This is a genomic window from Bradyrhizobium sp. 149, from assembly GCF_023073915.1.
In the GTDB taxonomy this organism is placed as follows: domain Bacteria; phylum Pseudomonadota; class Alphaproteobacteria; order Rhizobiales; family Xanthobacteraceae; genus Bradyrhizobium.
In genome coordinates this window covers 57,672-113,338 of sequence record NZ_JADPKK010000005.1, presented here as the reverse complement: position 1 = coordinate 113,338, position 55,667 = coordinate 57,672, and the positions used below count along the sequence as shown (strand labels likewise).

Sequence of the window (55,667 nt, the reverse complement as noted above, 5' to 3'; positions counted from 1 at the left end):
GGCGGCCCGTAGCGTCATGCATTGCGGACGCGCGCCGGGCCGCCTTACTCCGCCAGCGTGAATTGCAGCAGCAGCGTGCGCTGGAGCATCGAAAAATTGTCGTCTGACACCAGCGTCAGCACGGTCTCGCCCTCGGGCGTGAAATGGGCGTCGATGCCTTCCATGTTGTCGATCTCCTGGCCGAGATCCGCTTTGAACAGCACGGGGCCGTCGACCACCGCGCCGGGCGCGATCGACTTCAGGGGGATGGCGCGGACGCGGATGTCGACGCCGGTGAACCAGGAGAATTTGCGTTCGAGGATCAGCAGATCGCCCGAGGGCAGCAGCACGGCGTCGCTGATGAGCTGCTGGTCGGTGCGGCGAATGCTGAACTGGCCCGGCGTGGGGCCGCCGATCAAGAATCCGATCAGATTGCCGTCGGCATCGAAGCCGCCCTCCGACAGCGCGATCAAGGTGCCCGACAGCGGCTGCCCTTTGGGGACAAACACCAGCGCCTCGAGCCCCTTGTTATAGGGCAGTTTCCGCACCGCCGGCGGCGTCTGCAGCACCTCGCCGCGGGCGCGGGTCCCGCCCTTCGACAAATCGAACCGCATGATCTGGTTGACGCGCTCGAGCCCGACATAAACGAGGTCGCCGTCACGCGCGAGCGACTCGGTATCGTACCACAGCCGCTTCTCCGTGATCGGCCGCCCCGCTGCATTGAGCACCGGCGCAGCCTCGACGTCGTCGAGACCCGCCAGCTTGTTGCCGGAATAGCGGATGACCCCGGTGAACCAGGTGCCCTGGTCGGAGATGGCGAGAAAGCGCTCGCCCTTGGTATCGAGGAAGCGGAAGCCGGACAGGCCGCCGAAGCCGCGGTGCGGCGAGGTCAGCACCAGGCCGCTGCGATATTCCAGCGAACCAAAGCGCGTGCGCGCGCGGTCGCGCGGCTCGAAATTGGGAATCGGCCGCGCGTTGACCTCGATGCTGACGGGCGCAGCGACGACGTGCTCGATCTGCGACGTGAGCGGCGGCTCGGCCACGGGCTGCGCCTGCGCCAGGCGAGAAAGCGCGAGAGTGGAAAATCCCGCCGCCGCGTGGGCGATGAAGCTGCGGCGGGATGAGGATGTGCTCACGAATGCAGTTTGCGGCGCGGGCGATTGGCCGGTTGCGTGGGCGCGGTGTTGGTCTCGCTGAAGAGCTCGGCAAGCTTTTCGGTGATGGCGCCGCCGAGCTCTTCGGCGTCCACGATCGTCACCGCGCGGCGATAATAGCGCGTGACGTCATGGCCGATGCCGATCGCGATCAGCTCGACCGGCGAGCGGGTCTCGATCTCCTCGATGATGTGGCGCAGGTGTCGCTCGAGGTAGTTGCCGGGATTGACCGACAGCGTGGAATCGTCGACCGGCGCGCCGTCCGAAATCATCATCAGGATCTTGCGCTGCTCGGGCCGGCCGAGCAGGCGCTTGTGCGCCCAGTCCAGCGCCTCGCCGTCGATGTTCTCCTTTAACAGCCCCTCGCGCATCATCAGGCCGAGGTTTTTTCGGGCACGACGCCACGGGGCATCCGCCGATTTGTAGATGATGTGCCTGAGATCGTTGAGGCGGCCGGGATTGGCCGGTTTGCCGGCGGCAAGCCACGCCTCGCGCGATTGCCCGCCCTTCCAGGCGCGCGTGGTGAAGCCGAGAATCTCGACCTTGACGCCGCAACGCTCCAGCGTGCGGGCGAGGATGTCGGCGCAGGTCGCCGCCACCGTGATCGGGCGTCCCCGCATCGAGCCGGAATTGTCGAGCAGCAGCGTCACCACGGTGTCGCGGAAGGTCGCCTCCTTCTCGTGCATGAAGGACAGCGGGTGATAGGGATCGGTCACCACGCGGGACAGGCGCGCGGGGTCCAGGATGCCCTCTTCGAGATCGAACTCCCAGGCGCGGTTCTGCTGCGCCATCAGCCGGCGCTGCAGCCGGTTGGCGAGACGGGCGACGATGCCCTGCAGATGCGCGAGCTGCTTGTCGAGATAGGCGCGCAGCCGCTCCAGCTCGTCATGGTCGCAGAGGTCTTCGGCGGCGATGATCTCGTCGAACTTCGGGGCGAAGGCGTGATATTCCGGCCCACGCGGCTCGTTCTTGCCGTGCGAATTCGGCCGCGTCGCCTCTCCCGGCGTCTCGTCGTCGCCGAGCTCGCCGTCGTCGAAGGTGTCGGAGGTCGAGGCCTGCGCGCTTTCCATCGCGCTCTCGCTCATCTCCTCGCTCGACGCCTGCGCCTGATCGGCGCTCATCTCCTGGGCGGCGTCGGAATCGGGCGAGCCCTCGGAGCCGGACTGATCGTTGTCGCCGTCCTGGTTTTCGTCGTTTTCGTCATCGTCTTCGCTGTCGGCGCTGCGCTCGTCGCCGATATCGAGCGCGGTCAACAGATCATGCACGGCATCGCCGAACCTGGTCTGGTCCTCGACGAGGGTATCGAGCCGGTCGAGCCGCCTGCCGATCTTGTCTTCGAGAATGGGACGCCAGAGATCGACCATTTTCTTCGCGGCGGTCGGCGGCGCCATGCCCGTGAGGCGCTCGCGCACCAGCATCGCCAGCGCGTCCGCGAGCGGAGCGTCGGCGCGGTCGGTGATCTCGTCGAACTTGCCGCGATGGAAATGGTCGTCGAGCATCGCGGTGAGATTTTTCGCAACGCCCGCCATGCGGCGCGCGCCGATCGCCTCGACACGGGCCTGCTCCACCGCCTCGAACACGCCGCGCGCCTGCGGATTGCCGGGCATCAGCTTGCGATGCAGCTTCGGATCGTGACAGGCGAGCTTGAGCGCGATCGAGTCGGCGTGGCCGCGCACGATCGCGGCATCGCGCTTGGTCATTTTTCGCGCGGGCTCGGGCAGCCGCGCCTTGCCCGGCGCGAGCCCGGGGCGCTCGGCGGCGAAGCTGACGTCGAGCTCGGGCGCCTTGGCGATCGCCTTAAGACACGACGCTACCGAGCGCTTGAACGGCTCGGTCGGGGCTTCCTTGGTGTTGCGGAATTTGGAGTTGGAGGTGGTGCTCATCTCGATCTCACCGTCGTCCCGGCGAAGGCCGGGATCCATAGCCACCGACGGTTGTTGCGTCAGGGAAAACTATCAGCTTCGCTTCACCGAGAGACCTCGCGGTATGGGTCCCGGCGTTCGCCGGGACGACATATCGCGAGAGAGATCAGCTGAGCGCCACGTTTACCGAGGATTCCGCCAGCTCCGCGTTGAAGCAGCGCTGGTAGAACTCGGCGACGAGCGGACGTTCGAGCTCGTCGCACTTGTTGAGGAAGGTGACCCGGAACGCAAATCCGATGTCGCTGAAAATGTCGGCGTTCTCGGCCCAGGTGATCACCGTGCGCGGGCTCATCACGGTCGACAGATCGCCATTGGCGAAGGCGTTGCGGGTGAGATCGGCGAGGCGAACCATCTTGTTGACGATGTCGCGGCCCTCCGTGGTGCGATAGTGCTTGGCCTTGGCCAGCACGATTTCAACTTCCTCGTCATGGCTGAGGTAGTTCAGCGTGGTGACGATCGACCAGCGGTCCATCTGGCCCTGGTTGATCTGCTGGGTGCCGTGATAGAGGCCCGAGGTGTCGCCGAGGCCGACGGTGTTGGCGGTCGAGAACATCCGGAACGCCGGATGCGGCTTGATCACCTTGTTCTGGTCGAGCAGGGTCAGGCGTCCCGAGACCTCCAGCACGCGCTGGATCACGAACATCACGTCCGGCCGGCCGGCGTCGTATTCGTCGAACACCAGCGCGACGTTATGCTGGAGCGCCCAGGGCAGGATGCCGTCGCGGAATTCGGTGACCTGCTTGCCGTCGCGGACCACGATCGAGTCCTTGCCGACGAGGTCGATACGGCTGATGTGGCTGTCGAGGTTGACGCGGACGCAGGGCCAGTTCAGCCGCGCAGCGACCTGCTCGATATGGGTGGATTTGCCGGTGCCGTGATAGCCTGTGACCATCACGCGGCGGTTGTGGGCGAAGCCGGCGAGAATGGCGAGCGTGGTTGCGCGATCGAAGCGGTAGTCGGAATCGACTTCGGGCACGTGAGGATCGACTTCGGAATAGGCCGGGACTTCGAGATCGCTGTCGATCCCGAACACCTGGCGCACCGACACCTTCATATCGGGCAAACCGGAAACTTCCTCAACTTTGGACATCGCGGCGGTCGTCATCAATCCTCCGAGGTCCCGGGCGATCCCGAGACCAGTTATTGCACGTTGGCTGCGGCTGGGTGCGGCTGCGAACCTATCAGAGACAACGTGCGGGCAGAAGCCCGCGCCCCAATCAAAGTTCCGCTGTCTTTTCATTTAGATAGGCAAGGAACGCGATTTTTGGAAGGCTGCCCTGCGAATCACGCTCAAATTTTGATCCGAGGCAGGGTCCTGCCCATACGGGTGGCACTTTTGCCGCCGCTGGTTACTTGTGTAGGGTTCGAACCCCAAAAGTCCGATCCCACCACAGAGACGACGTGACGTCCTTTCTCGATCCCCTCATTTCATTCGTCTCGGCCCATGCGTGGCTGGCCTATCTGACCCTGTTCCTGGCGGCCCTGCTGGAGGCAGTTCCGGTGGTGGGCTCGGTGATCCCCGGCTCGACCATCATCCTGGCGCTGAGCGCCCTGGTCCCGGGCGGCGAGCTCAAGCTGCAATGGGTGTTGCTGGCGGCGGCGCTCGGCGCCGTGCTCGGCGATGGTTCGGCTTACTGGATCGGGCACCGGCAGCAACGGGAGATCCTCAACACCTGGCCGCTGACCAATTATCCCCGCGTCGTCGAGCAGAGCGAGAACTTCTTCCATCGCTTCGGCAGCTGGGCGGTGTTCTTCGCCCGCTTCGTGCCGCCGATCCGGGCGTTCGTCCCGGTCACCGCCGGCGCGCTCGGCATGTCTCCGGCCCGCTTCTACGCCATCAACATCCCGGCGATCCTGGTCTGGGCGCCCGCGCACGTGCTGCCGGGTGTTCTGGCGGTCTCGGCGCTGCATGAATATGCCGGTCTCCCGCACCATGAGCATATCGGCAAACACATCTGGATCCTCGGCGTGGTCGGCATAGCGATCGTTCTGGCGCTGGCGATCTGGACCATCCGTCGCCGCCACGGCAGCGGTGTCGCGGCGGCGAAGACGCGGGCTTGATGCGATGCCGAGCCTAAGCACCGCAGCCTCGACTTTGCCCTTCTCAAGCACGGCCGCCGGATAGCCTGCGTTGCACGCAGCACAAGAAGCAGGCGCATGGAGCTCCCTGCTGCCCAAATTGCGGCCCTCTGCGCTTCCACGATGCGCAAACTTTTGTCAGCGGCACAGCTTGTCGATTAATTGCTTCACGGCGCGTTGCCTTCGGATGACCCTCGCCCAATCAGAGGCTGGCCCTTGCGGCCGCCGACACGACGGGGATGGTTGCATGCGCTCGAAAACAGCTCTTCGCACGGTCTTATTTGCGATCTCGGCATGTGCGGGCGTCTTGAACCCCGGCTCTCCGGCTGCAGCCGAAGACGTGCTGAAGGCGCGGCTTGCGCAGAATCTGGCGCCGATTTCGGCCCTCGCAATCGTCGCCAAGACGAACGGCCTCTTCGCCAAGCAGGGACTCGATATTTCCGTCTCGAATTTCACGAGCGGAAAGCAGTGCCTCGACACGGTGGTGGGCGGAGGCGCGGATATCGCAACGACCGCCGAAGCTCCGGTCACGGCGGCCGCGATGGCCCGGCAGTCAATCGCCTTCGTCGCCGGCATGGAATATTCGGATCTGAAGACAATGACGGCCGCGTCCGCCGCAATCAGAACGAAAGCCGATTTGCGCGGTAAACGCATCGGCTTCACGGCCGGGACAGGCAGCGAGGTCTACACATCGGTTCTGCTGAAAGCGGCGGGACTGACCGCCAAGGACGTTACGCTCGTCAATCTTCGCCCACAGGAGATGCTTCCCGCGCTGGCGGCGGGGAGCATTGATGCCTTCGACACCTGGGAGCCGCACGTGGCAAATGCAAAGAAGGCTCTTGGCGAGGGTGCCGTCCTGCTCGACACCAAGGGGGTCTACTCGGAGACCTTCAACATCGTTGTGACGCGGTCCTATCTGGAGGCAAACCCCGCGGTCGTCAGCAAATTCCTGGCTGCCCTCATTGAGGCTGAAGGCTGGGTCAAGGCTCATCCGAACGAAGCGATCGACATTGTTGCCGCAGCAACCGGCATGAAGCGCGACGAATTGGCGGCGATCTGGTCGGATTACATCTATCATGTGCGGCTCGACGACAAGCTGCTCGAGACGCTGAAAACGCACGCTGCCTGGCGGCTGGAGACCGGCAATCATCCGCCCGGAGCGGAGATGCCCGATTTCTCGAAGGTCATTGCGACGGCATCGCTGAAGGCGCTCGATCCCGCGCGCGTGACGCTGTCGGCCAATCCATGAGCATTGGCGGGCGCAACCGTGCGAACGCGGCCGGACGCCTGAGCGTGCTTGTCGGCGTGCTCTCCGTCCCAACCTTCGTCGGCGTCTGGGAATTGATTGCGAGATCGCGGATCGTCAACGCCGTGCTCTTTCCGCCACCTTCGACGGTGGCTGTCGCCGTCCTTGACTGGATCCATAGCGGTCAGTTTTTCGAGGACCTTTCCGCAAGCCTCTTCCGCGTCACTGCGGGGTTTTTGATCGGCACCGCGGGTGGGATCATGCTCGGTGTCCTGACAGGCCAGTTCCGGCTGGTTTCAAGCCTGCTGTCCCCGCTGTTCCATATTCTCCGCCCGATCCCTCCCATCGCCTTTGTGCCGATCGTGATCCTCTGGTTTGGCCTGTCGGAGGCCGGCAAGCTGTTTCTGGTCGTCTGGGGTGTGTTCTTCACCGTGTGGCTCGCGACTCATATCGGCGTGCAGAAGGTCGATCGCGGGCTCATTCGCGCCGCGCAGATGCTCGGCACGCCACGTCGGCAGATGCTGTCGGAGATCGTCCTGCTGGGCGCGCTTCCCTACATCGTGGTCGGCCTGCGCACCGCCGTAAGCATCTCCTTTTACACGCTGGTTGCCGCTGAGCTGGCCGGCGCGTTTGCCGGCATCGTCTACCGGATCGAGATTGCGCAACAGAATATGCAGACCGGACAGGTCATGGGAGGGCTCGCCGCGCTCGGATTGCTCTCATTCATCGCCGATCGTTCCTTCGCAGCAATTGCCGAACGTGCCGTATGGTGGCGATGATGCACAACCCGCTTCGTCCGCCCCCACCGCTTCGGCTGGTGGATGCAGCGCCCGCACCTTCATCGGCAACCCCACAAGCGATCATCCGTGTCGAGGATTTAAGCATCGTCTTCGATGTGCGGCGCGGGCAGGTTATTGCGGTGGACCGGGTGTCGTTGGCGGTCATGTCGGGCGAATTCGTCTCGCTCGTTGGTCCCTCGGGCTGCGGCAAGTCTACGCTTTTGAATGCGATGGCGGGCCTCGAGAGGCCGTTCGAAGGCCAGGTCATGGTGGCTGGCGAGCCGATGCTGGCACCGCGACCGGATATCGGGATGGTCTTCCAGCAGCCGCATCTGTTTCCGTGGAAATCGGTGCGCCGTAATATCGCTCACGGGCCGCGCGCGCTCGGCAAGTCGAAAGCGGAGGCGCTGCGGACCGCCGACGATCTGATCGAAATGATCGGACTGACAAAATTCGCGAACGCCTATCCGCATACGCTTTCAGGCGGGATGCAGCAGCGGGTGGCGATTGCTCGCGCCCTCGCAAACCAGCCGCGTGTCCTGCTCATGGACGAGCCGTTCGGTGCCTTGGACGCGCAGACCCGGGCGGTGATGCAGGACAACCTTCTCGAGCTTCGCGACCGGATCAACGCCACCATCGTTTTCGTCACCCACGATATCGACGAAGCCATTCTCCTGTCGGATCGCGTGCTGATCATGAGCGCCGGGCCGGGCCGAATCCTGCGGGATCTTTCCGTGGGCCTGCCGCGCCCGCGCTCCAGCGCCATCCTGACCGACCCCGCCTATCTCGCCCTCAAGCGGGACTGCCTTGATCTGATCCGGACCGAAGGCCGCAAGGCCTTCGAGCAGATGGAAACGGTGACATAGGGCATGTACCCATCAAGCGGCTGACCGCCTGATGGCCGGTTTACCGCCAGTAGCGGCGGAATAACGGATGGTCTCCGAGGTCGCAGATAGGCCAGAAGCAGAAGCTCATCCGCCGTGAAGGGTCCGTTTACCGCACCCCGATGCCGTTCGATCAACCAATCAATGACAGTCGCAACTGGCGATGTACATTGGTACTCTTGGCGAATGGCGGGGTCGATAATACTCAAGGTTTTTCGAGTTGTGAGCCTGCTCTGCTTATGCATCGTGGGAGTTGCGGTCGTTGTGGTCCCCTTGGAGCTTGCCGCTTACCCTATACTAAAATCCATGGGTTGCGGCTGGTCCGAGGGACAGCAACGCTTCGCTTGCGTAGGTGGCTGGGTCGGTGACTTCATGTCGAACGTTCTCAACCTGCCGATACTGTTCTCTAACGCGCGAGAGTTTACGTTCGGCGCCTCAGCATCGTTCGCGCGCGGAATAACCGTCTACTTGTTCGACGCAATCTTCATTCTCGCGCTGGCATATCCTCTACTGATACTCTTTGCACGAAAACGCGGAGGACGAAGCAACTAACGTCCGCAATGGGTCACAAGCCGCCGATGACGCCCGAGGTGGAAGACTTCCGCTTTGCGTTGGTGAGCCGACGTTTATGAGTACACGTCCTAGCCGAGGGCGTGCTGGCACGGCTCTTGAATGGATCTGCTCCAGCTGCGAGGGAGCGGGCAGATGTCAGCGGCAACTCACAGGGCTACGGCCGGGATCATGCTGGCCGAGTCGGATACTCTGGTCAGGTCGCTGCCGGGTTTACTCGATCCGTTGAGTGAGCCTGACCGGCGTCGCGTGCTTGCAATCGGTCGTCACGAGATTCTCGACACCGGCAACCATATCTGGCGTCAGGGAGACACGCAGAGCGGCATCTATCTGATCGAATCCGGCCGGATCCGCAGCTATTATGCGGCCCCCTCCGGGCGTGAGGTGACGCTCGCCTACTGGTTTGGCGGCAATTTCGTCGGCGGGCCGGACCTTTTCGGCGCCGGAGCGCATATGTGGTCTTCGGTTGCAGTTGAGCGTTGCCGGCTGCTGTTTCTGCCTGGCCTCGCTCTACGCGAACTTGCGCTTCAGTCGGGGACCATCGCGGTAGCACTTCTGGACGCGCTGGCCTTCAAGGCGAGATGCTACTCGGCCATGGCGCAAATGCTCGGCACGCGGTCGGTGACCGAGCGGTTGCAGCGCCTGCTGATCTTTCTCTCCAAGATCTACGGATCGCAGCAGGGCCGCGAGATCGTGATCGGCATTCCGTTCACCCATGGCGATCTCGCCAACCTGATCGGAGCGACACGACAATGGGTCACGGTGCAGCTTTCGCGCATGCAGGCGAGAGGCATCATCCGCTACGACAGGGGCCTGATCGTCATTCTGAATTTGCGCGCGCTCGATCTCGAACTCGTCTAGAGCTTCGGTTCTGATTGAATCAGGACCGAAGCTCTACACTTTCAGACCGAAGAGAGCGCCGCCATCGTCCGGCTGCCATCGCGAGGCAAAGTCCAGGAGGGCGTGGTCCTGCCATGCGGGTGCCAGCAGGGTGACCCCCATGGGCATGCCGGCCGGGAGCGTTGCATTGGGAAGCGCCACCGCGCACAGGTCCAGAAGATTGGCGAAGTAGGAATAGTGACCAAGACGGCTATTGAGAGTGATGGGATCCTCCAGCATCTCGGCAATCGTGAAGGGACGCGGCGCGGTTGGCACCACGAGGACGTCCATCTGTTTGAAGAGTAACTGGACCTGCCGCCGCAGCTGCAGGAGACGGTGTTGCGCGGCGAACGCATCTGCCGCCGTAAACTGCGCTGCAGAATGCAGGACCTTGCGCGTCACTTCCAGCAAATTGCCCCGATCGATATCGAAGACCTTGCTGATCGCCGCATGGCGTTCAGCGATCCAGGGCCCTGAAAACAGCATCTCGCCGGCCTCGGCGAAAGGCGTGAAGTCAATCTCGAGGGCCCGGCCTCCCAACCCCACAAGCCTTTCGCAAGCCTGTTCGTAGAGCGCGTCGCATTCGGGCATGCCGAATGAATTCAGCTGACCACCGGAAATGCGTCCGAAGCGGAATTCCCGGGGGAAAGCAGATGGCGGGCCGAGCGCCTTGCGGCTGTAGGGATCTTCTTCATCAAAGCCCTCAACGAGCTCCAGCAACAGTTTGCCCTGGGCTGCGGAATTGCAAAAGATCGACGGACAATCGATGGTCGGGCAGTTCGGGACGAGCCCTCGCGATGAGACAAACCCGACCGTCGGCTTGATTCCGACGATGCCGTTGAAACCTGCCGGTATCCGGCCCGAGCCGCCGGTGTCGGTTCCGAGTGAAAAAGCAACATGGCCGGCGGCCACGGCGACAGCCGAGCCGGAGCTCGACCCTCCCGAGACATAGCGATCGTCAGCGGCACTCGGGCAGGCGCCGTAAGGTGACCGGGCGCCGGAGAGCCCGGTGGCGAACTGATCCAGGTTTGTCTTGCCGAGACAGATTGCGCCCGCTGCGACGAGGCGCTCGACGCACCGGGCCGATCGTTCCGCAACATAGGCGAATGACGGACAAGCCGCCGTGGTTGGCATGCCCTCCACGTCAATGTTGTCCTTCACGCCGAAAGGCACACCCAGGAGCGGCAGGAATTCGCCTTGCGCGGCGCGCCGCGCGAGAGCCTCAGCGTCCGCCAGCGCTTCTCCGATCGGCCTCACATGGATCCAGCAATTGCGGTGTTGGTCACGTTCGATGCGCTCGTACGCCGTTGCGATGGTCGCCGTGAGTTCTGCGGGCGTGCGAAGGTCTCGGCTTCGGCTGGGTAGGACGGCTTGCGACACGAATGGCTCCCGGGGCGATAGGACATGCTGCAAGTCTGCCCGGGGGTGGACAGCACGGAAAGCAATTAAGCGCTTCTCCTGTCGCCGTGAACCGCGCTAATCCATGGGGCCGGGTCAGGTCTTCGGCTCCATCGTCGTCCTCCGCCCCGGCGCCGGCCCGACATAACGCGCCCGCGGGCGGATCAGCTTGCCGTGCTGTAGCTGCTCGCTGGCATGTGCGATCCAGCCGACGCTGCGCGCCATCGCGAACAGCGCGAGCTCGCTGCCGCCGGGCAGGCGCAGCGCGTGCACCAGAACGGCGAGCGCATAATCGATGTTGACGAGCTCGCCGGTCGCCTCCGCGATCCGCTCCGGCACTTCACGAGTGAATTTTCGTGGCGCGCCGGCGCGGGACAGAGCATTCAGGAGCGACTGCGCGCGCCGATCGCCCCGCTTGTAGACGCCGTGACCGAAGCCGGCAAAGCGTTCGCCGAGTGCAACGCGTTCGCGGACCATTGGCTCGACGTCACGATCCACCAGTGCCTTGACGAGCTGCGAGGCGAGCACGCCGGCGCCGCCGTGCTTCGGCCCCTTCAGCGCGGCGAGGCCGGCGATGACGGAGTCATAAAGATTGAGGCCGGTCGAGGCCGCGCAGCGCGCGGTGAAGGTGGAGGCGTTCAATTCATGCTCGGCGAGCAGAACCAGCGCGCGGCGGATGAGATCGGCCGCGTGCTTGTGGTCGGGGGCCCAGGCTGTTGCGATCTGCTGGTGCAACGGCTCGGCCGACGGCTCCGTATTGAGCATGGTCGCGACCAGAAGCCGGACAATGCGCGCACCGACCATCGCACGTCCATCATGCGCGCGGGTGAAAGCGCGGGGATCGGCGCTCGATGCGAGCGCCAGCACAGCAATGGCGCGATCAATCGGCGCGGCGCGGCGCGCGGCCTGCGCGATCAAGCGCATCTCATCGGATACCGCGGGAAGATTGTCCGGCGCGAACGGATCGACGCCAGAGACGTCCCACAGCAGCGTCGCCGTGTGCTCCAGCGTGTCGTTCTCGGCGAGATCGACGCAATTGACGCCGCGATAGATCGCGCCGTCCTCCGTGATGGTCGAGATCTCCGTATCCATCACCGGCAAATCGGCATCGAAGCTGCGCAGGCCGCGCGGCTCCGGCGACGGCACCCGGCGCTCCTTCAGCGCCCGGACGTCCTCGGCCCGATAGCGGTTCTTGCGCGAGTCCGGCGTCGGCTCGGAGCGGACCAGGCCGCGGCTGACATAGGCGTAGAGGGTGGCCGGCGAGATCGCGAGCTCGGCGGCGGCCTCCCGGGCCGAGAGATAGAGCTCCTCAGAATTTTTCATATTGATTTATGTAATCAAGATTGATCAATCTGTCGAGAGGCCCGACCTTTCGCTGGGTAGCAAAACGGAGATTTGGGCCATGAACATCCACCTCACCAAGAGCCAGATCGGGCTGGACGGCGTTCCTGCGGCCGAAACCGTGCTGAGTCATGTCGACGGCGAGCGCGGCGAGCTGATCATCGCCGGCGAGCATGTCGGCCGACTGGCGAGCCAGTCGAGCTTTGAGGGCGTCACCGCCCGGCTCTGGAACGGCGCCAGCAAGACCACGCTGAGCGAAGCCAATGTGCGGGCGAATCTCGGCGCCGCGCGCGAACGCGCTTTCGCGCGATTGGCCGACCTGCTGCCGGCGACAAGCGGCATGGGCATCGTGGACGGGTTTCGCGCGGCGGTCGCGGGACTTCGCGCGGAGCACGGGCTGGAGCATGAAGCAACCATCGTCGGTGCGTTTCCCGTGATCGCAGGCGCGCTCGTCCGGCGCGTCAAAGGGCTCGACCCGGTCGCGCCCGATCCGAGCGTGAGCCACGCCGCCGATACGCTCCGCATGCTGCATGGGCGCGCGCCGGCAACGCGCGAGGTCACCGCGCTGGACGCCTATCTCGTCACCGTCTGCGATCACGGCATGAACGCCTCGACCTTCGCCACGCGCGTGGTCGCCTCGACGCAAGCCGATCTGTTCGCCGCGATCACCGCCGGCTATTGCGCGCTCACGGGTCCGCTACATGGCGGCGCGCCGGAGCCGGTGCTGGAGATGCTCGACGCGATCGGCTCGCGCGAGCGCATCCAGACCTGGGTGGATGCGGCGCTGGCGCGCGGCGAGCGGATGATGGGGTTCGGTCACCGCGTCTATCGCGTGCGCGATCCGCGCGCCGACGTGCTCAAGACCGCGATCGAGGCGCTCGCCTCGCATGGAGCCGACCTGCCCTTTGCCGGCGAGGTCGAGGCCTATATCCGCGGCGCCTTGCGCAAGAAGAACCCGGACCGGCCGCTGGAGACCAATGTGGAGTTCTTCACCGCGATCCTGCTCGATGCGCTGGCGATTCCAAGGCAGGCCTTCACGCCGATCTTCGCGGTGGCCCGCGCCGCCGGTTGGACAGCGCATGCGCGCGAGCAGCAGCGCACGGGGCGGCTGATCCGGCCGAGCTCGTCCTATGTGGGGGCGATGCCGAAGGAATGAGGAATGGGGCCGGCGCGAGGCCTACGCCTCGCGCACCACGGTCTTCAGATAATTATACGCCTTGATGATCTCGATCAGGCGATCCTCGGTGGAGCGGTCGCCGCCGTTGGCGTCGGGGTGATGCTGCTTCACCAGCGCCTTGTACTTCGACTTGACGTCGGCGAGCGTGGAGTCGGGGCCGAGGCCCATCACCTGGAGCGCCTTGCGCTCGGCGTTCATGATCTTGCGCGTCTCGGCCTTCGGCGCGGCCTGCGGGCCGGCACGCCAGCCGGTGCGGCCGTTGAGCTCCTGGAACATGCTGAACGGATCGAAGGCGCCGTCGATCTCGGCCTCCGCGCCTTTCTTGACGCCGCCATTGGCGCCCATCTTCCAGGTCGGACGATGGCCGGTCAGCGCATCCTTCTGATAGCGCGCGACAGCGTCGGCATTCATGCCGGAGAAGAAATTGTAGTTCTGGTTGTACTCGCGCACGTGGTTCAGGCAGAAGTGCCAGTACTCACGCTGGTTATCGCGACCCTTGGGCGCACGATGGGCGCCCTTGTTCTGGCACCCGGTCCATTCGCAGTTGACCACGGCGTCGCGCGGCTTCACCTCCGGTTGCTTGCCTTTCGGCTTGACCCGGATGGAGTCGAAGAACTTTGATGAATCGATCGGCATGGCTGACTTTGACTACGCAATGCAAAAACCTTCAAGTCTTGACATTGCAATTAGCTGGAAAGCATAGCCCAGACTATGCAAATAACGGAGAGCGATCTCGCACCGTAATGACCCAGATGGCCATCAGAGACACTATCAGCAACAAGTTGCAGGAAGCTTTCACGCCGGAAAGCCTGCAGGTCGTCGACGAGTCACATTTGCATGAGGGCCACGCCGGCCATCGGCCGAGCGGCGAGACGCACTTCCGCGTATATATCGTGTCTCAGGCCTTCAAAGGGAAGAGCCGGGTCGATCGCCACCGCATGATAAATTCGGCGCTGGCCGCGGAACTCTCCGGCAGCGTGCACGCGCTGGCAATCCATGCGCAAGCGCCGGGAGAAGGCGGGAGCTAGCGCGTCAAAACGACGTCCCTGCCCGCCGCCGCTTGGCTTCCTCCATTTCCGTCTCGCGCGGCACCGGTGAAATACGGAGCGCGGTGATGCGGTTGCGCTCGCGGCGGAGGACGCGGAAGCGGAAGCCGTGGAAGGTGAAACTCTGGCCGCGATCGGGGATCGAGCGCGCCTCGTGAATGACGAGGCCGGCGACGGTCGTTGCCTCTTCGTCGGGCAGGTGCCAGTCCATGGCGCGGTTGAGGTCGCGGATCGGCACCGAGCCGTCGACGACGACCGAGCCGTCCGGCTGGGCGCGCACGCCGGCGACCACGACGTCATGCTCGTCGGAGATGTCGCCGACGATCTCTTCCAGAATGTCTTCCAGGGTCACAAGACCTTCGACTTCGCCGTACTCGTCGACGACCAGCGCGAAATGGGTCTTGCGGCGGCGGAACGCCTTGAGCTGCTCGGAGACGGGCCGCATTTCCGGCACGAACCAGGGCGGCAACGCGATGGTGGAGACGTCGATGCGCGAGGTGTCGCCGTCGGCCGCGCGGATCGCGCGCAACAGATCCTTGGCGTGGAGCACGCCGATGATATTTTCCGGCTTCTCGCGCCACAGCGGGATGCGGGTGTATTCGGCCGCCAGCACCTCGCGCACCAGTTCCTCCGGCGGCAGGTCGGCGTTGATCATCGTCATCTCGGTGCGATGGATCATGACGTCGGAGACCTGGAGTTCGCGCAGATCGAGCAGCCCGCCGAGCATGTCGCGGTCCTGCTTCTCGAACTTGCCTTCATGATGCAGCAGGTCGACCGCACCGCGGAGGCGCTCGGTCGGCGACAGGATCGCCTGGTGCTCGCCGGCAAGGCCAAACAGGCGCATCAACAGCCGCACGATGACTTCCACGATCCGCAGCAGCGGCCCCAGCACGTACATCGTCAGCCGCATCGGGCGCGCTACCGCAAGCGCCATGCGATCTGGCGCGTTGATCGCGATGGTCTTGGGCAGCACCTCGGCGAAGATCACGACCAGTGCCGTCATCAAGCCGGTGGCATAGAGCACGCCGACGTCGCCGAACCAGGCCGTGAAGATGCTGGTGGCCAGTGCGGATGCACTGATATTGGCGATGTTGTTGCCGAGCAGCAGCGCGCCGATCAGGCGCTCGCGCATGTCGAGCAACTGTGAGACGACGTCCGCGTCGCGATTACCCTGCTTGGAGAGCCGCAGCATGCTGGCGCGCGAGGCGCCAGTCAGCGCGGTCTCGCTCGCGGCGAAGAAGCCGGAGACGAGCAGGCAGAGAATGACGATGGTGAATCCGAGCCAATCCATGAACCACTCTGGTTGCTTGTTTTGACGCGTTTTCTTGACGCGAACCGGTACCCACTTCGCTCGAAAACGCTCTCACGCCGTTCAGCCGCGCGTCATGACCTTTGCGCGAGCTGGTCCTTCAGGAAGTCGCGCACCGGAGCCGGCTCGACGTTCTTCGCGATGACGGCGCGCCCCACGGCCTCCAGCAGGATGAAGGTGAGCTTGCCGCGCTCGACCTTCTTGTCCTGTGCCATCAGCGCCATCAGCGCGTCGGCATCGGCAAGCCCCTCCTGCGCGAAGCCCGCGATGTCCTGTAAGCGCGTCGGCAGGCCGGCCTCGATGAGGTGACGCTCGACCCGCGTCGCATCCGCTTCGCCGATCATGCCGAGCCTGGCCGAGAGCTGCGCCGCCAGCGTCATGCCGATCGCAACGCCCTCGCCGTGAAACAGGCGATCGGAGAAACCGGTCGCGGCTTCGAGCGCATGGCCAAACGTATGGCCGAGATTGAGCAGTGCGCGCTCGCCGGTCTCGCGCTCGTCGCGCGAGACGACGCCGGCCTTGGCGCGGCAGGAGGTCGCGATCGCATGCTCACGCGCCGAACCGCCCTTCGAGATGTCGGAATGGTTCTTCTCCAGCCAGGCAAAGAAGGCCTCGTCGCCGAGCACGCCGTATTTGGCGACCTCGGCATAGCCGGCGCGGAATTGCCGCGGCGACAGCGTGTCGAGCACGGCGGTGTCGGCGATCACAAGCACCGGCTGGTGGAAGGCGCCGAGCAGGTTCTTGCCCTGCGGCGAGTTGATGCCGGTCTTGCCGCCGACGGAGGAATCGACCTGCGCCAGCAGCGAGGTCGGCACCTGCACGAAGTCGACGCCGCGGCGCAGGATTGCCGCGGCAAAGCCGGCGAGATCGCCGACAACGCCGCCGCCGAGCGCGATGACGAGATCGTTGCGCTCGATTTTCGCGGCGATCAGGGCTTCGCTGACCTTTTCGAGGCCGGCATAGGTCTTGGAGATCTCGCCTTCCTCGACGACGATGCGCGATGTCGGAATGCCCCCGGCGGCGAGTGATGCCTCGGCGGGTTCGAGCCAGTATTTCGCGACGGTGCGATCCGTCACGATCGCGGTGCGCACGCCGGGGCGCAAACGCGCGACCCGCTCGCCGAGCGAGGCCAGCACGCCGCGGCCGATGACGATGTCATAGGCGCGATCGCCGAGCGCGACCTTCACATTGACAGGATCGGAATGTTTCAAAGGCGCGGTCATCGTACGGCACTCGCGACGTCGGCTGGTGGCGGGGACGCCTGTTCGCCGCAAAGATGCGCGCGCAGCGTCTCGATGGTCTCCTCGACGATCTTGTCGTGCGGCACGTCGCGCGAGGCGATGGTCAGGTCGGCCTTGCCGTAGACCGGCTCGCGCTCGGTGAGCAGGCGCGTCACGGTTCCCTCGGGATCGGGGGTCTGGAGGAGCGGACGGTCGGCGCGCCGGCGCACGCGGCGCATGATGACATCATGGTCGGCCTTGAGCCAGATCGAGATCGCCTTCGCCGCGATGCGGCTCCGCGTCTCCTCGCGCATGAAGGCGCCGCCGCCGGTCGCCAGCACGATGGGGCCGCCGTCGAGCAGACGCGCGATCACGCGGGCCTCGCCGTCGCGGAAATGCGGCTCGCCGTGGCGCTCGAAGATTTCCGGTATGGTCATGCCGGCTGCCGCCTCGATCTCGGTGTCGGCGTCGACGAAGGGCAGCTTGAGCCTGAGAGCCATGCGGCGGCCGATGGTGGATTTGCCCACGCCCATCATGCCGACGAGCACGATCGAGCGCGTCCCGAGCGCCGACAGGATGTCGGCCTCAGGCGAAGCTTGGATCGGCAACGCGGCGTCGGACATTTGTCTCGCTCGAATGGGTCTCGCTCGATCTGCCGCCAAAGGCGGCATCCTTTGGCCACCTATACGACCCCGCAGGGGCCCTCGCCAGAGGACTCTTGCCACGAAACGGCGAACGTGTTGGATGATTTCATTGGTTAATTTGCCCGCCAAGCCCCTGACCGAGACCCTCTCCGAGATCTTGCCGATGCCCAGCCTGTTCCGCTTCCTGACGGTCGTCGCCGTGATCGCCGGCGTCGTCTATGGCGTGGTCTTCGCGCTGGCGAACTTCGTCAATCCCAAGCCGCGGGAAATGACGGTGACGATCCCGCCGGACAAATTTCTCAAGAAATAGGCGCTAGGCTGCCGGGCATGCGTGCCAGATCTTCCGCTAACAAGCCCTCAGACGCCAAGCTCACCGGCCTGTTCCTCGACATGCTCGCGGCGGAACAGGGCGCCGGCCCCAATACGCTTGATGCCTACCGCCGCGACCTCACCGACTTCTCCGAGTTTCTCGGCCGCGTCGGCCATACATTCGCGGACGCGGCGACGGAGACGCTACGCGACTATCTCGCCGATCTCGACACGCGCGGCTTCAAGTCCACCAGTGTCGCGCGGCGGCTGTCGGCGATGCGGCATCTCTATCGCTTCCTCCTGAGCGAACGGATCAGAACCGACGATCCCGCGGCGATCCTGTCCGGCCCCAAGCGCGGCCGCGGCCTGCCGAAGGTGCTGTCGATCGCGGATGTCGACCGCATGCTCCGCCGCGCCAAGGAATTGAGCGAAGCGGAGGATGCCTCGCCCTCGAAACGGCTGCGCTCTCTGAGACTCTATTGCCTGCTCGAGGTGCTCTACGCCACCGGCCTGCGTGTCTCCGAGCTGGTGGCGCTGCCGCGCACGGCCGCGAAGCGCGACGCCCGCATGATCGTGGTGCGCGGCAAGGGCAACAAGGAACGGCTGGTGCCGCTCAATGAGGCCTCGCGTCAGGCGATGGCCGATTATCTCGCGGCGACGGAGGCCGCCAAGATAAACGCGAAGACGGACAAGACGAACAGCTTGGCGGCTTCGAAATGGTTGTTCCCCTCGTTCGGCGAGAGCGGGCATCTGACGCGGCAGCATTTTGCCCGCGACCTGAAGGAGCTCGCGGTGGCTTCGGGCCTCCAGGCCCGGCTGGTCTCCCCACACGTGCTGCGCCACGCCTTCGCCAGTCACCTGCTTCACAACGGTGCCGATCTGCGCATCGTGCAGACGCTGCTCGGCCACACCGACATCTCGACGACCCAGATCTACACCCACGTGGTCGAGGAGCGGCTGAAGAGCCTGGTCCGCGACCTGCACCCGCTGGCGGAGAAGTAGGGCTGGGCGTACCCAGCTGCAGGCCAAGCCCGAAACCGCCTTGACTTCGGCCACATCTCCGCAGAAAGAGCCGTGGCCTTACGATTGATTTGGCCTGCGCTCCTTGCGAGCACACTAGCCAACTCATTGACGAACCTAGACTTCTTTCCGCGACATCGAATCCGCTTCGCCGCCTCGCCCCGTCCTCCCTATATTGAGTTGATGCCAGACCAGATGCGCAGCTATCTCGATTTCGAAAAGCCCGTCGCCGAGCTCGATTCCAAGCTCGACGAATTGAGGACGCTTGCGGCCTCCGGCAGCGACATCGCCGAGGAGATCGGGCGGATCGAGGACAAGGCCGCGCAGGCGGTGGCCGACCTCTATCTGAACCTGACGCCGTGGCAGAAGACGCTGGTCGCGCGGCATCCGCAGCGGCCACATTTCAACGACTTCATCAAGGGCCTGATCACCGAGTTCACTCCGCTCGCCGGCGACCGCAAATTCGGCGAGGACGAGGCGCTGGTAGCCGGCTTCGGCCGCTTCCGCGGTGAGGCCATCTGCGTGATGGGCCAGGAAAAGGGCGATTCCACCGAGAGCCGTATCAAGCATAATTTCGGCATGGCGCGGCCCGAGGGCTATCGCAAATGCGTGCGGCTGATGGAGATGGCCGAGCGGTTCGGCCTGCCGGTGCTGTCGCTCGCCGATTCCGCCGGCGCCTATCCCGGCATCGGCGCCGAAGAGCGCGGCCAGGCCGAGGCGATCGCGCGCTCGACCGATGCCTGCATGGCGCTGACCGTGCCGAACGTCGCCATCATCACTGGTGAGGGCATGTCGGGCGGCGCCATCGCCATCACCACCGCCAACAAGGTCCTGATGCTGGAGCACGCGATCTACAGCGTGATCTCGCCCGAGGCCGCCTCCTCGATCCTCTGGCGCGACGGCTCCAAGGCGCAGGAAGCCGCCAACAACATGAAGATCACCGCCCAGGACATGCTCCGCTTCGGCGTGATCGACAGCATTCTCAAGGAGCCGGTCGGCGGCGCCCATCGCGACCCCGCCGCCATGATCGCCACCACGGGCGACGCCATCGCCAAGGCCTTTGACGAGCTGCGCGGCCTCGACGGTGACGCCATCCGCAAGCAGCGGCGGCAGAAATTCCTCGATATCGGCCGGAAACTGGGCTGATTCGGGCCGCAACGGTGGTGCGCTCCCTCCCCGCTCGCGGGGGAGGTGAAGAGCTACGCAGTAACCCCGCGTTAACCCTTTTTTTGCCCAAATCAGCGATCTCTGTACCGGTCTGGCCGCAAGGCCCAAGTTTCAGCCCAGTTTAAGTCTTCGTTGACCACGCCTTTGGGCCAACGGGCTCGTGATCCCCGTTCGGGTTGCGACCACATGACCCGGAGGTTAGAATTTTAATTAATGGCTTCAGGGCATAAGCGCTGGAGCGTGATCTGAACAAGCCCGTCGCGACGGGTCCGGGTCTCCGGTCCGATCATGTTTCAAGATTGGGGTTTGCGCGATGCCCTGGACGGTGTGGGGTCCATCTTGATTTCTCGTTCGCTTGCGCGCGCGTTTTTGGTTTCGGTGGCGCTTGCCGCCAGCTTTGTGCTGGCCGGCTGCGACACCGACCAGGTTTCGCTTGCGACCAATGCCAAGGCCAACCAGCCGGTCCCGCCAAAACTTCTCGCCGCGATGGCCGAGAAGGACATGGACCTGCAATCGCCGATCCTGGTGCGCCTCTTCAAGCAGGAGGCCGAGCTCGAGGTCTGGAAGCAGACCCGCAACGGCCAGTTCGCGCTGCTCAAGACCTATCCGATCTGCCGCTGGTCGGGCGACCTCGGCCCGAAGGTGCGCGAAGGCGACCGCCAGGCGCCGGAGGGATTCTACTCGATCAATCCGAGCCAGATGAATCCGCAGTCGGCCTATTACCTGTCGTTCAACACGGGTTATCCGAACGCGTTCGACAAGGCCTTGGGCCGCAGCGGCTCGCAGCTGATGGTGCATGGCGATTGTTCGTCGCGCGGTTGCTACGCGATGACGGACGAGCAGATCGCCGAGATCTATTCGCTTGGGCGCGAGTCGTTCTTCGGCGGCCAGAAGGCGTTCCAGCTGCAGGCCTTTCCTTTCAAGATGACGCCGGTGAACATGGCCAAGCACCGGAACAATCCGAACATGCCGTTCTGGAAGATGATCAAGGAAGGCTATGATCATTTCGAGGTGACGCGGCAGGAGCCGAAGGTCGATTTCTGCGAGAAGAAGTACGTCTTCGACGCGGCGAAGCCGCCCGACGCCAAGCGCGATCCGGTGTTCGACGCCTCGGCAAAATGTCCGGCCTATGTGATCCCCGAGGACATCGTCAGCGCCGTGCGCGAGAAGGATGCACGCGATCAGGCCGAATACAACAAGCTGGTTTCCCGCGGCACGCCGGTTGCGCGCATGAACACCGGCATCGACGGCGGCATGAACAAGATTTTTGCCGCGAAGATTCCGGAAGGCTCGACCGGCCTGTCGGAGGGCGCCGAAGGCACGACCTTGCAGATGCTGGCGATGGCGAAGGCACCGGGCACGATCCCCGGCCACGTCAATCCGCCGAAACCGAATCTCGATGCAGCCGCGCCCTCGCCGCGGGAAGAGCCGGTCGTCGCCGTCAGCGCGCCCGCCGCCAACGCCCGCGTCGCCACCGCAGCTCCGCCCGAGAAATCCGGCTTCTTCTCGAATCTCGGCCGCAAGATGGGCGTGGGCAACGCCGACGCGACGGCGACCACGCCAACGCCGCAGGCCACGGCATCCGTCGCCCCGGCCGCGACGACCACGACACCGCCCACCGCAGCGTCCCGGCTGAAGGCCGCGGTGACCCGGTTCGTGCCGGGTCGCGACACGTCCAAGGACGCGCCGAAGCCAGCCGTTGCCGCCGCCAAGCCCGCTGAACCTGCGAAGCCCGACACCCGCCTCGCCGCAACCCGTCCTGCGCTCAAGCCGTCGGGGTCGGATGGCGCGGGTGAAGCGACCCAGATCATGGGAGCCGCGCCGGTGGTGCAGTCGAACTCGTTCGACAGCCGGTTTGGAGCGGTGAAGTAGGAGCGAGCAAGTCCCTCACTCTTCATGTATTCCGTCGGTTGACGGCCTGGGGGCCTTGAATTCCGATGATATATACTTCATGATATACAAATAGGTTTTGTATATCATGGGAGTGTGCGATGCAGGTCTCCAAATGGGGCAACAGCCTTGCAGTTCGCCTGCCCAAGGCTTTGGTCGAGGAACTGAGCCTTAAGGAAGGCGACGAACTCGACGTCGTCGCCGCCCACAAGGGAAAGATCGAGGTCGAGACCAGGGAAGAGCGTCGTCGGCGGGCAATCGAAAATATGCGCGCACGCAACTGGCCGCCCCTCCCTGCTGACTACAAGTTCGATCGCGATGAGGCGAACGAGCGGTGAGGGCATTTCTGGATACCAACATTCTCGTTTACGCGCAGCAGACTGGCACCAAGGCAACCATCTCTCGAGACCTGATCGACCAGGGCGGCACCATCAGCGTGCAAGTCCTGAACGAATTGGCAAACGTCTTGCGGAAGAAGCAGGGAATCAGCTGGCGCGACATCGAGCTTGTGTTCGATGATATCGACAATGCGCTCGATCCGGCGTTCGCGCTGACGGCAAAGATCAGCCGTGCGGCTCTTGCGCTCGCACGAGATGATGGCTTCGCTTTCTACGATGCATTGATCGTCGCCGCCGCGATCGAGGCAGGCTGCGATACGCTCTACAGCGAAGATATGCAGCATGGCCGTAATGTCGGCGGCCTCACCATTGTCAATCCGTTCCTCGGAAACATGCCATAGGCGTCCGACGCTAGCGAGCCGCTATCAGCGCAACCTACGGCGCCAGATACCGCAGCAGCTCCGGATTGCCCCTCACCTCGCCTGCCTCGCCTTGCAGCGCGACGCGGCCGCGGTCGAGCACATAGGCGTAATCGGCGACGCGGAGCGCGAGGTCGAGGTGCTGCTCGACGATGATGACGGCGATGGTTTTCGCGAGTTCGATCAGGCGCTCGGTGATCTCCTCGATCACGCCGATCCAGACGCCTTCGGTCGGCTCGTCGAGCAGCAGCAGTTTTGGATCACCCAGCATGGCGCGGCCGATGGCGAGCATCTTGCGCTCGCCCCCGGAAAGCGTGCCAGCGGGCTGGTCGAGGCGCTGGCCGAGTTTTGGGAAGATGGTCAGCACGTGGTCGACCGCGTCGGCCTTCCTGCTCGCGAGCGAGCCGACCGCGAGATTGTCGCGCACCGACAGGCGCGCGAACACCGAGTGTTCCTGCGGAACGTAGCCGATGCCGGCGCGCACGCGTTCCTGGGTCGCGCGGCGGCTGATGTCGCGGCCGTCGAAGGCGACCTCGCCCTTCCACGCCGGCAGCTCGCCGACGATTGTCTTCATCAGCGTGGTCTTGCCGGCGCCGTTGCGCCCGAGCACGGCGACACCGCCGCGCCAGGGAATGCCGAGGTTGACGTCGAACAGGACCTGGCTGCGGCCATAGCCGGCGTCGAGATGCTTGATGTCCAAAAATTCAGGCACGGCGCAAATAGATCTCCTGGACGGCCTTGTTGGCCTGGATCTCCGACACCGTGCCTGATGCCAGCACCTTGCCCTGGTCGAGCACGGTCAACCGATCGCAGATGTCGCGAATGAAATCGAGGTCGTGCTCGACGATGACGAGGGAGCAATGTTTTTTGATCGGCTGCAGCAATTCACCGGTGACGCGCCGCTCCTCCAGGCTCATGCCGCCGGTCGGCTCGTCGAGCAGCAGAAGTTTCGGCTTGCCGGCAAGCGCCATCGCGATCTCCAACCATTGCTGCTGGCCATGCGACAGCGCCGCGGCCGCGTCGAAAGCGCGGTCGGCCAGGCGAAATTGCGTCAGCATGGTCATAACTTGATCGTGCAGCGCGCCGCGGGTGCGCGAGAACACGAGATCGAACAGCGAGGACTGCGCCTGCAGCGCGAGCAGGATGTTGTCGTAGAGCGTCAACGACGGCAGCACGCTGGTGATCTGGAATTTCAGGCTCATGCCGGCGCGGGCGCGCTCCGTCGGCGTGAACGCGGTGATATCGGTGTTGACGAAGGAGACCTTGCCCTGGGTGGGCACCTCGGCTCCCGCAATGCACTTCATCAGCGTGCTCTTGCCGGAGCCGTTCGGGCCGATCAGGCCGTGAAACTCGTTCTCGCCGACGGTGAGCGCGGCACCATCGAGCGCGGTGAGCTTGCCAAAAATTTTTTTGACGCCTGTGGCTTCAAGGAGCGGCATTGCGCTTCTCCTTTCCGGTCGCCCTGGACTTGCCACCAAAGCTGCCGACCCGCTCGCGCTCGCCCAGCACAAAACTGATCAGGCCGAGCGGCCGGAACAGAATCACGAGCAACAGCAGCACGCCAAGGATGATCGGCCAGACCTCGCGATAATTGTCCGACAGCCAGAAGCTGACGCCCTCGACGATGACAGCGCCGATGACGGCGCCGATCAGCGTGCCAGAGCCGCCGAACAGGACGTAGAGCACGACTTGCGTCGAGACGACGACGCCGACCATGTTGGGCCAGACGAATCCCTCGTGGAAGGCATAGAGGCTGCCGGCGAGACCCGCGACGGCGCCGCCGATCGCAAAAATGATCGCCTTGAGATGCTGCGCCTTGTAGCCGAAGAAGGCGATGCGCTGCTCGTTCTCGCGCAGACCCGCCAGCGCAAGGCCGAACTGCGAGCGCACCAGGAAGCGGCAGAGGAGATAGACCACAATGAGGATGCCGAGCACGAGATAATAGAAGGGCGGCCCTTCCGAGAATTCGTAGGTCCCGAGCGTCATCGACGAAATCGAGGGGATGCCGTTCTGCCCGCCGAGATAGTACCAGCCGCGCGCGAGCCGATCGGCGGCGTAGGAACCGGTCAGCGTGCCCAGGGAGACGAAGATCACGCTGGAAGGATGCCGTCCCAGCAGCAGGAAGCCCCCCAGCAGCAGCGCAAAGGTGAGCCCGATCAACGTGCCCGCAGGCAGCACCAGAAAGATGTTGGTGATATCGAGGTCGCGCGCGAGCAGCGCCACGCCATAGCCCGCCGAGCCAAAAAACAGCGCCTGGCCGAAACTCATGATGCCGGCATAGCCCCACACCAGATCGAACGACAGCGCGAACAGCGCGAGGATGATCACCCGCGTCGCGAACACCGTGAGATAGTCCTGCAGCAGCAGCGGCGCGACCAGCGCCGCGACAAGCACGACGCCCTCCACGATCGGCAAGACCTTTCGTCCCGGAGCGGCTTGCTTCGCTGATCCGTGCTCAGCCATTGCGACGTCCGCCTCCCCGCCGGTGTTGGCGGGGATCACCTGTTTCACCGCGCCCATCGACTTCGGCATTCCACCTTAACACTCCTTGGGATCGACGAGCCCGTCGCTACGTCCGACGATCTCGTAATTCCCGCCCTTGGCGACCGCGGTGTACATCTTCATCTTGCAGTGCCGCTTGCCCGGCACCATCTCGGCCGGCCCGCCCGGGCCTTCGGCGATCTTGGCGTGATCCAGCGTGGCGGCGACCGACTCGCGGTCGATCTTGCCGGCTTCCTTGACGGCGGCTTCCCACAGCTTCAGGCCGCGATAGGTGCCGGTCGCGGCACTGCCGGCGGCGAACAGGAAGTTGCCCGGGAAATCCTTCTCGTAAGCCGCCTGGATTTTTGCGTCGAACGGATTCTCCTTGGTCAGCACCTTGAAATAATCGAGACAGCTGGCGAGACCCTCGATCTCGGCGGCCTGGTTGATGTTGAGCGTGTTCTCGTCATAGTAGACGCAGGCCAGACGGCCGCCGTTCTTGAGGAAGCCGGCTTCATAAAGCTGCTTGAAGAACGGACCGACGCCGGGCGGAATAACTGTGTTGAAGACGACATCGACCTTGTTGGATATGATGCGGTTGACGGTCGAGGAGAAGTCGACCTGGTCGAGCGGATAATATTCCTCGAACACGACCTCGCCGCCATTGGCCTCGATCACCTTGCGGGCGTAGACGTTGAGCGTGTGCGGCCAGACGTAGTTGGCGCTCGGCAGCGCGAACTTCTTGCCGCCGTTCTTGATCAGCCAGGGAATGAATTCGTCGCATTGCTGCGCGGGTGTCGGCCCGGTGCAGAACAGATAGGGCGTGCACTCCTTGCCTTCGTAGAGCTGCGGATAGATGTAGAGGGTCTTGCCGCGCGCGACGATCGGGTCCTTGATGGCGTTGCGCATCGACGAGGTGATGCCGCCGAGCACCATGTCGACCTTGTCGCGCTGGATCAGCTTGCGGACGTTGCCGACAGCGACGGATTCGTTCGAGGCGGTGTCCTCGATATAGAGCTCGAGCGGACGGCCGAGCAGACCGCCGCCGGCGTTGATCTCCTTGATCACCATCTTGGCGACGTTGGCGTCGGCATTGCCGGCGTAGGCGATCGGCCCGGTGAGGTCGGTGGCGATGCCGACCTTGATCGGGGCTTCGGCCGCATTGGCCCAGGGCGCCGGAATCACCCAGCTGCCAACGCCGGTTGCGACCGCGCCGGAGGCAAAAGCGAAATTGGAGAGAAAGCGGCGGCGGGACAGCTGAGTACGATCGGACATGTGACTAAACCCCTTTTCCAGCGATGAGGCCCTGCGGGCGGAATTTGATGAAAACAATGGCGAGAACGAAGACGAGGACGTCGGCCACGACCGGCGCCATCACCCAGGGCAGTGCGGCACTGAGCGTGCCGATGACGCCCGCGCCCGCGACCGGCCCGATGAAGGAGCCGACGCCGCCGACCATGACCGCGACAAAACCCTGGATCAGGAAGCGCAGGCCGAGATCGGCGTAGAGACTGAACACGGGCACGATCAGCGCGCCGGCAAGGCCGGCAAGCGCCGAGCCAAAGGCGAAGGTGGCGCCGTACATCAAGGGCGTGGAGATGCCTGAGGCCCGCGCCAGCGACGGGTTCTCCAGCGTGGCGCGCATGCGCAGGCCAAAGTTCGTGCGCGACAGCAGGAGATAGCAGCAGACCATCACCAGCGCCGTGATGACGATGATGGTGAAGCGCCAGGCCGAGATGTGCATGGCGCCGATGTCGATCGAGCCGCCGATCGGCTCCGGCACGGTGAGATAGAAGCCGCCGATCAGGCCGCGCACGGATTCGCGTATGATCAGGCCGAGCGCATAGGTGCCGAGCATGGCGACGATGGGTGCTGCGTAGAAACGCCGGATGATCAGTGCCTCCAGCATGAAGCCGAGTGCGCCGACTACGAAGGGCGCTGCGACCATGCCGGTCCAAATCGGCAGGCCCTTGGCGTAAGCGAGATAAGTGATGTAGGCCCCGAGCAGGACGAACTCGCCCTGGGCGAAGTTGAAGATGCCCATCATGCTGGCGATGATCCCGAGCCCCAGCACGATCAGGACGATGATCGCGCCAAAGCTCAGGATCTCGAACGCCGCGACGAACGCGTTAGCCATGCGCCGGAGCCTTTCCCGTTCCGATGCAATCGGAACGGGGCTCTGGATTGTTGTTTTGACGCGTTCCGTGCGCCTGCATCGATGCCTCGCTCACATCTTCTTCCAGTCGCCGATCTGCTCGAAGGCGTGGGCGGCGCGGTAGATAGTGGATTCCTCGAACATGCGGCCGACCAGCATCAGGCCGACGGGCAGGCCATCGATCATGCCGCAGGGCAGCGACATCGCGGGATGGTGGGTGATGTCGAACGGCGCGGTGTTGGAGATCATCTCCAGCGCACGCGCGACATAGTCCTCGCGGCTGGCCGTGGGCTCCGGCAGCTTCGTCGCCTTCATGGGTGTGGTCGGTAGCAGCAGCAAATCGTAATCTTTGAAGGCCTTGTCATAGGCCGCGGTCAGGCGGCGGGAGATGTTGAGGGCCTTGCCGTAATAGCGGGGACCGAAATTGTTGTTGATGTAGGTGCCGAGCAGCAGAAACAGCTTTGTGGTCTCGGACAGTGAATCCGCCTGCCGCCGCCAGCCGCGATGGAAATCCATCAGCGTGGTCGAATAGAGATCGGAGCGGGACAGGCCATAACCGTCGCCATACATCATGGTCTGGGTCATGCCTTCGGTGCCGATCGGCGTCCAGATCGCCGGACCCACCAGATGCATCGGGATCGAAACGGTCTCGACCGTGGCGCCAAGATCCCTAAAGCGCTTGGCGGCCTCTCGCACGCTTTCGTTGACGGCCGCTTCCGCCGTCGCCTGCTCAAAGCCCTCCTTGAGAATGCCGATCTTCATGCCCTTCACGCCCTGGCCGAGCGCCTTGGTGTACTCCTCGACCTCCGGCGCCTTGATGCGGGGATCGTAGCCGTCGTCACCGGCCAGCACCTCCAGCAGCAGCGCGTTGTCGGCCACGGTCGCCGTCATCGGGCCGGTGTGATCGACGAACACCTCGATCGGCATGATGCCGGTGTAGGGCACGAGACCCCAGGTCGGCTTCATGCCGTAGGTGCCGCAGAACGAGGACGGCATGCGGATCGAACCGCCCTGATCGCCGCCGATCGCCATGTCGACCTCGCCGAGCGCGACGACGACGCCGCTGCCTGACGACGAGCCGCCGGCCGAATAGCCCATCTTGTGCGGATTGTGGACGGCGCCGACCGCATTGGTGTGGCTGCCGCCGGACATGCAGAAGGATTCGCAATGGACTTTTCCGGCGATCTCGGCGCCGGCATCGAGCATGCGCGTGACGATGGTGGCGTCGAAATCGGGGACGTAGCCTTCCAGCGTCGCCGAGCCGTTCATCATGGGAACGCCGGCGAGCATGATGTTGTCTTTCAGCGCGACCGTCTTGCCCTTGAGCTTGCCGCTCGCCGCACCTTTTACGGTCGACTTGCGATACCAGGCGTTGCGCGGGTTCTCTTCCGGCGAGGGCCGATAGCCCGGCGTGCGCGGATATTTGACCTCGGGCACCTCGTCGGGCATGGCTCCGACGAGATTGTAAGCTTCGATCGAGCCCTGCATCAGGCCGCGGAACGAGGCGACATCGTCATCGGACAGCGCAAGGCCGCACTGTTCGGCGACGCTGCGAAGTTGGGCTGGGGTGGGAAGGGCAACTGTCACGGCGCTCTCCTTGAGGCTTCTTGTGATCCCTGGCTTTGGGCGGCAGCCTCCAGGTAGCGCCTGCACGGCGCGGGCCAGTCGGCTTCACGCCGATATTACAGACGGAAATATTTTCCTTTTCAAGTATTATTTTGGATTCGGGCGTGTGCGGATCGCCGCGCCGGCATCAGACCGGTTTGATCAGCTTGAAATCGAGGCCATCGGCCCCGGCAAGATACATTTGCATCCGGGTGTGACCGTTCCTGACGGTGACGGGGCCGCGCGCGCCGCCATAGACGATGTTGCGGCCGGCCGCGAGCATGGGCCCCATCGCTAGCGTGCCCGCCTTGTTCGCCACGGCTTCGAGGAAGCGCAATCCCTCATAGCTGGACTGACCGAGCGAGCCGATCGGGGGGCCGTTCGGCCCGAACATCGCGCGATAGCGGCTCTGGAAATCGTCGTTGGCCCGCGATCCGATGCCGGGGAAATAGCCGGAGGCGCAGAACAGATTCTCGCTGTTGTCGGCGCCGATTCCGAGCAGCACGGTCTCGTCCATCGCCCCGGCCAGCCGCAGCGTCGTGGCGCCAAGCCCGCATTCGCCGAACGCGCGATTGAACGTGATGCTGTCGGTGCCGATCAACGAGATAAGGATGACGTCCGGCCTCGCTGCACGGATGCGCTCCAGATGCGGCTCGTGATTATCTTCGCCGAGCGGAACGAACTCTTCGCCGACGACCTGGCCGCCAGCCTCCTTGATGTAGCGCTTCACCGCGCGGTGCGATTGCCAGGGCCAGACATAGTCGCTGCCGATCAGGTACCAGCGCGCCGCCTTCTTGACGTCGGCAAGCCAGTGGATCGACGGGCGGCTCTGCCAGCGCGGCGTCTCGCCGATCGCCATGACACCCGGCGTCTGCTCGCCGCCCTCGTAGACCGGCGTGTAGATGTAGGGGATGCGGTGGCGGGTGGTGACCTTGCGCAGCGCCACCCGCACCGCGCTGGTATGCAGCCCGACGATGAGGTCGACCTCATCGGACGCGATCGCCTGCTCGGCGCGGCTCAGGATCTCGTCGATCGGGCCGCCGGCATCGTAGATCGAAAGCTCGATCTCGCGTCCGAGAATGCCGCCGCGCTTGTTGATCTCGGCGACCGCGAGCTGCGCGCTGCTTGTCGCGCACGGACCCCAAACACCGGGCGAGCCGGTGCAGCAGATGAAGCCGCCGATCCGGAGCTTGTTACGTGCGCCGCGACGCTTCATGAGATGCGCGTCAACCGGCGACAGGTCGAAATCCGCCGCCGACGACGACAGATTCCTGAACAGCAAGGACGGCGGCAACGCCGGACCGCCGTGAGCCGGGAAGTTTACCGTCGCGCGCACGCCAACTCCTGTCTGACACCAGACTTGAAAGCTCATTCAGCAGGCGGCCGCGGCACCCGCCCTTTTGTTGGGCAATATCCTATTTTGAAAATATTGAATATTCAAGAATTGAAGTGCATATAGATGCAGCATCGATTGCAAGACATTCACTCATTTGGGTCAAGACGAAGTCTTAGCCGTGGCAAAACCGAACACCCCGATCACCGAACACCTCGCCTACCTGCTCGCGCAAGCCAACCGGGAGATCAACCGGCAGCTCGAACTGCGGTTGAGCAAGGAAGGCGTGCCCGTCGAGCAGTGGCGCATCCTGAAAGTGCTGTCGGATGGCAACGGCCATTCGATGGGCGAGCTTGCAGATGCCGTGCTGCTCAATCATCCGACGCTGACCAAGATGATCGATCGCATGGTCTCGGACACGCTGGTCTACCGCGTGCAGGACCCGAACGATCGCCGCAAGGTTCTGATGTTCATCTCCGATCGCGGCAAGGTGCTGAGCAAGAAGCTCAACTCGCTCGCGGTCGACCAGGAGGAGCACATCCTGGAGAGCTACGGCGACAAATCGACGAGCGAATTGAAGCGCCTGCTGGAGAGCTTGATCGACAGCTCGAATTGAGGGGCGGCTGAGCGCGCGCCCTCAACTCACTTCGTTCCGGCGAAGGCGGAATATACGGCCTTACGCGTACCGCCCGTGGCAGTGCTTGTACTTCTTGCCTGAGCCGCAGGGACAGTCCTCGTTGCGGCCGATCTTGCCCCAGCTTGACGGGTTTTTGGGATCACGCAGCGCCGCGTCGGTGGCCTGCGCTCCGAGCGTGACGCTGGCGAGCGCCATTTCGTCCTCGCCGGTGTTCGGGTCGAATTTGTGCGCTTCCATCGGCGGCAGCACCGGGGCTTCCTGCTCCGGCGGCACGATCTCGACCCGCATCAGTTGCGCGGTGACGGCCTCGCGCAGATGCGCGCTCATCTCCTGGAAGAGATTGAAGGCTTCGGTCTTGTACTCCTGCAACGGATCGCGCTGGCCGTATCCGCGCAGGCCGATGACCTGGCGCAGATGATCGAGCATGACCAGGTGCTCGCGCCAGAGATGGTCTAGCGTCTGGAGCAGAATGGTCTTCTCGACGTAACGCATCACGTCGGGACCCCATTGCGCGACCTTCGCCGCCATATGCTCGTCGGCGCGGGTCTCGATGCGCGTGAGCAGCTCCTCGTCGGCGATGCCCTCTTCCTTGGCCCAGTCGTCGACCGGCAAGTCGAGATCGAGCACGCGCTTGAGCTCTTCCTTCAGGCCCGCGACGTCCCACTGCTCGGCATAGGCATGCTCGGGGACGTGCTTGGCGACGAGATCGTCGATGAAGGCGTGGCGCATGTCGGTGACGGTCTCGGCGACGCTGTCGTCCTTCATCAGCTCGACGCGCTGATCGAAGATCACCTTGCGCTGGTCGTTCTGGACGTTGTCGAACTTGAGCAGGTTCTTGCGGATGTCGAAGTTGCGTGCCTCGACCTTCTGCTGCGCCTTCTCGAGCGCCTTGTTGATCCAGGGATGGATGATGGCCTCGCCCTCTTGCAGGCCGAGACGCTGCAGCATGCTGTCGAGGCGATCCGAGCCGAAGATGCGCATCAGATCGTCTTCCAGCGACAGGAAGAATTTCGAGCGGCCGGGGTCGCCCTGACGGCCAGAACGGCCGCGAAGCTGGTTGTCGATGCGGCGGGATTCGTGGCGCTCGGAGCCCATGATGTAGAGGCCGCCGGGCTTCTTCACGGTCTTGGCGGGCTTGCTTCCCTTCGCCGGCTCGATCTCGACCTCTTCCTCGGCCTTCAGCACGATATCGCGGAAGTGCTCGATGTCGGCCTTGATCTGTTCGATCTTCCTGGCCTTCTCGGCCTCGTCCTCGATGTCCGCGGTTTCCTGCTGGATGCGCATGTCCAGCGAGCCGCCGAGCTTGATGTCGGTGCCGCGGCCGGCCATGTTGGTCGCGATCGTGATCGCGCCGGGCACGCCGGCTTCCGCGACGATGTAGGCTTCCTGCTCGTGGAAGCGCGCGTTCAGCACCGCGAACAGCTTGGCCGGTTTGCCGGCGCGGGCCGCGGCGTACAGCTTCTGCATCGAATTTTCGTTGCCGAAATCGATCTGCCGGTAGCCGTGCTTCTTGAGGTATTCGGCGATGACTTCCGATTTTTCGATCGAGGCGGTACCGACCAGCACCGGCTGCAGCCGCGCATTGGCGCGCTCGATCTCGGCCAGGATCGCGGCGTATTTCTCGTTCTGGGTGCGATAGACCTCGTCGTCCTCGTCCAGACGGGCGACCGGCAGGTTGGTCGGGATTTCCACGACCTCGAGCTTGTAGATGTCGAACAGTTCGTCGGCTTCGGTCAGCGCCGTGCCGGTCATGCCGGCGAGCTTTTCGTACATCCGGAAATAGTTCTGGAAGGTGATCGAGGCCAGCGTCTGGTTTTCCGGCTGGACCTGGACGTGCTCCTTGGCTTCCAGCGCCTGGTGCAGGCCTTCGGAATAGCGGCGGCCCTGCATCATGCGGCCGGTGAACTCGTCGATGATCACCACCTCGTCGTCACGGACGATGTAGTCCTTGTCGCGGGTGAACAGCGTGTGGGCGCGCAGCGCCTGGTTGATGTGATGCACGACGGAAACGTTCTCGACGTCGTAGAGCGACTCGCCCTTGAGCTGGCCGGCATCGCGCAGCAGCCCCTCGATCTTCTCCATGCCGGCTTCGGTGAGCGTGACCGTGCGCTGCTTCTCGTCGACGTCGTAGTCGGTCTTGTCGAGCTTGGGCAGGAAGCCGTCGATGGTGTTGTAGAAGTCGGAGCGGTCGTCGAGCGGGCCGGAAATGATCAGCGGCGTGCGCGCCTCGTCGATCAGGATGGAGTCGACTTCGTCGACGATAGCGTAGAAGTGCGGCCGCTGGACCATGTCCTCGAGCCGGTACTTCATGTTGTCGCGCAGATAGTCGAAGCCGTATTCGTTGTTGGTGCCGTAGGTGATGTCGCAGGCATAGGCCGCCTTGCGCTCGGAATCGTCGAGGCCGTGCACGATCACGCCGGTGGTCAGGCCGAGGAAGCCGTAGATCTGGCCCATCCAGCCTGAGTCGCGGCGGGCGAGATAGTCGTTGACGGTGACGACGTGGACGCCCTTGCCCGCGAGCGCGTTGAGATACACCGCGAGCGTTGCGACCAGGGTCTTGCCTTCGCCGGTCTTCATCTCGGCGATGTCGCCCTCGTGCAGCACCATGCCGCCGATCAGCTGGACGTCGAAATGGCGCTGGCCGAGGGTGCGCTTGGCGGCTTCACGGACCGTGGCGAAAGCGGGGACCAGGAGGTCGTCCAGCGTCTTGCCCTCGGCGAGCTGCTTCTTGAACTCGGCGGTGCGGGCCTTGAGCGCCTCGTCGGAGAGCTTCGAGACCTCGGGCTCCAACGCGTTGATCGCGTTGACGCGGGACTGATATCCCTTCACCCGCCGGTCGTTGGCGGAGCCGAAAAACTTGCGGGCGAGCGCGCCGATCATGCCTTGTTCCTGTGTTCGCGATTCAACCGCATTGCAGCCAAGAGGTTGTCACCCGTCTGCCTATCAACTCACCGTGACGCCTGGTGGCCCCAGAACCCGGACTGCGAGGGGTCCATCCGCCATATGGGTGGGAGTTGGGCAAGTCTGGTTCAACGGCCAAAAAACGCAGCAAAATAAACGCCATCGCCATGGACGCGACCGGGCAGAGATATGGTCCGGTCAGGGCCTTGTCAACGGCGGGCGCATTGCGGCTAATTCATCATTTTGACAGACTTTTCGCGTTGCCAAGGCCCCCTGAATTGGGCGAGTGTCCGCCCCGCTCGAGCAGCCCCCTGCTTCAACAAAAGGATTTTCCATGACCACCTCGTTCCCGGTAACCAAAGCCGGCCTGCGCTTCGGCCTCGCCACCGCCCTCGTGGGCTGCCTTGCGCTGGCGCTGATCGCGGGTCCCGGCCGGGCTGCCGACGATCCGGTGCTGGCGAAGGTCAATGGCGCTGAGATCAAGAAGAGCGACGTCGCCATGGCCGAAGAGGAACTTGGGCCGAGCCTCGCCCAGATGGACCCCGCGACCAAGGACGAGAACGTCCTGTCCTTCCTGATCGACATGAAGATCGTCGGCAAGGCGGCCGAGGACAAGAAGGTCGCCGAAGGTGAGGAGTTCAAGAAGCGCCTCGCGTTCGCCCGCAACCGCCTGCTGATGGACAGTCTGCTCGCCGGCGAGGGCAAGGCCGCCACCACCCCGGACGCGATGAAGAAGGTCTATGAGGAGGCCTCCAAGCAGATCACCGGCGAGCAGGAGGTGCACGCCCGCCACATCCTGGTCGAGACCGAGGACGAGGCCAAGGCGGTGAAGGCCGAGCTCGACAAGGGCGCCGATTTCGCCGAGCTCGCCAAGAAGAAATCCAAGGATCCGGGCTCGGCCGACGGCGGCGATCTCGGCTTCTTCACCAAGGAGCAGATGGTGCCGGAATTCTCGGCGATCGCCTTCGCGCTCGAGCCGGGCAAGATCTCCGACCCCGTGAAGTCGCAGTTCGGCTGGCACGTCATCAAAGTCGAGGAAAAGCGCAGCCGCAAGGCGCCGGACTTCGAGCAGGTCAAGGCGCAGATCGAGCAGTATGTCACCCGCAAGGCCCAGGCCGACTACGTCGCCAAGCTGCGCGCGGAAGCCAAGGTCGAGCGGCTGGATCAGCCGGCCGATGCGGCAAAGGACGCCAAGCCGGCTGATGCGGCGAAGCCCTCCGATGCGAAGCCGGCCGACAGCAAGATGGCGCCCCCGGCGAAGAAGTAAGAATTCGCTGTCACTTCACGGACGCCGATAGTATCTAACGTCGCAATGGCCGGGCAAATGCCCGGCCATCTGCATATCCAGACCTCACCAAGGCGCCCCGATGTCCTCCTCCGTTTCTCCCCTCGCCCCGAAAGACGTTCCCGACATGCCCGTGATCGCGGGGGTCCGTCTCGCGACGGCCGAGGCCGGCATCCGCTACAAGAACCGCACAGACGTTCTGCTCGCAGTGATGGACAAGGGCACCGCGGTCGCAGGCGTCTTCACCAAATCGAAATGCCCCTCCGCGCCGGTGGAATGGTGCCGTGCCAAACTCAAGGGCGGCAAGGCGCGCGCGCTGGTGGTCAATTCCGGCAATGCCAATGCCTTTACCGGCAAGACCGGCCGCAGCTCCACCGCGCTGACCGCCAGGATCGCGGCCAAGGCCGTCGGATGCACCGAGGGGGAAATCTTCCTGGCCTCGACCGGCGTGATCGGCGAACCGCTGGACGCGACCAAGTTCGACGGCGTGCTCGGGCGGCTCGCAGAAACCGCCGAGGCCGGCGATTATCTGGCGGCAGCCAAGGCGATCATGACCACCGACACCTTTCCGAAGGTCGCGACCGCGACCGTGAAGCTCGGCAAGGCCAAGGTCACCATCAACGGCATGGCCAAGGGTGCCGGCATGATCGCGCCGGACATGGCGACGATGCTGTCCTTCATCTTCACCGACGCACCGATCGCGCCTGCCGCGCTGCAAGCCTTGCTCAAGAGCGGCGTCGAGGACACGTTCAACGCGGTCACGATCGACGGCGACACCTCGACCTCGGATACGCTGCTGGCCTTTGCCACCGGCGCTGCCGCCGAACACGGCGCGCCAAAGATCAGCCGCGCCAGCGACCCGCGCCTGAAGGCCTTCGTCAAGGCGTTCAACCTGGTGCTCGCCAATCTTTCCGAGCAGGTGGCCCGCGACGGCGAAGGCGCCCGCAAGCTGGTCGAGATCACCGTCGAGGGCGCCAAGACCAAGGCCTCGGCGCGCAAGATCGCGATGTCGATCGCGAACTCGCCGCTGGTGAAGACCGCGATCGCCGGCGAAGACGCCAATTGGGGCCGCGTGGTGATGGCGGTCGGCAAGGCCGGCGAGCCAGCCGACCGCGACAAGCTCTCGATCTCCTTCAACGGCATCCGCGTCGCCAGGAGCGGCGCGCGCGATCCCGACTACGACGAGGCGCAGGTGTCGGAGGCAATGAAGGCGCCGGAGATCGCGATCAAGGTCTCACTCGGCCTCGGCAAGGGCCGCGACCGCGTGCTGACCTGCGACCTCACTAAGGAGTATGTCGCGATCAACGGGGACTACAGGTCGTAAATCCGATCTCCCTGCCTTGGTTCTCCGCGGGAGAGCGAGATCCAGCATGCAGCCGGGCGAGGAACTCGCTTCAATTTCCTGGCTGCATTTAGCCTTCGTTAATGATGCCGCTCGATCCGGCAGCGTCGGATTTTCGGCCATCCATGTTCGCGCCATCGGCGTAAGCTTTACTTAACAGCCCATCTTCAAAGTTCCGCTCTGCCGAGAGGTCGTCAGAGGCCGCCCGGTTGCGCTCCCGGTCCTCGATCCCCGATCGGCCAGAGAAATTGCCTCTGCCGGGACCCACGGCGATTAGGATGAAGATCATGCTTCGCGCTTGGTTGTATCGTTTTGCCAGAAATCGCAAGGCCAACGTCGCCGTGATGTTTGCAATTGTGATGGTTCCGACAATCTTTCTGCTCGGCATGGCGCTGGACTATACGCATACGCAGCACATGAAGGTCGATCTCGACTCCGCCGTCGATGCTGCCGCAGTTGCCGCCGTCACCTCGACGATGATGCAGAAGAGCCCGCAGGTCGCCCAAACTACAGCGAAGAACGTTTTCAACATCACCGCGAATGGCCTGGTCAGCAACAACAACCTGGCGGCACCCCCAACTCTCACGGTCACCGTCAATTGCAGCAAACCCGACTCCACAACGGGCTACTGTACCTACGCTCCCTGCCCCGGCGTCGACTCAGTCTTTGCTGACCCTGTCAACTCAAACAACCAAGTCGTTCGCAACGTCCAGGTTTGCTACACCGCGGCCGCAAACAATGCCTTCCCGAGCGTGCTCAAGCAGGTGAGCTGGCCGTTCGCAGGCCAGGCAGCGACACGCAACCAGGGCGCGCCCAACATCGATTTCTATCTCTTGCTGGACGCCTCGCCTTCCATGGCGATCGGCGCGACCTCGAGCGACATCAAAACGCTGATCGCGAACACGCAAAAGCAGGTCGATTCATCGACCGGGACGAAAGGATGCGGATTCGCATGCCACCAGACTAATCCTGCCGCGGACAATCTGGGCAATCCAGGCGGGATTGATAACTACCAGCTTGCTCGCAATCTTGGCCTGACGTTACGGATCGATCGGGTAACGCAAGCGGTCAAAGCGCTGATGAATACGGCATATCAGATATCGAGCATCAACAGAAATACGTATGGGGTTGCGATCTATACCTTCGATACTGCTCTAAACAATTCTCCGACCAGCGGCAGCAGTTCGGCGGTCTTCGCACCTTCCGGAAAACCTGGGGTGGTGCAAACGCCCACGACGCCCGCCACGACGACCAGCTACACGGTAGCGACCATCCAGAGCAAAGCCGACAACATTCAGGTCCTGCCGGTCTACAAGAACAACTGGCTGACATCGTCGAACAATAATAGCGACGCCGACACCAGCATCGCGGGCGGATTAAGCGCTCTCAACAAGATCATGCCGACTCCGGGCAACGGCACCAATGTCGCCAAGGATACGCCACAGGAAGTGGTCTTCCTCGTTACCGACGGCCTTGAGGACGTGAACATTACGACCGACCCGTACACGAACTCCTGCAATAAAAAACTCACTGGTAAGCGCTGCCAGCAACCGCTCGACCCCGCGATCTGCACCACCATCAAGAACAGGAAGATCCGAATCGCGGTGATCTACACCGAATATGACGACTCGGCGCTCCATAAATCCAACGGCTGGTACGATTCATGGATCTACCCCTTCAACAGCACGTCCACCGGCTCGACCAGCCAGATCGAGACAAATCTGCAAGCCTGCGCCTCGTCGCCCGATTTGTACAAAAAGGTGGCGACCGATGACGACATTACGTCCGCGCTCCAGAGTCTGTTCCTGAAGGTCGCGTCCGATCCGCGCCTGACCCAGTAGAGAAAGCAGTCATGACCGCCGCGCACGCTGTGCCCACAACCAAACGCCGCCGCTGGCGCGCGTTCTTTGCCGACCGGAACGGCGCAACCGCGGTCGAGTTCGCGCTGATCGGCCCGGCATTCATCGCTTTGTTGCTCGCAATCATCCAGACCTTCCTTGTTTTCTTTGCCCAGCAGCTCCTGGAGCAAGTGGTGAACCAATCGAGCCGGGCGATCCTGACGGGGCAGGCGCAGGCCGCGAGCATGACCAAAGCCCAGTTTGCCACTGCAGTCTGCTCCAACGTTGTGATCTTGTTCGACTGCAGCAAGTTGATGATCGACGTCCAAGTAGCCGGATCATGGTCTTCGGCGAACACTGGCTCGCCAGCCCTGACCTTTGACGGCAGCGGCAACGTGACGAACGTCTGGCAATTCAACCCCGGCAATCAGGGCGACATCGTTGTCGTGCGGGTGATGTATCAATGGCCGGTTTTCTTGGGTCCGCTCGGCTTCAATCTGGCGAACCAGTCGAATGGCAGCCGCCTGATCATGTCATCCACGGCTTTCATGAACGAGGCCTTTGTCAACTCATGAGCCGGAGGCTTCATCACGTGCGAAACTTGTGGGCCGACACGCGCGCGGTGGCCGCGGTGGAATTCGCCATTGTGGTGCCGTTCATGCTGCTGCTCTATGTGGGCGGCGTCGAACTGGGGAACGGGCTCGCCATCAGCGTCAAGGTCAGCGAAACCGCCCACACGGTCGCGGATCTGGTGTCACGAAACGCGTGCGTCACCGACGCGTCGCTAAGCACCATGCTTGGCGCATCGGCAGCGACGATCGCTCCCTATACCACAGCGAATACGACGGTAGTCGTGTCGGAAGTATCCACGGACGCCAGCGGCAAAGCCACCGTGACCTGGAGCAAAGCACTCAACGGCACCCCGCGGAAAGTAGCTCAGCAGATGACTTTGCCGGCGGCCCTCGGCACGCCCTCGCCGTCCAACACATCGTTGATACTCGGCGAGGTGACGTATCAATACACGCCCAACCTTGGCTATACGATCACCGGGACTATCCCGATCGGCGAGAGCTATTATCTGTTTCCGCGCGTTTCCTCCGCCGTACAGTACCCATGCAGCTGAAATATCGCCGGCCGAGCCGGTAGAACCGCACGGCGATTGCGGCTAATGAAAGCCGCATGGCCGATCTCAAGCTGATCCTTGTCGTTGCTTGCGCCCTCGTCGACGCCGACAAGCGCGTCCTGATCGCGCAGCGCCCGGAGGGCAAGACGCTGGCCGGCCTCTGGGAATTTCCCGGCGGCAAGTGTGAACCCGGCGAGCGCCCGGAGCAGAGCCTGATCCGCGAGCTCCACGAGGAGCTCGGCATCACCGTCGCCGAACCCTGCCTGGCGCCGCTGACCTTTGCGAGCCACGGCTACGAGACTTTTCATCTCCTGATGCCGCTCTATATCTGCCGGCGCTGGGAAGGGCAGGTGACGGCCCGCGAAGGCCAGACCCTGGCCTGGGTCCGCGCCAACAAGCTGCGCGACTACCCGATGCCGCCCGCGGACATTCCGCTGATCCCGCATTTGATCGATTTGCTGATGTGAGACGTGCTGTGCCCCGGACGCAGGGCAGCACTTCCTCAGCGATGCGCTGCGGCGCGTCCGGGACACATCAATCCCCTCTCGCCTTCTTCACCGCCTCCGCCAGGCTCGCCTTGGCCGAACCCGGCTTCAGCGGCTGCTGCTGACTCGCATGCGGCGCCCAGCCGGAGAGCCAGATGATGTCGAATGTCGCGCGGATGCGGCCGTCCGCATCGGCAAAGCGTTCGGCGTAGATTTCGGCCATGCGCAGCAGCGTCGCGCGCCGCGACAGCCTGCGCCGTCTTTCAATCAGCACGTTGGCGGCACCCATGCGACGGAGATCCTGCATCAGGGCGAACGCATTGGCATAGCGCACCACGACGCGATCGACATCGGTCACTGGCAGCGCAAAGCCTGCGCGCTGCAATAGCGCGCCGACGTCGCGCAAATCCGCGAACGGCGCCACACGCGGCGAAACACCGCCCTCGCATTCGGCCTCCGCCGCGGCAAAGGCCTGACGCAGCTCGGTCAGGCTGTCGCCGCCGATCATCGCGGCGAGCAACAGCCCGTCCGGCCTCAGCGCGCGACGGATTTGCGCGAGCACACCCGGCAAATCGTTGACGAATTGCAGCGCCAGCGCCGACACGACGAGATCGAGGCTCTCCGGTGCAAAGGGCAGCTTCTCCGCACCCGACGCATCGAGCTCAATGCGCTCGATCGAGGGCAGTCGCGCGTGCAGCACCGCGAGACCCTCGCCGGGCGTCCAGAGATCGGCTGCTGCATGAAACTCCCGCATCACCGCGGCCAGCCGGTCGGACATGTCTTCAGCGACGCGCTCGAGCAGGAAGGTGACCTCGCCCTGCGCCTGCGCGCGCCGCTGCCGCGCATGGAGCAAAGCACGATCGAACAAAGCGGGCGGGGTTTGCAGAGTCTGAGCCATGCCGCTGGTTACGCCGATCCAAGTTGTTCTGGCAATCACCTCCGTTGTGTCCCGGACGCGCTGCTGCGCTCTTTGGCTGCTGCGCCGACCGGGGAACGAGGCTTGAGCCCCCTGCCGTGCGGCGCTAGCCTCGTCCCATGGAAGCCGACGCCGATGCCGCCCCCTCCCGTTCCATCGCCGCGCCGCTTCGGGCCGCATGGACGGTCGGCCGCCACGCCTTGTCGCGTGCGGCACGGCTCGCGCTCGACATCGCGCTGCCGACGCTGTGCGTATCCTGCCGCGAGCCGGTCGACGGCGAGGGCGTGTGCGCGGCGTGCTGGGCGCGGCTGTCGTTCATCGAACGGCCCTACTGTCCGCGCCTCGGCATTCCCTTTGTCTATGACCCCGGCCCCGACATGCTGTCGATGGAGGCGATCGCGAGCCCGCCGGCCTACCAGCGGGCCCGCGCCGCGGTGCGTTATGACGACGTCGCGCGCACCCTGGTGCATGCGCTGAAATACCAGGACCGCGCCGATTTGGCGCCGGCCATGGGCCGTTGGATGGCGCGCGCGGGCGGCGAGCTGCTCGCCGCGGCCGACATGCTGGTGCCGGTGCCCCTGCATTGGCGGAGGGCCTGGCGCCGCCGCTACAACCAGTCCGGGGCGCTGGCGCGGATCGTCGAGCGGCAGAGCGGGGTGAAGGTGAAGGCTGAGGTGCTGCGCCGGGTACGCGCCACCGAGCAGCAGATCGGCCTGTCGCGAGCCCAGCGCGCCACCAATGTGCAGGGCGCATTCCAGGTATCCCCGGACCGTCAGGCGGACGTCCAGGGTCGGCGCATTGTCCTGATCGACGACGTCTTGACGTCGGGTGCGACGCTCGATGCCTGTGCGCGGGCCCTGCTCCGCGCCAAGGCAGCCCAAGTCGACGTGCTGGTCTTTGCCCGGGTTGTCGAGGCCCGGTGAAGTCCCATATAATTCAATGAATTCGTGACATGAGAGCGCTGACACCATGACCGCTGCTGTCGAGATCTACACCAGGCCGGGCTGCGGCTATTGTTCCGCGGCCAGGTCGCTGCTGACCCGCAAGAAAGCGAGCTTCACGGAGTTCGATATCGCCAAGAACCCGTCCTGGCGCCAGGAGATGTACGATCGCGCCGGCGAAGGCTCGACCTTCCCGCAGATCTGGATCGGCGGAACCCATGTCGGGGGCTGCGACGAGCTCTACGCGCTCGATCGCGAAGGCAAGCTCGACGGCATGCTCGGCGACGTGAAGGCGGAGTCATGAGCGAGGTCAGGACTTTCACGGCGGCCATGGTGCAGATGCGCACCGGGCTGATGCCCGAGCCCAGCCTTGAACAGGCCACCAAACTGATCCGGCAGGCTGCGGCCAACGGCGCCGACTACGTCCAGACGCCCGAAGTCAGCAATATGATGCAGCTTAACCGCAAGGCGCTGTTCGAGCACCTTCAGAGCCAGGACGACGACAACTCGCTGAGGGCATACCGCGCGCTCGCGGCGGAACTGAAGATCCACATCCACGTCGGGTCGCTGGCGCTGCGCTTTTCGGATGAAAAAGCGGTCAACCGCTCCTTCCTGATCGGGCCCGAGGGCAATGTGCTCGCGAGCTACGACAAGATCCACATGTTCGACATCGAGCTGCCGGACGGCGAGAGCTATCGCGAATCCGCCAATTACCAGCCGGGCGAGACGGCCGTCATCTCCGACCTGCCCTGGGGCCGCGTCGGGCTGACGATCTGTTATGATTTGCGCTTCCCTGCGCTCTACCGCGCGCTGGCCGAAAGCGGCGCGTACTTCATCACGGTGCCCTCGGCCTTCACCCGCAAGACCGGTGAAGCGCATTGGCATGTGCTGCTTCGTGCGCGCGCGATCGAGACCGGGTGCTTCATCTTCGCCGCCGCGCAGGCCGGCCTGCACGAAAACAAGCGCGAGACCTATGGCCATTCGCTGATCATCGATCCCTGGGGCGAGATCCTCGCCGAGGGCGATGTCGAGCCCGGCATCATCATGGCAAAAATCGACCCGGCCAAGGTCGAGATCGCGCGCCGCGCAATCCCCTCGCTGCAGCACGGCCGCCGCTTCGGCGTCGCCGATCCCAAGGCCGGGCCGGACCATCTGCACCTGGTGCGGGGATCGGCATGATCCGGTACGCACTCCACTGCGACCGCAACCACGACTTCGAGAGTTGGTTTCAGAGCTCGTCGGCCTACGATTCGCAGGTGAAGCGCAAGCTCGTGACCTGTCCGATCTGCGGCTCGGCCAAGGTCAACAAGGCGATCATGGCGCCGCGCATCGTCGGCAAGAAGGGCCGCGGACGCGCTACGCCGCCGCCAGAACCTGTGGCTGCGACCACGCCCGAGGCCGCGCCGTCCGGACCGACCTCGCTGATGATGGCGCAGGAGCGCGAGCTGCGTGCCAAGCTCAAGGAGCTGCGCGATCACATCGTCAAGAATGCCGACAATGTCGGCGAGCGCTTTGCGAACGAAGCTCGCGCGATGCATTACGGCGACAAGGAGCACCGCCCGATCTACGGCGAGGCCTCCCCCGATGAAGCAAAGTCGCTGATCGACGAGGGTATCGAGGTGTCGCCGCTGCCGACGCTGCCGGAAGACCGGAACTGACGCGGCGTCAGACTCCCACCAGCGCCGCCACGCCGATCACAATCAGCACGATGCCGAAAATCTCGCGCGGCGCGATCGGCTGCTTGAACGAGTAGTACGCCACACCTTGCGCGAACAGCACCTCGATCAAAGCGAGCGTACGGACATTGGCGGCGGCCGTCAGCGCGAAGGCGAGAAACCAGAACTGCGAGGCGAAGGCGCCCGTGAAGCCGGCGAGCAGCGATGGCTTCCACAAGCCGAGGATCGCCTGAAGCACCTTCGGCGCGCGCCAGAGCAGATAGACCGTCAGGATCAGCGTCTGCACGAACAGGCCGAGCACCAGCGTGACCGATGCTGCCGTCACGAAGGAGACATCAGGCACATTGATAATGGCACCGCGGAAGCCGACCGCTGACAATGCGAACGCTGCCGCGGCAACGAGACCCGTGATCGTCGGTTTCAGCTCTGCAAAGCCCTTCTCGCCGCCGGGCCGCAGCGCGGTGATGACGACTCCGACGGTCGCGATCACGATGGCCAGCACCTTCAGCCAGGTCAGGTGATCGCCGAGGAAGACGAAGCCGAAGATCGCGGTCTGGATCGCCTCGGTTTTCAAATAGGCCGTCGTCACCACGAAGGAGCGGTCGTTCATCGCCAGCAGCATCAGCCCCGTCGCGACGATCTGGCTAAGGGCGCCAAGCAGCAGCCACGGCCAGAACACGGTCGGCGGCATGCCGAGATGATCGCCGGTCGCGACCAGCACGGCTGCCAGGAAAACAAGGGAGAACGGGAAGCCGAACAGGAAGCGAATATTGGTTGCGCCCCAGGTCCCCAGCGGCTTCGTCAGCGACCGCTGCATCGCATTGCGCACGACCTGGCCGAGCGCGGCGATGACGGTGAAGGGAATCCAGAGGCTGGCGATGGTGAACATGGGGGAATGGGTGGGAGGGCCAAATGATTGCGGCCAACGTGCCGCCAGCACTCAAGCAGGTCAATCACGCCCACGTCATAGGAGCGATGCTTCGCAAGAAACACCGCCTTCGCCGGGACGACGCCTTCAGTGTTTTGCTGCGGCCTGCCTTTTACAAACGAGCCAGCGGCTACAAGCAGTTCACACCATGGCTTCCGCCACCACCATGTAGTTCACGTCCATGTCTGACGAGAGACCCCATCTGTCGGCGAAGGGGCTGTAGACGACGCCGGTCTGCTCGGTGATGACCAGACGGTTGTCGAGCAGGTATTTCGTCAGCTCGTCGGGGGTGACGAACTTATTCCATTCGTGGGTGCCGCGGGGCAGCCAGCGCAGGACGTATTCGGCGCCGACGATGGCGAGCGCAAAGCTCTTCCAGTTCCTGTTTAGCGTCGAAACCACCATCAACCCGTTCGGCTTCAGCATCGCCGCGCAGCGCTTCAGGAAAACGCCGACATCGACGACGTGCTCGACCACCTCCATCGCCAGCACGATGTCGAAGCGCTCGCGCGGGTCGATCTCTTCTACCGTGGTGCAGCGATAGTCGATCGACAGATGCGCCTTGTCGGCATGCAGCTTCGCGGCCGCGATGTTGCTGACGGACGGATCGACGCCGATGACTTGCGCACCCAGGCGGGACAGCGGTTCGCAGAGCAGGCCGGCGCCGCAGCCGATGTCGAGCACGCGCAGACCGCCGAGGCAGTTGAGGCTGCGCGCGTTACGCTCGAACTTGCGGCAAGCGGCGTCGCGGATGTAGCCGAGCCGCAACGGGTTGATCCGGTGCAGCGGCGCCATCTTGCCGTTGGGATCCCACCACTCGGCCGAGAGCTTTGAGAATTTTGCGATCTCGGCGGCGTCGACTGTCGAGCCCGGATGCGGGCTTGCGCTAGCGGAAATATCTTGCTGCATGCTCATGGTTACGTGCGGTCCTACCGCGTGGTGATCGAACTGCGGAAGGCGAGCGGCGAGGCGATGGTCCGGATGGTTTCGCGACCTTCCCCCACGCCGTTGATGGTCACGTCGCCATAGTTGAGAATACGTCCGAGAATGGTCTGATTCACATCGACGCTCTCGACCTTGTCCAGCGCCATCTCGAAGGTGCGGCGCTTGATGAAGCCGGTCTTGTGCACGACCCGCAAATTGGTGACGTCGGTCTCGGTGGTAAAGCGATGGAACCAGCCCTTCACGGTCCAGAACAGGGCCGCGAGAGCCACCAGCCCCGAGGCGATAAGACATAGAATCACGAGCCCATCGACCGCGGTCTGCCGTGACAGGACGAACAGGACCAGGGCCACGATCCAGGCCACGATGGCCGGAAAATAGAAGATCCAGTGCGCATTGGTCGAATACAGCACCCGTTCGCCCGGTTGCAGGATCTCGTCGATATAGCGCGCCATAACCTCGATTAACCCATTGCCGGATTGGCCAGCGCAGGAACCCGCTTGCCCCCGGCCTCGCCCCTCTGTATACGCGCGGTCGGTATCGCAGGCACCCGTCCAGCGCGGGTCACCATACTTATCCTTATGAGGGAATGCACGCGTCGTCATGAGCCGCCTCGTGATGAAATTCGGCGGCACATCCGTCGCCAACATCGAACGTATCCGCAACGTCGCACGCCATGTGAAGCGTGAGGTCGACGCCGGCCATGAAGTGGCGGTGGTCGTCTCGGCGATGTCCGGTAAAACCAACGAGCTGGTGGCCTGGTGCACCGAGGCCTCGCCCATGCACGACGCGCGCGAATACGACGCCGTGGTCGCCTCCGGCGAACAGGTGACGTCCGGCCTCCTCGCCATCGTGCTTCAGGGCATGGGCATCCAGGCCCGTTCCTGGCAGGGCTGGCAGATCCCGATCAAGACCAGCGACGCCCATGCCTCGGCCCGGATCGAGGGCATCGACGGCAGCGAGATCATCAAGCGCTTCAGGGAGCGCAAGGAGGTCGCCGTTATCGCCGGCTTCCAGGGCATCAATCCGGAGACCAGCCGCATCACCACGCTCGGCCGCGGCGGCTCCGATACCTCGGCCGTGGCGATCGCCGCCGCCGTCAAGGCGGACCGTTGCGACATCTACACCGACGTCGACGGCGTCTACACCACCGATCCGCGAATCGTGCCGAAGGCGCGCCGGCTCGACAAGATCGCGTTCGAAGACATGCTGGAACTGGCCTCCCAGGGCGCCAAGGTGCTCCAGGTCCGCTCGGTGGAACTTGGCATGGTCCACAACATGCCGATTTTCGTCCGCTCGAGCTTCGACAAGCCCGAGGATATCGACCCGCATGCCAACCAGCCGCCCGGCACGCTGATCTGCAGCGAGGAGGAGATCATGGAAAGCCACGTCGTCACCGGCATCGCCTTTTCGAAGGACGAGGCCCAGATCTCGGTACGCCAGATCGAGGACAAGCCCGGCGTGGCCGCGTCGATCTTCGGCCCGCTCGCGGATGCCAACATCAACGTCGACATGATCGTGCAGAACGTCTCGGAGGACGGCAAGACCACCGACCTCACCTTCACGGTCCCGGCCGCCGACTACACAAGGGCCAAGGAGACGATCACCGCAGCCAAGGGCCAGATCAACTATGCCCGGCTCGACACCGCTACCGACGTCGCCAAGATCTCGGTGATCGGCAGCGGCATGCGCAGCCATGCCGGCGTTGCCGCCCAGGCGTTCTCGGCCCTCGCCGGACGGAATATCAACATCCGGGCCATTACAACCTCCGAGATCAAATTCTCGGTCTTGATCGATACCGCCTATACCGAGCTTGCGGTGCGCACCCTGCACACGCTCTACGGTCTCGATCAGGCTTAGGCTATTTTTCTCTTAGCGGTCGCAGCAAACGCGAAGGTGTCCATACTTTCGCGTTTGGCAGGCGTTTTGCTTGGCAAAACAAGCCCCAATTCGCTATACGGCGAAGAGGGTGGGCTGCCAGAAACTGTGCCCCAGTTAAGGCGGTGCTGATTCGGCTCAGGCAGTCCGCCGGGGCCGGCGCCGGACGAGCAAACTTATTGTTTTTCTGGATTTCTGGGCGAGCCGCCGCGGGCCCTTTCGGCCCCGGCAGACGGAGGAGATTGACGGTTCATGCGGAGCGCGTCGGGAGGTCCCCGCGTCTTGTTGAGACGGCTCCGCGAAACCATGGCGGAGCAGGTCTCGGCCCAGGAGCGGCTGGACAAGATCGTGGTGCTGATCGCCGCCAACATGGTGGCCGAGGTGTGCTCGGTCTATGTGCTGCGCATCGACAACACGCTCGAGCTCTATGCCACCGAAGGTCTCAACCGCGAGGCGGTGCACCACACCGTGCTCAGCGCCCATGAGGGCCTCGTCGGTCTGGTCGCCAGCGAGGCAACGCCTCTCAATTTGAGCGATGCGCAGAGCCATCCGGCCTTCTCGTTCCGCCCGGAGACCGGCGAAGAAATCTACCACTCCTTTCTCGGCGTGCCGATCCTGCGCGCCGGCAACACGCTCGGCGTGCTGGTGGTGCAGAACCGCGCCAAGCGCAACTATGTCGAGGAGGAGCTCGAGGCGCTTCAGACCACCGCGATGGTGCTGGCGGAGCTGATCGCCTCCGGCGAGCTGTCTGCGCTGGCCCAGCCCGGCCATGAGCCCGCGGCCCGCCATTCGGCGCAGAAGGTCGGCGCCATCCTGTCGGAAGGCATCGCGCTCGGCCACGTCGTGCTGCACGAACCGCGCGTCGTCATCAAGGACTACATTGCCGAGGACCTGCCCAAGGAGATCAAGCGGCTCGACACCGCGCTCGCCAAGCTGCGCGCCGATCTCGACCGCATGCTGGAGCGCGGCGACGTCGCCGAGGGCGGCGAGCATCGCGAGGTGCTGGAAGCCTACCGCATGTTCGCCAACGACCAGGGCTGGTCGCACAAGCTGCACGAGGCGGTCGCCACCGGCCTCACGGCGGAAGCCGCCGTCGAGCGCGTGCAATCCGACACCCGCGCGCGCATGCTGCGCTCGACCGATCCCTATTTGCGCGACCGGCTGCATGATCTCGAGGATCTCGGCTATCGCCTGATGCGGCAGCTCGTCGGTCAGGATCACGCGCCCTCGCGCGAGCAATTGCCCGACAACGCCATCGTCATCGCGCGCGCGATGGGCCCGGCGGCGCTGCTCGACTACGACCGCAAGCGCCTGCGCGGCATCGTGCTGGAGGAAGGCACCGCCAATTCCCACGTCTCGATCGTGGCGCGTGCGCTCGGGATTCCCGCAGTCGGCGAAGTGCCGAACGCACCTGGTATCGCCGATCCCGGCGACGCCATCATCGTCGACGGCACTTCCGGCTCGATCTATGTCCGGCCGTCGCAGGAGGTCGAGGCCGCCTTCGCCGAGCGCGTGCGCTTCCGCGCCCGCCGCCAGGCGCAATATCTGGCGCTGCGCGATCTGCCCTGCGTCACCAAGGACGGCCAGAAGGTCGAGCTGATGATCAACGCCGGGTTGGCGATCGACCTGCCGCATATCGAAGACACCGGCAGCGCCGGCATCGGCCTGTTCCGTACCGAGTTGCAATTCATGGTCGGCCAGAGCCTGCCGCGCACCAGCGACCAGCTCGCGCTCTATCGCACGGTGCTGGATGCCGCCGGCACCAAGCCCGTCACCTTCCGCACCCTCGACATCGGCGGCGACAAGGCGCTGCCTTATATGGAAGCGGTGATCGAGGAGAATCCCGCCCTCGGATGGCGCGCGATCCGGCTCGGGCTCGACCGTCCCGGCCTGCTGCGCGGCCAGATCCGCGCGCTCTTGCGCGCCGGCGGCGGCCGCGCGCTGCGCATCATGTTCCCGATGATCTCGGAGGTGGGTGAATTCGATGCGGCAAAGGCGCTGGTCGAGCGCGAGCTGACCTATCTGCGCCAGCACGGCCACACGCTGCCGGAGCGGATCGACATCGGCACCATGGTCGAGGTGCCGGCGCTGCTTTATCAACTCGACGAGCTCCTGAAGAAGGTGGACTTCATCTCGGTCGGCTCCAACGATCTGTTCCAGTTCCTGTTCGCGGTCGACCGCGGCAACGCAAAAGTCTCCGAGCGCTTCGACACCATGTCGGCACCGATCCTGCGCGCGCTTCGCGACATTGCGCGCAAGTCGCATGCCGCGAAGAAATCGCTGTCGCTCTGCGGCGAGATGGCGTCGAAGCCGATCGGCGCACTGGCCCTGATCGCGATGGGCTATCGCTCGCTGTCGCTCTCGGCAACCGCGCTCGGCCCGGTCAAGGCGATGGTGATCGATCTCGACGCGAAGAAGGCCGAAGCGATGCTCGGCCCGTTGCTGGACGCACCGGCCGGCAGCGTCTCGATCCGGCAGAAGCTGACGGAATTTGCCGAGGCCGAAGGTCTGGCGTTGTAGCGGGCCTGCCGCCCCTTCCTGCCGCTTCGCCCTTTTCCGCATTTTGAGACTGAACCGATGTCGTCACTCCCCGAAGCCAAACTGGACGTCCTGCTCGCGCATCACGCCTCGCTCGAGGCCGAATCGCTCGGTCAGCTCGCCTCCGAACGCTATGTGCAGATCACGCGCGAACTCGCCGAGCTCACGCCACTGATCGAAGCGGTCAAGGCCTATCGTTCGGCCGTCAAGGAGCTCGCCGATACCGAGGCACTGATCGCCGATCCCGCGAGCGATGCGGAGATGCGCGGCATGGCCGAAGCCGAGCGCGACGCGCTGACGCCAAGGATCGAGGAACTGGTCCAGAAGATCCGCCTCGCGCTGCTGCCGAAAGATGCCATGGACGACCGCAACGTGGTGCTGGAAATCCGCGCCGGCACCGGCGGCGACGAGGCTTCGCTGTTCGCCGGAGATTTATTCCGGATGTACGAGCGTTTCGCGAGCTTGCAGGGCTGGAAGGTCGAGGTGATCTCGGCGAGCGAAGGCACTGTCGGCGGCTACAAGGAGATCATCGCGGAGGTGCAGGGCCGCGGCGCGTTCTCGAAGCTGAAGTTCGAGTCCGGCGTGCACCGGGTGCAGCGTGTGCCCGACACCGAGACGCAGGGGCGCATTCACACATCCGCCGCCACCGTCGCCGTGATGCCCGAAGTCGAGGAGGTCGACGTGGATATCAGGAACGATGATTTGCGTATCGAGACCATGCGCGCCGGAGGCGCCGGCGGCCAGCACGTCAACAAGACCGAATCGGCGATCCGCATCACCCACATCCCGACCGGCATCGTGGTGATGATGCAGGACAGCCGCTCGCAGCACAAGAATCGTGCTTCCGCCATGAACATCCTGCGCTCGCGCATCTACGACGCCGAGCAGCAACGCCTCGACGCGGCGCGCTCGGCCGAGCGCAAGGAGAAGGTCGGCTCCGGCGACCGCAGCGAGCGCATCCGCACTTATAATTTCCCGCAAGGGCGCGTGACCGACCACCGCATCAATTTGACGCTCTACAAGCTGCCGCAGGTGATCGCGGGCGAAGCTCTCGGCGAGCTGATCGACGCACTAACGACCGAGCACCAGGCCGCGCAGCTCGCAGCCCAGGGCGCGGCGGCGTGACCGGCGCGTGAGCAATCCCTTCACCGGACTATCCATCGAGAGCGCGCGGCGCGCGCTGGCGGCGCAACTGAGATCGGCGCAGCTCGACGACGCCGAGCTCGACGCGCGTATCCTGCTTGGCGCGGCACTCGGTCTCGATCTCACGGGCCTCGTTGCACAGGCCGCCCGCCTTCTCACGGAAGCCGAGGCGTCGCGGCTCGCGCGGTATGCCCGGCGCCGCATCGCCGGCGAGCCGGTCGCCCGCATTCTCGGCACGCGTGAATTCTGGGGCCTGCCGTTTCGTCTGTCGGAAGCGACGCTGGTGCCGCGTCCCGATACCGAAACGGTGATTGAGCTCGCACTCGAAATCCTTCGCGAATGGAAACCATCTCATCCCCCCCGCATCGCGGATATCGGCACCGGATCGGGCGCCATCCTGCTCGCGCTGTTGCACGAAATTCCCGGCGCCTTCGGCGTCGGCACCGATCTCAGTCTGACCGCGCTCAAGACCGCCAGAGACAACGCCGCAGCTCTGGGCCTTGCCGACCGCGCCAGCTTCGTTGCCTGCTCCTACGCAGCGGCGCTCCGCGGCCCGTTCGACCTCATCGTGTCGAACCCGCCCTACATCCCGTCAGCCGAGATTCCGAAACTGAGCATCGAGGTGCGCGAGCACGATCCGCATCTGGCGCTCGACGGCGGCAATGACGGTTACGACGCCTATCGCGCCCTGATCCCGCAGGCGGCTGAACGTCTGTCCCCGGGCGGAGCGCTGATCGTCGAGGCCGGACAGGGCCAGGCCCGGAATATTGAAACCTTGATGACGGCCGCCGCGTTGGTGGTGGACAGGCCGCCCAAGGCCGATCTGGCCGGCATCCCGCGGGCAGTTTCGGCCCGAAAAATGCCTCCATAAAAGCCGGATTGGGCTGCAAAAAACCTCTTGGAATATCCCTTGGGAACGACTACCTTCTGATCAACACATCGGTGCCGGCCCCGTAGACCTACGGGCGAAAGCCGGGCTCTCGGGCGAGAGCTTACTGATAAAGGTTCCAAGCCGCAGGTCCTGTTGAGCGCGATAGCCATTGAGCTGCGCTGCTTACCGACCGCAACGTGAACGAAAGCCTGATATTGCGCTTGAAGACTTACGCAACAAAGCTGGGCTTGTTTCGGCAGGCGATATGAATGGGTTCGCTGGCGATGGATGCCGGCGGGTGGGGAACGCGTCTTTTGTTGAACGCGACGGTCGACGAACATCGGCAGGGATCAATCCGCTCTTGCGTGCGGTGCGCGCAAGCGATGTGAACCGCTGTCATCAAGTCACTCTCAGCAATCAGTAATGCGTGCAACCTTTAGGGCTGGAATTAAAGGCAGGACATGAGAAACGGTCAGAACAAGCAGCGGATGCGCAACCGCAACAATAATAATAACAATAACAACAATAATAACCGGCGCGGCCAGAACCCGATGACCCGCGTCTACGAGTCCAACGGACCCGACATCAAGATCCGCGGCACGGCTTCGCATATCGCTGAAAAGTATCTCCAGCTCGCGCGTGACGCGCGCTCCTCCGGAGATCCGGTTGCGGCCGAGAACTACTACCAGCACGCCGAGCATTATTTTCGCCTGATCGCGACGGCTCAGGAACAGTTCCGGCAGAACCAGCAGCCGCGCGGCGACGAGCCGATCGGCAACAGCAGCGGTGACGACAGCGAGGACGACGGCGAGAATTTCTCGAATTTCGGCCAGGAGCCGGGTTTTGTCCCACAGCCGCCGCCGCCCTTCGCGCGCGACCGCGATGGCCAGCGCGATCATCAGCCGCGCGACAACCAGCACTATCAGCGCGATAACCAGCAGCCGCGCGAGCACCGCGAGCGCGACCACCGTCCGCAGCCGCAGTATCAACCGCAGCCCCAGCCGCTACCGCTGAACCAGCCGCAGCCCGTCGTCGCCGACGCGGTCAGCGTCGATCGTCTACCCTCCTTCATCACCGGCCCGCAGCCGCAGGTGAGCGGTGGCGCGCCCGGCCAGGCAGGCTTCGAGGGCGGTGGTGGCGGCGAACGCTTCCCGCGGCGGCGCCGCCGGCCGAATGGTCCGCGCCCCGAGCGCGAAGCCGCCCCGGCCGGCTCGAGCGACGAAGTGGCCCCCGGCGAGTAAACCCTTTCGCCAGACACCTGCGCCAAATACCTAACCTGAATTGAATCGTCCCGGCTTGGCCGGGACGATTTGTTTTTAGCTGCGCGTCACCGTTGTCGAGGACGGCACCAGCACCGGCTTCGCCAGTGAGGGAATTAGCCGCGCCCGCTCGCGCTTGGCGGGGATCGCGCGGTAGACCTGCTTGGTCGCCTCGACGATGTGCACGCCGGCGAAGGGCAGCGACAGCGCCGCGCCGGCGCGCTCCCACATCTGTGCGGATTTCAGCACCCAGCCGCCGGCATAGGGCGGCATGAACAGCGCCTCGCCCCAGGTGGTCGGGGTGAACCAGGTCTGGCGCAACAGGTCGGTGATCTGCGAGCGCGAATAGGGCCGGCCGTGACCGAACGGCGTGCTGTCGGTGCGGGTCCACACCCCGCGCCGGTTCGGGATGACCGCGATCATGCGGCCGGACGGCGACAGCACGCGCCACACCTCGCGCAGCAGCGCGGCTGGATCGTCCGACATTTCCAGTGCGTGGACCAGCAGGATGCGGTCGACCGCGGCGTCGGGAAGCGGCAGCGAGAATTCATCCACCAGCGAGGCGAGCGCCGGCCGTCCCGTCGGCCATTTCAAGACGCCCTGCGCCGACGGCATGAAGGCGATGCAGCGCTCCGCATCCTCGCGGAACAACCCGAGATAGGGCGTGGGATAGCCGAAGCCGAGCACGCGCTGGCCCTCGACACGCGGCCAGCGCTCCCGGATGCCACGATTGATCATTTGCCGTGCCACAATCCCGAGGCGACGGGAGTAGAACTCGCGGAGGTCGACGACATCAATGGTCATGACGGCAATGTAACATGCACGAGGCGACCCCCGCGCGCGGAATATTGCATTGCCTGCGCAACGTTAACGCCATATTTGTCTGACGGAGCTGAGCGCGATCGGAGATGACATGGCCGCCGAAATTCGTACTTTCACCTGTTTAAACGACAATTTCGGTTATCTGATCCACGATGTGGAAACCAAGGCAACGGCGTCGATCGACGCGCCGGAGGCCGGCCCCATCCTGAAGGCGCTCGAGCGCGAGGGCTGGCAGCTCACCGACATCCTGATCACCCATCATCATGGCGATCATGTCGGCGGGGTCGCCGAACTCAAGCAGAAATACAATTGCCGCGTCGTCGCGCCGCATGACAAGACGACGAAGATCGCAAACGTCGACCTGCGCGTCGCCAATGCCGAAATCGTCAAGGTCGGCAGCTTGCTGGCGCGCGTGCTGGAGACGCCCGGCCACACGCTCGACCACATCTCCTACGTGTTCGACACCGAGAAAACGCTGTTCGCCGCCGACACGCTGTTCTCGATCGGCTGCGGCCGCGTGTTCGAGGGCACCTATCCGATGATGTGGGATTCGCTTTTGAAGCTGCGTGCCCTGCCAGACGACTTCAAGCTTTATTGCGGCCATGAATATACGGCATCCAACGTCAAGTTCGCGCTGACCGTCGACCCCGACAATGCGGCGCTGCAGGCGCGCGCGGCGGAGGTGGCGAAGCTGCGGGCCGAGAACAAGCCGACCATTCCTTGCCTGCTTGGTGACGAGAAGCGAACCAACGTGTTCCTGCGCGCCGATGAACCGTCGGTCGCAGCCCGGCTGCACATGAAGGGCGCGGATGCCACCGCGGTGTTCGGCGAATTGCGCGAGCGCAAGAACAAGTCTTGACGCACAAGTCTTGACGAACAAACCCTGACGGGAACCGATGCCGACCGCAGCCGAGATCATCGCGCGCCTCGAACTCCGTCCGCATCCCGAGGGCGGGCATTACCGCGAGACGTTTCGCGATCAGACCACGGACGCCAACGGGCGGTCGCGTTCGACCCTGATCTACTTCCTGCTCGCGCGCGGCGAGCGCTCGCACTGGCATCGCATCGATGCAGTCGAGATCTGGCACTATTATGCCGGAAGCCCCTTGATGCTGCGCATCGCCCACGAAGGCTGTTCCCAGCACGAAGTCCGCCTCGGTACGGATCTCGTGAGCGGCGAGCGGCCGCAGGCAATCGTGCCGGCCGATGCGTGGCAGATGGCGGAGACCACCGGCGAGTGGACGCTGCTCGGCTGCACCGTGGCACCCGCCTTTGAGTTCGCAAAGTTCGAGCTCGCGCCGAAGGGCTGGAGCCCTGAGGCACCATCGTTCCGGCTTGCCCCGGAATGACGTTACCGCTTCCACACCATGTCTTTCGCCGCGATTAGGCCGCCGCCGGCAATCAGGATCGCAGCGACGGCGATGTTGGCGCTGGCTTTGGCAAAACCGGCGGCGATGAGGAAGCCGGTCGAGAGCAACGGCGTCGCGTAGGACGCGGCGCCGAGCACGCGGATATCGCCACGCTTCATGCCGATGTCCCAGGCGTAGAACGCAGCACCGACGGGGCCGATGCCGAGCGCGAGCACGGAGAGCCATTGCAGTGTCGTGTCCGGCCAGACCGTGGTTTCAAGCAGGCCATGCATCAGCGCGGCAAGCACCGCGGTGGCGAGGCAGAATCCCGCGACTGCGTCGGTCGGCACCGCCTTCAATCGCCGCGACAGCACCGAATAGGTCGCCCACACGAAGGCTGCGATGAACGCCGCGGCCAATCCCGGCAATTGCCCCTGCGTGAAGCCGGA

Annotated in this window: 54 protein-coding genes (1 of these 54 only partly in view); 31 read left to right on the top strand and 23 right to left on the bottom strand. The window is 64.2% G+C overall.

Going from position 1 to position 55,667, the window contains the following annotated elements:
- Positions 1 to 44: 44 nt before the first annotated feature.
- The 3 genes from IVA88_RS01755 to cobS all read right to left on the bottom strand — a co-directional run bounded on the left by IVA88_RS01755 (position 45) and on the right by cobS (position 4,160).
- The gene (locus IVA88_RS01755; protein WP_247495586.1) at positions 45 to 1,115 is read right to left on the bottom strand and encodes an esterase-like activity of phytase family protein; all 1,071 of its coding nucleotides are present in this window, start codon (positions 1,113 to 1,115) and stop codon (positions 45 to 47) included.
- Complete coding sequence (gene cobT / locus IVA88_RS01750; RefSeq protein ID WP_247495585.1) at positions 1,112 to 3,016, bottom strand: cobaltochelatase subunit CobT; 1,905 nt, start codon at positions 3,014 to 3,016, stop codon at positions 1,112 to 1,114. Before cobT ends, IVA88_RS01755 begins: the two co-directional genes overlap by 4 nt.
- A gap of 145 nt (positions 3,017 to 3,161) precedes the next feature.
- A complete protein-coding gene (cobS, locus tag IVA88_RS01745; RefSeq protein ID WP_247495584.1) occupies positions 3,162 to 4,160 on the bottom strand; it encodes a cobaltochelatase subunit CobS in 999 nt (332 codons plus the stop codon).
- A 296-nt stretch (positions 4,161 to 4,456) separates the two neighbouring features.
- Here cobS and IVA88_RS01740 point away from each other — a divergent pair, with 296 nt between their 5' ends.
- The 5 genes from IVA88_RS01740 (at position 4,457) to IVA88_RS01720 (ending at position 9,474) form a co-directional block, all read left to right on the top strand.
- Positions 4,457 to 5,116, top strand: a complete 660-nt coding sequence (locus IVA88_RS01740) for a DedA family protein (RefSeq protein WP_247495583.1) — start codon at positions 4,457 to 4,459, stop codon at positions 5,114 to 5,116.
- A 265-nt stretch (positions 5,117 to 5,381) separates the two neighbouring features.
- Positions 5,382 to 6,383 (top strand): NrtA/SsuA/CpmA family ABC transporter substrate-binding protein, encoded by a 1,002-nt coding sequence (locus IVA88_RS01735; RefSeq protein WP_247495582.1) that lies wholly within the window; start codon positions 5,382 to 5,384, stop codon positions 6,381 to 6,383.
- A complete protein-coding gene (locus IVA88_RS01730) occupies positions 6,380 to 7,159 on the top strand; it encodes an ABC transporter permease (protein WP_247495581.1) in 780 nt (259 codons plus the stop codon). The genes IVA88_RS01735 and IVA88_RS01730 overlap by 4 nt, the downstream gene beginning before the upstream one ends.
- Positions 7,147 to 8,025: an ABC transporter ATP-binding protein gene (locus tag IVA88_RS01725; RefSeq protein WP_247495580.1), complete on the top strand. Its 879-nt coding sequence runs from the start codon at positions 7,147 to 7,149 to the stop codon at positions 8,023 to 8,025. Before IVA88_RS01730 ends, IVA88_RS01725 begins: the two co-directional genes overlap by 13 nt.
- 723 nt (positions 8,026 to 8,748) lie before the next feature.
- Positions 8,749 to 9,474 carry a Crp/Fnr family transcriptional regulator gene (locus IVA88_RS01720; RefSeq protein ID WP_247495579.1) on the top strand — a complete coding sequence of 242 codons (726 nt, stop codon included), beginning with the start codon at positions 8,749 to 8,751 and terminating at the stop codon, positions 9,472 to 9,474.
- 33 nt (positions 9,475 to 9,507) lie between these two features.
- Here the strand turns inward: IVA88_RS01720 and atzF are convergent, their stop codons facing one another.
- A complete protein-coding gene (gene atzF / locus IVA88_RS01715; protein ID WP_247495578.1) occupies positions 9,508 to 10,872 on the bottom strand; it encodes an allophanate hydrolase in 1,365 nt (454 codons plus the stop codon).
- Positions 10,873 to 10,986: 114 nt separating this feature from the next.
- The gene (locus tag IVA88_RS01710) at positions 10,987 to 12,213 is read right to left on the bottom strand and encodes a citrate synthase family protein (RefSeq protein ID WP_247495577.1); all 1,227 of its coding nucleotides are present in this window, start codon (positions 12,211 to 12,213) and stop codon (positions 10,987 to 10,989) included.
- Positions 12,214 to 12,292: 79 nt separating this feature from the next.
- On the opposite strand from IVA88_RS01710, the gene IVA88_RS01705 reads away from it, so the two are divergent.
- Positions 12,293 to 13,387 carry a citrate synthase/methylcitrate synthase gene (locus IVA88_RS01705; protein ID WP_247495576.1) on the top strand — a complete coding sequence of 365 codons (1,095 nt, stop codon included), beginning with the start codon at positions 12,293 to 12,295 and terminating at the stop codon, positions 13,385 to 13,387.
- 21 nt (positions 13,388 to 13,408) lie between these two features.
- Here IVA88_RS01705 and IVA88_RS01700 read toward each other — a convergent pair whose 3' ends face one another.
- The gene (locus IVA88_RS01700; RefSeq protein WP_247495575.1) at positions 13,409 to 14,044 is read right to left on the bottom strand and encodes a DnaJ domain-containing protein; all 636 of its coding nucleotides are present in this window, start codon (positions 14,042 to 14,044) and stop codon (positions 13,409 to 13,411) included.
- Positions 14,045 to 14,151: 107 nt separating this feature from the next.
- On the opposite strand from IVA88_RS01700, the gene IVA88_RS01695 reads away from it, so the two are divergent.
- Positions 14,152 to 14,436, top strand: coding sequence for a BolA family protein (locus IVA88_RS01695; RefSeq protein WP_211400108.1), 285 nt, complete (start codon positions 14,152 to 14,154; stop codon positions 14,434 to 14,436).
- A gap of 4 nt (positions 14,437 to 14,440) precedes the next feature.
- Here the strand turns inward: IVA88_RS01695 and IVA88_RS01690 are convergent, their stop codons facing one another.
- The 3 genes from IVA88_RS01690 to IVA88_RS01680 all read right to left on the bottom strand — a co-directional run bounded on the left by IVA88_RS01690 (position 14,441) and on the right by IVA88_RS01680 (position 17,606).
- Complete coding sequence (locus tag IVA88_RS01690; protein ID WP_247495574.1) at positions 14,441 to 15,745, bottom strand: HlyC/CorC family transporter; 1,305 nt, start codon at positions 15,743 to 15,745, stop codon at positions 14,441 to 14,443.
- A gap of 92 nt (positions 15,746 to 15,837) precedes the next feature.
- A complete protein-coding gene (gene aroB / locus IVA88_RS01685) occupies positions 15,838 to 16,986 on the bottom strand; it encodes a 3-dehydroquinate synthase (RefSeq protein ID WP_247495573.1) in 1,149 nt (382 codons plus the stop codon).
- Positions 16,983 to 17,606: a shikimate kinase gene (locus tag IVA88_RS01680; protein ID WP_247495572.1), complete on the bottom strand. Its 624-nt coding sequence runs from the start codon at positions 17,604 to 17,606 to the stop codon at positions 16,983 to 16,985. The genes aroB and IVA88_RS01680 overlap by 4 nt, the downstream gene beginning before the upstream one ends.
- A gap of 184 nt (positions 17,607 to 17,790) precedes the next feature.
- Between IVA88_RS01680 and IVA88_RS01675 the strand changes: the two genes are divergently transcribed.
- The 6 genes from IVA88_RS01675 to IVA88_RS01650 all read left to right on the top strand — a co-directional run bounded on the left by IVA88_RS01675 (position 17,791) and on the right by IVA88_RS01650 (position 22,752).
- Positions 17,791 to 17,937: a histidine kinase gene (locus IVA88_RS01675; protein ID WP_247495705.1), complete on the top strand. Its 147-nt coding sequence runs from the start codon at positions 17,791 to 17,793 to the stop codon at positions 17,935 to 17,937.
- Between the two features lie 17 nt (positions 17,938 to 17,954).
- Entirely contained in the window at positions 17,955 to 18,938 is a 984-nt protein-coding gene (gene xerD, locus IVA88_RS01670) for a site-specific tyrosine recombinase XerD (RefSeq protein ID WP_247495571.1), read from the top strand.
- Positions 18,939 to 19,139: 201 nt separating this feature from the next.
- Positions 19,140 to 20,102, top strand: coding sequence for an acetyl-CoA carboxylase carboxyltransferase subunit alpha (locus tag IVA88_RS01665; protein WP_247495570.1), 963 nt, complete (start codon positions 19,140 to 19,142; stop codon positions 20,100 to 20,102).
- 360 nt (positions 20,103 to 20,462) lie between these two features.
- Positions 20,463 to 21,995 carry a murein L,D-transpeptidase family protein gene (locus tag IVA88_RS01660; protein WP_247495569.1) on the top strand — a complete coding sequence of 511 codons (1,533 nt, stop codon included), beginning with the start codon at positions 20,463 to 20,465 and terminating at the stop codon, positions 21,993 to 21,995.
- A gap of 119 nt (positions 21,996 to 22,114) precedes the next feature.
- Positions 22,115 to 22,351, top strand: a complete 237-nt coding sequence (locus tag IVA88_RS01655) for an AbrB/MazE/SpoVT family DNA-binding domain-containing protein (RefSeq protein WP_247495568.1) — start codon at positions 22,115 to 22,117, stop codon at positions 22,349 to 22,351.
- Positions 22,348 to 22,752: a PIN domain-containing protein gene (locus IVA88_RS01650; protein WP_247495567.1), complete on the top strand. Its 405-nt coding sequence runs from the start codon at positions 22,348 to 22,350 to the stop codon at positions 22,750 to 22,752. The genes IVA88_RS01655 and IVA88_RS01650 overlap by 4 nt, the downstream gene beginning before the upstream one ends.
- A 34-nt stretch (positions 22,753 to 22,786) precedes the next feature.
- Here IVA88_RS01650 and IVA88_RS01645 read toward each other — a convergent pair whose 3' ends face one another.
- The 7 genes from IVA88_RS01645 to IVA88_RS01615 all read right to left on the bottom strand — a co-directional run bounded on the left by IVA88_RS01645 (position 22,787) and on the right by IVA88_RS01615 (position 30,347).
- On the bottom strand, positions 22,787 to 23,482 hold the full coding sequence (locus IVA88_RS01645) for an ABC transporter ATP-binding protein (RefSeq protein WP_007599215.1): 696 nt from the start codon (positions 23,480 to 23,482) through the stop codon (positions 22,787 to 22,789).
- The gene (locus tag IVA88_RS01640; protein WP_247495566.1) at positions 23,475 to 24,209 is read right to left on the bottom strand and encodes an ABC transporter ATP-binding protein; all 735 of its coding nucleotides are present in this window, start codon (positions 24,207 to 24,209) and stop codon (positions 23,475 to 23,477) included. The genes IVA88_RS01645 and IVA88_RS01640 overlap by 8 nt, the downstream gene beginning before the upstream one ends.
- On the bottom strand, positions 24,196 to 25,302 hold the full coding sequence (locus IVA88_RS01635) for a branched-chain amino acid ABC transporter permease (RefSeq protein WP_247495565.1): 1,107 nt from the start codon (positions 25,300 to 25,302) through the stop codon (positions 24,196 to 24,198). The genes IVA88_RS01640 and IVA88_RS01635 overlap by 14 nt, the downstream gene beginning before the upstream one ends.
- A 6-nt stretch (positions 25,303 to 25,308) precedes the next feature.
- Entirely contained in the window at positions 25,309 to 26,526 is a 1,218-nt protein-coding gene (locus tag IVA88_RS01630) for a substrate-binding protein (protein ID WP_007599205.1), read from the bottom strand.
- A 4-nt stretch (positions 26,527 to 26,530) separates the two neighbouring features.
- The gene (locus IVA88_RS01625; RefSeq protein ID WP_247495564.1) at positions 26,531 to 27,388 is read right to left on the bottom strand and encodes a branched-chain amino acid ABC transporter permease; all 858 of its coding nucleotides are present in this window, start codon (positions 27,386 to 27,388) and stop codon (positions 26,531 to 26,533) included.
- Positions 27,389 to 27,478: 90 nt separating this feature from the next.
- Positions 27,479 to 28,993, bottom strand: a complete 1,515-nt coding sequence (locus IVA88_RS01620) for an amidase (RefSeq protein ID WP_247495563.1) — start codon at positions 28,991 to 28,993, stop codon at positions 27,479 to 27,481.
- 166 nt (positions 28,994 to 29,159) lie between these two features.
- On the bottom strand, positions 29,160 to 30,347 hold the full coding sequence (locus tag IVA88_RS01615; RefSeq protein ID WP_247495562.1) for a substrate-binding domain-containing protein: 1,188 nt from the start codon (positions 30,345 to 30,347) through the stop codon (positions 29,160 to 29,162).
- A gap of 178 nt (positions 30,348 to 30,525) precedes the next feature.
- Between IVA88_RS01615 and IVA88_RS01610 the strand changes: the two genes are divergently transcribed.
- Positions 30,526 to 30,960: a MarR family transcriptional regulator gene (locus tag IVA88_RS01610; protein ID WP_007599198.1), complete on the top strand. Its 435-nt coding sequence runs from the start codon at positions 30,526 to 30,528 to the stop codon at positions 30,958 to 30,960.
- A gap of 60 nt (positions 30,961 to 31,020) precedes the next feature.
- Here the strand turns inward: IVA88_RS01610 and secA are convergent, their stop codons facing one another.
- Positions 31,021 to 33,861, bottom strand: coding sequence for a preprotein translocase subunit SecA (gene secA, locus IVA88_RS01605; RefSeq protein WP_247495561.1), 2,841 nt, complete (start codon positions 33,859 to 33,861; stop codon positions 31,021 to 31,023).
- Positions 33,862 to 34,216: 355 nt separating this feature from the next.
- Here secA and IVA88_RS01600 point away from each other — a divergent pair, with 355 nt between their 5' ends.
- The 6 genes from IVA88_RS01600 (at position 34,217) to IVA88_RS01575 (ending at position 39,937) form a co-directional block, all read left to right on the top strand.
- Positions 34,217 to 35,149: a peptidylprolyl isomerase gene (locus IVA88_RS01600; RefSeq protein WP_247495560.1), complete on the top strand. Its 933-nt coding sequence runs from the start codon at positions 34,217 to 34,219 to the stop codon at positions 35,147 to 35,149.
- Between the two features lie 100 nt (positions 35,150 to 35,249).
- On the top strand, positions 35,250 to 36,491 hold the full coding sequence (gene argJ, locus IVA88_RS01595) for a bifunctional glutamate N-acetyltransferase/amino-acid acetyltransferase ArgJ (RefSeq protein WP_247495559.1): 1,242 nt from the start codon (positions 35,250 to 35,252) through the stop codon (positions 36,489 to 36,491).
- Between the two features lie 296 nt (positions 36,492 to 36,787).
- Positions 36,788 to 38,350, top strand: coding sequence for a pilus assembly protein TadG-related protein (locus IVA88_RS01590; RefSeq protein WP_247495558.1), 1,563 nt, complete (start codon positions 36,788 to 36,790; stop codon positions 38,348 to 38,350).
- Between the two features lie 11 nt (positions 38,351 to 38,361).
- Positions 38,362 to 38,922 carry a TadE/TadG family type IV pilus assembly protein gene (locus IVA88_RS01585; RefSeq protein WP_247495557.1) on the top strand — a complete coding sequence of 187 codons (561 nt, stop codon included), beginning with the start codon at positions 38,362 to 38,364 and terminating at the stop codon, positions 38,920 to 38,922.
- A 17-nt stretch (positions 38,923 to 38,939) separates the two neighbouring features.
- The gene (locus IVA88_RS01580; protein WP_247495556.1) at positions 38,940 to 39,470 is read left to right on the top strand and encodes a TadE/TadG family type IV pilus assembly protein; all 531 of its coding nucleotides are present in this window, start codon (positions 38,940 to 38,942) and stop codon (positions 39,468 to 39,470) included.
- Between the two features lie 56 nt (positions 39,471 to 39,526).
- Entirely contained in the window at positions 39,527 to 39,937 is a 411-nt protein-coding gene (locus IVA88_RS01575) for a (deoxy)nucleoside triphosphate pyrophosphohydrolase (RefSeq protein WP_247495555.1), read from the top strand.
- Positions 39,938 to 40,004: 67 nt separating this feature from the next.
- Here the strand turns inward: IVA88_RS01575 and IVA88_RS01570 are convergent, their stop codons facing one another.
- A complete protein-coding gene (locus IVA88_RS01570; protein ID WP_247495554.1) occupies positions 40,005 to 40,853 on the bottom strand; it encodes a methyltransferase domain-containing protein in 849 nt (282 codons plus the stop codon).
- A gap of 137 nt (positions 40,854 to 40,990) precedes the next feature.
- Between IVA88_RS01570 and IVA88_RS01565 the strand changes: the two genes are divergently transcribed.
- From IVA88_RS01565 to IVA88_RS01550, 4 genes are read left to right on the top strand one after another with little or no spacing between them, the layout of a single operon-like run.
- On the top strand, positions 40,991 to 41,794 hold the full coding sequence (locus IVA88_RS01565; protein WP_247495553.1) for a ComF family protein: 804 nt from the start codon (positions 40,991 to 40,993) through the stop codon (positions 41,792 to 41,794).
- 46 nt (positions 41,795 to 41,840) lie between these two features.
- A complete protein-coding gene (grxC, locus tag IVA88_RS01560; protein ID WP_247495552.1) occupies positions 41,841 to 42,116 on the top strand; it encodes a glutaredoxin 3 in 276 nt (91 codons plus the stop codon).
- Positions 42,113 to 42,991: a carbon-nitrogen hydrolase family protein gene (locus IVA88_RS01555; protein WP_247495551.1), complete on the top strand. Its 879-nt coding sequence runs from the start codon at positions 42,113 to 42,115 to the stop codon at positions 42,989 to 42,991. Before grxC ends, IVA88_RS01555 begins: the two co-directional genes overlap by 4 nt.
- Entirely contained in the window at positions 42,988 to 43,470 is a 483-nt protein-coding gene (locus IVA88_RS01550) for a DUF1178 family protein (RefSeq protein WP_247495550.1), read from the top strand. Before IVA88_RS01555 ends, IVA88_RS01550 begins: the two co-directional genes overlap by 4 nt.
- 7 nt (positions 43,471 to 43,477) lie before the next feature.
- On the opposite strand, the gene IVA88_RS01545 is transcribed toward IVA88_RS01550, so the two are convergent.
- From IVA88_RS01545 to IVA88_RS01535, 3 genes are all read right to left on the bottom strand, one after another.
- Positions 43,478 to 44,377 carry an EamA family transporter gene (locus IVA88_RS01545; RefSeq protein ID WP_247495549.1) on the bottom strand — a complete coding sequence of 300 codons (900 nt, stop codon included), beginning with the start codon at positions 44,375 to 44,377 and terminating at the stop codon, positions 43,478 to 43,480.
- 180 nt (positions 44,378 to 44,557) lie between these two features.
- Positions 44,558 to 45,331, bottom strand: a complete 774-nt coding sequence (gene ubiG / locus IVA88_RS01540; RefSeq protein WP_247495548.1) for a bifunctional 2-polyprenyl-6-hydroxyphenol methylase/3-demethylubiquinol 3-O-methyltransferase UbiG — start codon at positions 45,329 to 45,331, stop codon at positions 44,558 to 44,560.
- Between the two features lie 14 nt (positions 45,332 to 45,345).
- Positions 45,346 to 45,813 carry a PH domain-containing protein gene (locus IVA88_RS01535; RefSeq protein WP_247495547.1) on the bottom strand — a complete coding sequence of 156 codons (468 nt, stop codon included), beginning with the start codon at positions 45,811 to 45,813 and terminating at the stop codon, positions 45,346 to 45,348.
- Positions 45,814 to 45,961: 148 nt separating this feature from the next.
- On the opposite strand from IVA88_RS01535, the gene IVA88_RS01530 reads away from it, so the two are divergent.
- From IVA88_RS01530 to IVA88_RS01510, 5 genes are all read left to right on the top strand, one after another.
- The gene (locus tag IVA88_RS01530; protein ID WP_247495546.1) at positions 45,962 to 47,218 is read left to right on the top strand and encodes an aspartate kinase; all 1,257 of its coding nucleotides are present in this window, start codon (positions 45,962 to 45,964) and stop codon (positions 47,216 to 47,218) included.
- A 270-nt stretch (positions 47,219 to 47,488) separates the two neighbouring features.
- On the top strand, positions 47,489 to 49,756 hold the full coding sequence (ptsP, locus tag IVA88_RS01525; RefSeq protein WP_247495545.1) for a phosphoenolpyruvate--protein phosphotransferase: 2,268 nt from the start codon (positions 47,489 to 47,491) through the stop codon (positions 49,754 to 49,756).
- Positions 49,757 to 49,813: 57 nt separating this feature from the next.
- Positions 49,814 to 50,899, top strand: a complete 1,086-nt coding sequence (prfA, locus tag IVA88_RS01520; RefSeq protein WP_247495544.1) for a peptide chain release factor 1 — start codon at positions 49,814 to 49,816, stop codon at positions 50,897 to 50,899.
- A gap of 7 nt (positions 50,900 to 50,906) precedes the next feature.
- Positions 50,907 to 51,788 (top strand): peptide chain release factor N(5)-glutamine methyltransferase, encoded by an 882-nt coding sequence (prmC, locus tag IVA88_RS01515; RefSeq protein WP_247495543.1) that lies wholly within the window; start codon positions 50,907 to 50,909, stop codon positions 51,786 to 51,788.
- A gap of 461 nt (positions 51,789 to 52,249) precedes the next feature.
- On the top strand, positions 52,250 to 53,029 hold the full coding sequence (locus IVA88_RS01510) for a DUF4167 domain-containing protein (RefSeq protein WP_247495542.1): 780 nt from the start codon (positions 52,250 to 52,252) through the stop codon (positions 53,027 to 53,029).
- A 75-nt stretch (positions 53,030 to 53,104) separates the two neighbouring features.
- Here the strand turns inward: IVA88_RS01510 and IVA88_RS01505 are convergent, their stop codons facing one another.
- Entirely contained in the window at positions 53,105 to 53,851 is a 747-nt protein-coding gene (locus tag IVA88_RS01505; protein WP_247495541.1) for a methyltransferase domain-containing protein, read from the bottom strand.
- A gap of 109 nt (positions 53,852 to 53,960) precedes the next feature.
- Between IVA88_RS01505 and gloB the strand changes: the two genes are divergently transcribed.
- Positions 53,961 to 54,728 (top strand): hydroxyacylglutathione hydrolase, encoded by a 768-nt coding sequence (gene gloB / locus IVA88_RS01500; protein WP_247495540.1) that lies wholly within the window; start codon positions 53,961 to 53,963, stop codon positions 54,726 to 54,728.
- A gap of 37 nt (positions 54,729 to 54,765) precedes the next feature.
- On the top strand, positions 54,766 to 55,218 hold the full coding sequence (locus IVA88_RS01495; RefSeq protein ID WP_247495539.1) for a cupin domain-containing protein: 453 nt from the start codon (positions 54,766 to 54,768) through the stop codon (positions 55,216 to 55,218).
- 2 nt (positions 55,219 to 55,220) lie between these two features.
- Here the strand turns inward: IVA88_RS01495 and IVA88_RS01490 are convergent, their stop codons facing one another.
- On the bottom strand, positions 55,221 to 55,667 hold the 3' portion of the coding sequence (locus IVA88_RS01490) for an EamA family transporter (RefSeq protein WP_247495538.1). Its footprint extends 420 nt past the window's final position; only the last 447 of its 867 coding nucleotides appear in the window; the start codon falls outside the window, past its right edge; its stop codon occupies positions 55,221 to 55,223.

Excerpts from the sequence above, each read along its gene's own strand:
- IVA88_RS01565 (WP_247495553.1), top strand. The coding sequence starts at position 40,991 with ATGGAAGCCGACGCCGATGCCGCCCCCTCCCGTTCCATCGCCGCGCCG.
- IVA88_RS01725 (WP_247495580.1), top strand. The coding sequence starts at position 7,147 with ATGGTGGCGATGATGCACAACCCGCTTCGTCCGCCCCCACCGCTTCGG.
- IVA88_RS01600 (WP_247495560.1), top strand. The coding sequence starts at position 34,217 with ATGACCACCTCGTTCCCGGTAACCAAAGCCGGCCTGCGCTTCGGCCTC.
- IVA88_RS01655 (WP_247495568.1), top strand. The coding sequence starts at position 22,115 with ATGCAGGTCTCCAAATGGGGCAACAGCCTTGCAGTTCGCCTGCCCAAG.
- IVA88_RS01705 (WP_247495576.1), top strand. The coding sequence starts at position 12,293 with ATGAACATCCACCTCACCAAGAGCCAGATCGGGCTGGACGGCGTTCCT.
- IVA88_RS01535 (WP_247495547.1), bottom strand. The coding sequence starts at position 45,813 with ATGGCGCGCTATATCGACGAGATCCTGCAACCGGGCGAACGGGTGCTG.
- IVA88_RS01510 (WP_247495542.1), top strand. The coding sequence starts at position 52,250 with ATGAGAAACGGTCAGAACAAGCAGCGGATGCGCAACCGCAACAATAAT.
- IVA88_RS01585 (WP_247495557.1), top strand. The coding sequence starts at position 38,362 with ATGACCGCCGCGCACGCTGTGCCCACAACCAAACGCCGCCGCTGGCGC.
- grxC (WP_247495552.1), top strand. The coding sequence starts at position 41,841 with ATGACCGCTGCTGTCGAGATCTACACCAGGCCGGGCTGCGGCTATTGT.
- IVA88_RS01505 (WP_247495541.1), bottom strand. The coding sequence starts at position 53,851 with ATGACCATTGATGTCGTCGACCTCCGCGAGTTCTACTCCCGTCGCCTC.
- IVA88_RS01665 (WP_247495570.1), top strand. The coding sequence starts at position 19,140 with ATGCCAGACCAGATGCGCAGCTATCTCGATTTCGAAAAGCCCGTCGCC.
- IVA88_RS01575 (WP_247495555.1), top strand. The coding sequence starts at position 39,527 with ATGGCCGATCTCAAGCTGATCCTTGTCGTTGCTTGCGCCCTCGTCGAC.
- ptsP (WP_247495545.1), top strand. The coding sequence starts at position 47,489 with ATGCGGAGCGCGTCGGGAGGTCCCCGCGTCTTGTTGAGACGGCTCCGC.
- ubiG (WP_247495548.1), bottom strand. The coding sequence starts at position 45,331 with ATGAGCATGCAGCAAGATATTTCCGCTAGCGCAAGCCCGCATCCGGGC.
- IVA88_RS01630 (WP_007599205.1), bottom strand. The coding sequence starts at position 26,526 with ATGTCCGATCGTACTCAGCTGTCCCGCCGCCGCTTTCTCTCCAATTTC.
- IVA88_RS01695 (WP_211400108.1), top strand. The coding sequence starts at position 14,152 with ATGACCCAGATGGCCATCAGAGACACTATCAGCAACAAGTTGCAGGAA.
- IVA88_RS01625 (WP_247495564.1), bottom strand. The coding sequence starts at position 27,388 with ATGGCTAACGCGTTCGTCGCGGCGTTCGAGATCCTGAGCTTTGGCGCG.
- IVA88_RS01495 (WP_247495539.1), top strand. The coding sequence starts at position 54,766 with ATGCCGACCGCAGCCGAGATCATCGCGCGCCTCGAACTCCGTCCGCAT.
- IVA88_RS01710 (WP_247495577.1), bottom strand. The coding sequence starts at position 12,213 with ATGAAAAATTCTGAGGAGCTCTATCTCTCGGCCCGGGAGGCCGCCGCC.
- prfA (WP_247495544.1), top strand. The coding sequence starts at position 49,814 with ATGTCGTCACTCCCCGAAGCCAAACTGGACGTCCTGCTCGCGCATCAC.
- IVA88_RS01700 (WP_247495575.1), bottom strand. The coding sequence starts at position 14,044 with ATGCCGATCGATTCATCAAAGTTCTTCGACTCCATCCGGGTCAAGCCG.
- gloB (WP_247495540.1), top strand. The coding sequence starts at position 53,961 with ATGGCCGCCGAAATTCGTACTTTCACCTGTTTAAACGACAATTTCGGT.
- IVA88_RS01690 (WP_247495574.1), bottom strand. The coding sequence starts at position 15,745 with ATGGATTGGCTCGGATTCACCATCGTCATTCTCTGCCTGCTCGTCTCC.
- argJ (WP_247495559.1), top strand. The coding sequence starts at position 35,250 with ATGTCCTCCTCCGTTTCTCCCCTCGCCCCGAAAGACGTTCCCGACATG.
- IVA88_RS01735 (WP_247495582.1), top strand. The coding sequence starts at position 5,382 with ATGCGCTCGAAAACAGCTCTTCGCACGGTCTTATTTGCGATCTCGGCA.
- IVA88_RS01675 (WP_247495705.1), top strand. The coding sequence starts at position 17,791 with ATGCCCAGCCTGTTCCGCTTCCTGACGGTCGTCGCCGTGATCGCCGGC.
- IVA88_RS01640 (WP_247495566.1), bottom strand. The coding sequence starts at position 24,209 with ATGCCGCTCCTTGAAGCCACAGGCGTCAAAAAAATTTTTGGCAAGCTC.
- cobT (WP_247495585.1), bottom strand. The coding sequence starts at position 3,016 with ATGAGCACCACCTCCAACTCCAAATTCCGCAACACCAAGGAAGCCCCG.
- IVA88_RS01635 (WP_247495565.1), bottom strand. The coding sequence starts at position 25,302 with ATGCCGAAGTCGATGGGCGCGGTGAAACAGGTGATCCCCGCCAACACC.
- aroB (WP_247495573.1), bottom strand. The coding sequence starts at position 16,986 with ATGACCGCGCCTTTGAAACATTCCGATCCTGTCAATGTGAAGGTCGCG.
- IVA88_RS01590 (WP_247495558.1), top strand. The coding sequence starts at position 36,788 with ATGAAGATCATGCTTCGCGCTTGGTTGTATCGTTTTGCCAGAAATCGC.
- xerD (WP_247495571.1), top strand. The coding sequence starts at position 17,955 with ATGCGTGCCAGATCTTCCGCTAACAAGCCCTCAGACGCCAAGCTCACC.
- secA (WP_247495561.1), bottom strand. The coding sequence starts at position 33,861 with ATGATCGGCGCGCTCGCCCGCAAGTTTTTCGGCTCCGCCAACGACCGG.
- IVA88_RS01720 (WP_247495579.1), top strand. The coding sequence starts at position 8,749 with ATGTCAGCGGCAACTCACAGGGCTACGGCCGGGATCATGCTGGCCGAG.
- IVA88_RS01555 (WP_247495551.1), top strand. The coding sequence starts at position 42,113 with ATGAGCGAGGTCAGGACTTTCACGGCGGCCATGGTGCAGATGCGCACC.
- IVA88_RS01730 (WP_247495581.1), top strand. The coding sequence starts at position 6,380 with ATGAGCATTGGCGGGCGCAACCGTGCGAACGCGGCCGGACGCCTGAGC.
- IVA88_RS01680 (WP_247495572.1), bottom strand. The coding sequence starts at position 17,606 with ATGTCCGACGCCGCGTTGCCGATCCAAGCTTCGCCTGAGGCCGACATC.
- IVA88_RS01530 (WP_247495546.1), top strand. The coding sequence starts at position 45,962 with ATGAGCCGCCTCGTGATGAAATTCGGCGGCACATCCGTCGCCAACATC.
- IVA88_RS01570 (WP_247495554.1), bottom strand. The coding sequence starts at position 40,853 with ATGGCTCAGACTCTGCAAACCCCGCCCGCTTTGTTCGATCGTGCTTTG.
- IVA88_RS01545 (WP_247495549.1), bottom strand. The coding sequence starts at position 44,377 with ATGTTCACCATCGCCAGCCTCTGGATTCCCTTCACCGTCATCGCCGCG.
- cobS (WP_247495584.1), bottom strand. The coding sequence starts at position 4,160 with ATGACGACCGCCGCGATGTCCAAAGTTGAGGAAGTTTCCGGTTTGCCC.
- IVA88_RS01550 (WP_247495550.1), top strand. The coding sequence starts at position 42,988 with ATGATCCGGTACGCACTCCACTGCGACCGCAACCACGACTTCGAGAGT.